This is a genomic window from Campylobacter sp. RKI_CA19_01128 (assembly GCF_025771175.1).
Taxonomy (GTDB): Bacteria; Campylobacterota; Campylobacteria; order Campylobacterales; family Campylobacteraceae; genus Campylobacter_D.
On record NZ_JAKMPU010000002.1, the window covers coordinates 172,719 to 230,389 of the forward strand.

General features: G+C 29.6%; 58 protein-coding genes (2 of these 58 cut by a window edge). 34 read left to right on the forward strand and 24 right to left on the reverse strand.

The window, feature by feature from the left end:
• The 4 genes in view from L8U98_RS02550 to L8U98_RS02565 are tightly spaced (each overlapping or abutting the next) and all read left to right on the forward strand, a layout consistent with a single transcriptional unit that may run on beyond the window.
• Positions 1–421: the end of a divergent polysaccharide deacetylase family protein gene (locus L8U98_RS02550; protein WP_318529459.1), read on the forward strand. The gene continues 638 nt to the left of window position 1, outside the view; the window shows 421 of its 1,059 coding nt (coding positions 639–1,059); the start codon falls outside the window, past its left edge; the stop codon is at positions 419–421.
• Positions 408–1,175, forward strand: coding sequence for a DNA-protecting protein DprA (locus L8U98_RS02555; RefSeq protein ID WP_263724831.1), 768 nt, complete (start codon positions 408–410; stop codon positions 1,173–1,175). The genes L8U98_RS02550 and L8U98_RS02555 overlap by 14 nt, the downstream gene beginning before the upstream one ends.
• A complete protein-coding gene (gene ruvX, locus L8U98_RS02560; protein ID WP_263724832.1) occupies positions 1,172–1,558 on the forward strand; it encodes a Holliday junction resolvase RuvX in 387 nt (128 codons plus the stop codon). Before L8U98_RS02555 ends, ruvX begins: the two co-directional genes overlap by 4 nt.
• The gene (locus L8U98_RS02565) at positions 1,545–2,438 is read left to right on the forward strand and encodes an RsmB/NOP family class I SAM-dependent RNA methyltransferase (RefSeq protein ID WP_263724833.1); all 894 of its coding nucleotides are present in this window, start codon (positions 1,545–1,547) and stop codon (positions 2,436–2,438) included. The genes ruvX and L8U98_RS02565 overlap by 14 nt, the downstream gene beginning before the upstream one ends.
• Positions 2,439–2,626: 188 nt before the next feature.
• Here the strand turns inward: L8U98_RS02565 and rpsO are convergent, their stop codons facing one another.
• Positions 2,627–2,899, reverse strand: coding sequence for a 30S ribosomal protein S15 (rpsO, locus tag L8U98_RS02570; protein ID WP_012661650.1), 273 nt, complete (start codon positions 2,897–2,899; stop codon positions 2,627–2,629).
• Positions 2,900–3,074: 175 nt separating this feature from the next.
• Between rpsO and L8U98_RS02575 the strand changes: the two genes are divergently transcribed.
• The 5 genes from L8U98_RS02575 to L8U98_RS02595 are packed head-to-tail and all read left to right on the forward strand — an operon-like array spanning position 3,075 to position 7,539.
• Positions 3,075–3,479 carry an Rrf2 family transcriptional regulator gene (locus L8U98_RS02575; protein WP_263663184.1) on the forward strand — a complete coding sequence of 135 codons (405 nt, stop codon included), beginning with the start codon at positions 3,075–3,077 and terminating at the stop codon, positions 3,477–3,479.
• Positions 3,472–5,631, forward strand: coding sequence for a flagellar biosynthesis protein FlhA (flhA, locus tag L8U98_RS02580; protein ID WP_263724834.1), 2,160 nt, complete (start codon positions 3,472–3,474; stop codon positions 5,629–5,631). The genes L8U98_RS02575 and flhA overlap by 8 nt, the downstream gene beginning before the upstream one ends.
• 9 nt (positions 5,632–5,640) lie before the next feature.
• Positions 5,641–6,693, forward strand: coding sequence for a DHH family phosphoesterase (locus L8U98_RS02585; protein WP_263724835.1), 1,053 nt, complete (start codon positions 5,641–5,643; stop codon positions 6,691–6,693).
• The gene (locus tag L8U98_RS02590) at positions 6,677–6,913 is read left to right on the forward strand and encodes a hypothetical protein (RefSeq protein ID WP_263724836.1); all 237 of its coding nucleotides are present in this window, start codon (positions 6,677–6,679) and stop codon (positions 6,911–6,913) included. The genes L8U98_RS02585 and L8U98_RS02590 overlap by 17 nt, the downstream gene beginning before the upstream one ends.
• Positions 6,910–7,539 (forward strand): hypothetical protein, encoded by a 630-nt coding sequence (locus tag L8U98_RS02595; RefSeq protein WP_263724837.1) that lies wholly within the window; start codon positions 6,910–6,912, stop codon positions 7,537–7,539. The genes L8U98_RS02590 and L8U98_RS02595 overlap by 4 nt, the downstream gene beginning before the upstream one ends.
• Here L8U98_RS02595 and L8U98_RS02600 read toward each other — a convergent pair.
• Entirely contained in the window at positions 7,528–7,659 is a 132-nt protein-coding gene (locus L8U98_RS02600; RefSeq protein ID WP_256374638.1) for a hypothetical protein, read from the reverse strand. The genes L8U98_RS02595 and L8U98_RS02600 overlap by 12 nt on opposite strands.
• Positions 7,660–7,897: 238 nt before the next feature.
• On the opposite strand from L8U98_RS02600, the gene L8U98_RS02605 reads away from it, so the two are divergent.
• From L8U98_RS02605 to dnaK, 3 genes are read left to right on the forward strand one after another with little or no spacing between them, the layout of a single operon-like run.
• Positions 7,898–8,680: an HrcA family transcriptional regulator gene (locus L8U98_RS02605; RefSeq protein WP_263724838.1), complete on the forward strand. Its 783-nt coding sequence runs from the start codon at positions 7,898–7,900 to the stop codon at positions 8,678–8,680.
• Positions 8,677–9,186, forward strand: coding sequence for a nucleotide exchange factor GrpE (gene grpE, locus L8U98_RS02610; RefSeq protein WP_257396661.1), 510 nt, complete (start codon positions 8,677–8,679; stop codon positions 9,184–9,186). The genes L8U98_RS02605 and grpE overlap by 4 nt, the downstream gene beginning before the upstream one ends.
• A gap of 22 nt (positions 9,187–9,208) precedes the next feature.
• Complete coding sequence (dnaK, locus tag L8U98_RS02615) at positions 9,209–11,071, forward strand: molecular chaperone DnaK (protein WP_263724839.1); 1,863 nt, start codon at positions 9,209–9,211, stop codon at positions 11,069–11,071.
• 31 nt (positions 11,072–11,102) lie between these two features.
• Here dnaK and L8U98_RS02620 read toward each other — a convergent pair whose 3' ends face one another.
• From L8U98_RS02620 to L8U98_RS02630, 3 genes are read right to left on the reverse strand one after another with little or no spacing between them, the layout of a single operon-like run.
• The gene (locus tag L8U98_RS02620; protein WP_263724840.1) at positions 11,103–11,756 is read right to left on the reverse strand and encodes a DNA/RNA non-specific endonuclease; all 654 of its coding nucleotides are present in this window, start codon (positions 11,754–11,756) and stop codon (positions 11,103–11,105) included.
• Positions 11,753–12,196, reverse strand: coding sequence for a GatB/YqeY domain-containing protein (locus L8U98_RS02625; protein ID WP_263724841.1), 444 nt, complete (start codon positions 12,194–12,196; stop codon positions 11,753–11,755). Before L8U98_RS02625 ends, L8U98_RS02620 begins: the two co-directional genes overlap by 4 nt.
• A 10-nt stretch (positions 12,197–12,206) precedes the next feature.
• On the reverse strand, positions 12,207–13,166 hold the full coding sequence (locus tag L8U98_RS02630; protein ID WP_263724842.1) for a Ppx/GppA family phosphatase: 960 nt from the start codon (positions 13,164–13,166) through the stop codon (positions 12,207–12,209).
• 55 nt (positions 13,167–13,221) lie between these two features.
• Here L8U98_RS02630 and L8U98_RS02635 point away from each other — a divergent pair, with 55 nt between their 5' ends.
• Genes L8U98_RS02635 through L8U98_RS02645 form a run of 3 tightly spaced genes read left to right on the forward strand, consistent with a single transcriptional unit; the run spans position 13,222 to position 16,653 of the window.
• On the forward strand, positions 13,222–13,989 hold the full coding sequence (locus L8U98_RS02635; protein ID WP_263724843.1) for a pyridoxine 5'-phosphate synthase: 768 nt from the start codon (positions 13,222–13,224) through the stop codon (positions 13,987–13,989).
• Positions 13,986–15,086, forward strand: coding sequence for a 4-hydroxythreonine-4-phosphate dehydrogenase (pdxA, locus tag L8U98_RS02640; RefSeq protein WP_263724844.1), 1,101 nt, complete (start codon positions 13,986–13,988; stop codon positions 15,084–15,086). The genes L8U98_RS02635 and pdxA overlap by 4 nt, the downstream gene beginning before the upstream one ends.
• 46 nt (positions 15,087–15,132) lie before the next feature.
• Positions 15,133–16,653, forward strand: coding sequence for an inorganic phosphate transporter (locus L8U98_RS02645; protein WP_263724845.1), 1,521 nt, complete (start codon positions 15,133–15,135; stop codon positions 16,651–16,653).
• On the opposite strand, the gene mnmH is transcribed toward L8U98_RS02645, so the two are convergent.
• The 7 genes from mnmH to L8U98_RS02680 are packed head-to-tail and all read right to left on the reverse strand — an operon-like array spanning position 16,648 to position 21,901.
• A complete protein-coding gene (gene mnmH / locus L8U98_RS02650) occupies positions 16,648–17,631 on the reverse strand; it encodes a tRNA 2-selenouridine(34) synthase MnmH (protein ID WP_263724846.1) in 984 nt (327 codons plus the stop codon). The two genes, L8U98_RS02645 and mnmH, sit on opposite strands and share 6 nt — an antisense overlap.
• Positions 17,624–18,112, reverse strand: a complete 489-nt coding sequence (locus tag L8U98_RS02655; RefSeq protein WP_087700651.1) for an HIT family protein — start codon at positions 18,110–18,112, stop codon at positions 17,624–17,626. The genes mnmH and L8U98_RS02655 overlap by 8 nt, the downstream gene beginning before the upstream one ends.
• Positions 18,112–18,714 (reverse strand): indole-3-glycerol-phosphate synthase TrpC, encoded by a 603-nt coding sequence (locus L8U98_RS02660; protein ID WP_214124829.1) that lies wholly within the window; start codon positions 18,712–18,714, stop codon positions 18,112–18,114. Before L8U98_RS02660 ends, L8U98_RS02655 begins: the two co-directional genes overlap by 1 nt.
• Entirely contained in the window at positions 18,699–19,934 is a 1,236-nt protein-coding gene (locus L8U98_RS02665; protein WP_263724847.1) for an ATP-dependent nuclease subunit B, read from the reverse strand. Before L8U98_RS02665 ends, L8U98_RS02660 begins: the two co-directional genes overlap by 16 nt.
• Positions 19,910–20,281: a YkgJ family cysteine cluster protein gene (locus tag L8U98_RS02670; protein WP_263674548.1), complete on the reverse strand. Its 372-nt coding sequence runs from the start codon at positions 20,279–20,281 to the stop codon at positions 19,910–19,912. Before L8U98_RS02670 ends, L8U98_RS02665 begins: the two co-directional genes overlap by 25 nt.
• Positions 20,271–20,963, reverse strand: coding sequence for a tRNA1(Val) (adenine(37)-N6)-methyltransferase (locus tag L8U98_RS02675; RefSeq protein ID WP_263702052.1), 693 nt, complete (start codon positions 20,961–20,963; stop codon positions 20,271–20,273). The genes L8U98_RS02670 and L8U98_RS02675 overlap by 11 nt, the downstream gene beginning before the upstream one ends.
• Positions 20,957–21,901 (reverse strand): NAD(P)-binding domain-containing protein, encoded by a 945-nt coding sequence (locus L8U98_RS02680; RefSeq protein ID WP_263724848.1) that lies wholly within the window; start codon positions 21,899–21,901, stop codon positions 20,957–20,959. Before L8U98_RS02680 ends, L8U98_RS02675 begins: the two co-directional genes overlap by 7 nt.
• A gap of 117 nt (positions 21,902–22,018) precedes the next feature.
• Here L8U98_RS02680 and L8U98_RS02685 point away from each other — a divergent pair, with 117 nt between their 5' ends.
• Positions 22,019–23,128: a DUF4268 domain-containing protein gene (locus L8U98_RS02685; RefSeq protein WP_263724849.1), complete on the forward strand. Its 1,110-nt coding sequence runs from the start codon at positions 22,019–22,021 to the stop codon at positions 23,126–23,128.
• Between the two features lie 14 nt (positions 23,129–23,142).
• Here L8U98_RS02685 and L8U98_RS02690 read toward each other — a convergent pair whose 3' ends face one another.
• Complete coding sequence (locus tag L8U98_RS02690; RefSeq protein ID WP_263724850.1) at positions 23,143–26,655, reverse strand: acyl-[ACP]--phospholipid O-acyltransferase; 3,513 nt, start codon at positions 26,653–26,655, stop codon at positions 23,143–23,145.
• A 69-nt stretch (positions 26,656–26,724) separates the two neighbouring features.
• A complete protein-coding gene (locus L8U98_RS02695; RefSeq protein ID WP_263724851.1) occupies positions 26,725–27,333 on the reverse strand; it encodes an NAD(P)H-dependent oxidoreductase in 609 nt (202 codons plus the stop codon).
• Between the two features lie 127 nt (positions 27,334–27,460).
• Between L8U98_RS02695 and L8U98_RS02700 the strand changes: the two genes are divergently transcribed.
• The 4 genes from L8U98_RS02700 (at position 27,461) to gltS (ending at position 33,188) form a co-directional block, all read left to right on the forward strand.
• The gene (locus L8U98_RS02700; protein ID WP_263724852.1) at positions 27,461–28,594 is read left to right on the forward strand and encodes an efflux RND transporter periplasmic adaptor subunit; all 1,134 of its coding nucleotides are present in this window, start codon (positions 27,461–27,463) and stop codon (positions 28,592–28,594) included.
• Complete coding sequence (locus L8U98_RS02705; RefSeq protein WP_263724853.1) at positions 28,591–30,522, forward strand: ABC transporter permease; 1,932 nt, start codon at positions 28,591–28,593, stop codon at positions 30,520–30,522. The genes L8U98_RS02700 and L8U98_RS02705 overlap by 4 nt, the downstream gene beginning before the upstream one ends.
• Position 30,523: 1 nt before the next feature.
• The gene (locus L8U98_RS02710) at positions 30,524–31,864 is read left to right on the forward strand and encodes a TolC family protein (protein ID WP_263724854.1); all 1,341 of its coding nucleotides are present in this window, start codon (positions 30,524–30,526) and stop codon (positions 31,862–31,864) included.
• A 115-nt stretch (positions 31,865–31,979) separates the two neighbouring features.
• Positions 31,980–33,188: a sodium/glutamate symporter gene (gltS, locus tag L8U98_RS02715; RefSeq protein ID WP_263663209.1), complete on the forward strand. Its 1,209-nt coding sequence runs from the start codon at positions 31,980–31,982 to the stop codon at positions 33,186–33,188.
• A gap of 23 nt (positions 33,189–33,211) precedes the next feature.
• On the opposite strand, the gene nth is transcribed toward gltS, so the two are convergent.
• On the reverse strand, positions 33,212–33,838 hold the full coding sequence (nth, locus tag L8U98_RS02720; RefSeq protein ID WP_039618455.1) for an endonuclease III: 627 nt from the start codon (positions 33,836–33,838) through the stop codon (positions 33,212–33,214).
• Between the two features lie 79 nt (positions 33,839–33,917).
• Between nth and L8U98_RS02725 the strand changes: the two genes are divergently transcribed.
• From L8U98_RS02725 to L8U98_RS02745, 5 genes are all read left to right on the forward strand, one after another.
• Positions 33,918–34,733 (forward strand): peptidylprolyl isomerase, encoded by an 816-nt coding sequence (locus tag L8U98_RS02725; protein WP_263724855.1) that lies wholly within the window; start codon positions 33,918–33,920, stop codon positions 34,731–34,733.
• Entirely contained in the window at positions 34,733–35,797 is a 1,065-nt protein-coding gene (gene fbaA / locus L8U98_RS02730) for a class II fructose-bisphosphate aldolase (RefSeq protein ID WP_263724856.1), read from the forward strand. Before L8U98_RS02725 ends, fbaA begins: the two co-directional genes overlap by 1 nt.
• Positions 35,798–35,872: 75 nt before the next feature.
• Positions 35,873–37,204 carry a MotA/TolQ/ExbB proton channel family protein gene (locus L8U98_RS02735; protein ID WP_039626332.1) on the forward strand — a complete coding sequence of 444 codons (1,332 nt, stop codon included), beginning with the start codon at positions 35,873–35,875 and terminating at the stop codon, positions 37,202–37,204.
• Positions 37,191–38,141 (forward strand): OmpA family protein, encoded by a 951-nt coding sequence (locus L8U98_RS02740; protein WP_263672026.1) that lies wholly within the window; start codon positions 37,191–37,193, stop codon positions 38,139–38,141. Before L8U98_RS02735 ends, L8U98_RS02740 begins: the two co-directional genes overlap by 14 nt.
• Positions 38,128–39,012, forward strand: coding sequence for a 1-aminocyclopropane-1-carboxylate deaminase/D-cysteine desulfhydrase (locus L8U98_RS02745; RefSeq protein WP_263724857.1), 885 nt, complete (start codon positions 38,128–38,130; stop codon positions 39,010–39,012). Before L8U98_RS02740 ends, L8U98_RS02745 begins: the two co-directional genes overlap by 14 nt.
• Here the strand turns inward: L8U98_RS02745 and L8U98_RS02750 are convergent.
• The gene (locus L8U98_RS02750; RefSeq protein ID WP_263724858.1) at positions 38,983–40,347 is read right to left on the reverse strand and encodes a sodium-dependent transporter; all 1,365 of its coding nucleotides are present in this window, start codon (positions 40,345–40,347) and stop codon (positions 38,983–38,985) included. The two genes, L8U98_RS02745 and L8U98_RS02750, sit on opposite strands and share 30 nt — an antisense overlap.
• 102 nt (positions 40,348–40,449) lie before the next feature.
• On the opposite strand from L8U98_RS02750, the gene L8U98_RS02755 reads away from it, so the two are divergent.
• Positions 40,450–41,625, forward strand: coding sequence for an NAD(P)/FAD-dependent oxidoreductase (locus L8U98_RS02755; protein WP_263724859.1), 1,176 nt, complete (start codon positions 40,450–40,452; stop codon positions 41,623–41,625).
• Here L8U98_RS02755 and L8U98_RS02760 read toward each other — a convergent pair.
• Positions 41,618–42,271, reverse strand: coding sequence for an MOSC domain-containing protein (locus tag L8U98_RS02760; protein ID WP_263682171.1), 654 nt, complete (start codon positions 42,269–42,271; stop codon positions 41,618–41,620). The genes L8U98_RS02755 and L8U98_RS02760 overlap by 8 nt on opposite strands.
• On the reverse strand, positions 42,271–43,962 hold the full coding sequence (gene dsbD, locus L8U98_RS02765) for a protein-disulfide reductase DsbD (RefSeq protein WP_263724860.1): 1,692 nt from the start codon (positions 43,960–43,962) through the stop codon (positions 42,271–42,273). The genes L8U98_RS02760 and dsbD overlap by 1 nt, the downstream gene beginning before the upstream one ends.
• A gap of 248 nt (positions 43,963–44,210) precedes the next feature.
• On the opposite strand from dsbD, the gene L8U98_RS02770 reads away from it, so the two are divergent.
• A complete protein-coding gene (locus tag L8U98_RS02770; protein ID WP_263724880.1) occupies positions 44,211–44,927 on the forward strand; it encodes an amino acid ABC transporter permease in 717 nt (238 codons plus the stop codon).
• Here L8U98_RS02770 and L8U98_RS02775 read toward each other — a convergent pair.
• From L8U98_RS02775 to L8U98_RS02795, 5 genes are read right to left on the reverse strand one after another with little or no spacing between them, the layout of a single operon-like run.
• Positions 44,924–45,688, reverse strand: coding sequence for a transporter substrate-binding domain-containing protein (locus tag L8U98_RS02775; protein ID WP_263724861.1), 765 nt, complete (start codon positions 45,686–45,688; stop codon positions 44,924–44,926). The two genes, L8U98_RS02770 and L8U98_RS02775, sit on opposite strands and share 4 nt — an antisense overlap.
• Positions 45,685–46,410 (reverse strand): 3-deoxy-manno-octulosonate cytidylyltransferase, encoded by a 726-nt coding sequence (kdsB, locus tag L8U98_RS02780; RefSeq protein ID WP_263678650.1) that lies wholly within the window; start codon positions 46,408–46,410, stop codon positions 45,685–45,687. Before kdsB ends, L8U98_RS02775 begins: the two co-directional genes overlap by 4 nt.
• Complete coding sequence (thrC, locus tag L8U98_RS02785; RefSeq protein ID WP_263724862.1) at positions 46,407–47,816, reverse strand: threonine synthase; 1,410 nt, start codon at positions 47,814–47,816, stop codon at positions 46,407–46,409. The genes kdsB and thrC overlap by 4 nt, the downstream gene beginning before the upstream one ends.
• Complete coding sequence (locus tag L8U98_RS02790) at positions 47,791–48,729, reverse strand: tetraacyldisaccharide 4'-kinase (RefSeq protein WP_263724863.1); 939 nt, start codon at positions 48,727–48,729, stop codon at positions 47,791–47,793. The genes thrC and L8U98_RS02790 overlap by 26 nt, the downstream gene beginning before the upstream one ends.
• Entirely contained in the window at positions 48,716–49,456 is a 741-nt protein-coding gene (locus L8U98_RS02795) for an NAD+ synthase (RefSeq protein ID WP_263724864.1), read from the reverse strand. Before L8U98_RS02795 ends, L8U98_RS02790 begins: the two co-directional genes overlap by 14 nt.
• Positions 49,457–49,517: 61 nt before the next feature.
• Between L8U98_RS02795 and L8U98_RS02800 the strand changes: the two genes are divergently transcribed.
• The 6 genes from L8U98_RS02800 to L8U98_RS02825 are packed head-to-tail and all read left to right on the forward strand — an operon-like array spanning position 49,518 to position 53,762.
• Entirely contained in the window at positions 49,518–50,117 is a 600-nt protein-coding gene (locus L8U98_RS02800; protein WP_263663228.1) for an MBL fold metallo-hydrolase, read from the forward strand.
• Complete coding sequence (locus L8U98_RS02805; RefSeq protein WP_263678641.1) at positions 50,117–50,398, forward strand: hypothetical protein; 282 nt, start codon at positions 50,117–50,119, stop codon at positions 50,396–50,398. Before L8U98_RS02800 ends, L8U98_RS02805 begins: the two co-directional genes overlap by 1 nt.
• A 56-nt stretch (positions 50,399–50,454) precedes the next feature.
• Positions 50,455–51,432, forward strand: a complete 978-nt coding sequence (locus L8U98_RS02810; RefSeq protein WP_263724865.1) for an agmatine deiminase family protein — start codon at positions 50,455–50,457, stop codon at positions 51,430–51,432.
• Complete coding sequence (locus L8U98_RS02815; protein ID WP_263724866.1) at positions 51,429–52,343, forward strand: cation diffusion facilitator family transporter; 915 nt, start codon at positions 51,429–51,431, stop codon at positions 52,341–52,343. Before L8U98_RS02810 ends, L8U98_RS02815 begins: the two co-directional genes overlap by 4 nt.
• Positions 52,312–53,184: an N-carbamoylputrescine amidohydrolase gene (locus L8U98_RS02820; protein WP_263724867.1), complete on the forward strand. Its 873-nt coding sequence runs from the start codon at positions 52,312–52,314 to the stop codon at positions 53,182–53,184. Before L8U98_RS02815 ends, L8U98_RS02820 begins: the two co-directional genes overlap by 32 nt.
• Positions 53,185–53,195: 11 nt before the next feature.
• The gene (locus L8U98_RS02825) at positions 53,196–53,762 is read left to right on the forward strand and encodes a DJ-1 family glyoxalase III (RefSeq protein WP_214097567.1); all 567 of its coding nucleotides are present in this window, start codon (positions 53,196–53,198) and stop codon (positions 53,760–53,762) included.
• Between the two features lie 23 nt (positions 53,763–53,785).
• On the opposite strand, the gene L8U98_RS02830 is transcribed toward L8U98_RS02825, so the two are convergent.
• The gene (locus tag L8U98_RS02830; RefSeq protein WP_257906301.1) at positions 53,786–54,025 is read right to left on the reverse strand and encodes a SelT/SelW/SelH family (seleno)protein; all 240 of its coding nucleotides are present in this window, start codon (positions 54,023–54,025) and stop codon (positions 53,786–53,788) included.
• A 103-nt stretch (positions 54,026–54,128) separates the two neighbouring features.
• Here L8U98_RS02830 and dnaE point away from each other — a divergent pair, with 103 nt between their 5' ends.
• Positions 54,129–57,671, forward strand: the 5' portion of a protein-coding gene (dnaE, locus tag L8U98_RS02835) for a DNA polymerase III subunit alpha (RefSeq protein WP_214126911.1). It continues 51 nt past the right edge of the window; 3,543 of the gene's 3,594 nt are visible here — the first part of the coding sequence; its start codon is at positions 54,129–54,131; its stop codon lies beyond the right edge, outside the window.

The following is a 57,671-nucleotide window of genomic DNA, read 5'->3' on the forward strand; positions in this document are numbered from 1 at the left end:
TGATATGCAAAAAATAAGCAAGCGCGTAGCTTTTGTAAAAGAGCAATTTCCAAAAGTAAAATTTATTAACAACCACACAGGAAGTTTATTTACTGCAAATAAGCATGCTATGGAAAAATTATTTAGCGCCTTTAAACAAAATGATTTTATTTTTGTAGATTCAAGAACTATAGGAAATTCTAAAGCTAAAAATTTAGTAAGTCATTTTGAACAACCTTATATAGCTAGAGATGTTTTTTTGGACAATGAAGATGATATAACATATATTAAAAATCAACTCAAACAAGCAGTAGAAGAGGCAAAAAAGAAAGGTTTTGCTATCGCTATTGGTCATCCAAGAGAAAAGACTTTTAAGGCCTTGGTGCAAAGTAAAGATTTGTTAAATTCAGTTGAGCTTGTGTATTTAAATGAAATTTATTGAGAATATTGAAGATTTTAAAAATCTTTTAAATCCGCCTTCAAAGATTTATTATAAAGGCAATTTAGAGCTTTTAAATGCTAGAAAAGTGGCTATTATAGGTTCTAGAAAAATGAGTGTTTATACTAAAAATTGTCTTGTTGAATTGGTGACTTTGTTAAAAAAAGCTAAGGTTTGTGTGGTAAGTGGCGGGGCTTTGGGGGTTGATATCCAAGCAGCTAAAATAGCTTACCCTCAAACCATAGCTATATTTGCTAATGGGCTTGATGAGATTTATCCAAAAGCAAACACAAATGAAATTTTAAATATTTATGAAAATGCATTAGCCTTAAGTGAAAATGAAGGAAATTACAAGGCAAAACCCTATGATTTTTTATTAAGAAATAGACTTATTATTGCTTTAAGCGAGGTTGTTATAATAGCTCAAGCTGATTTAAAAAGTGGTTCTATGCAAAGTGCAAGACTTGCTTTGGGTATGAATAAACCTATATATGTATTACCTCATAGGAAAAATGAAAGCGAAGGAACAAATTTGCTTTTAGCTACAAAAAAGGCAAAATTAATTCATGATTTTGATGAATTTGCAAAAATGTTTGGAGAGCTTCATTATGAGCAAAGTGAAGATGATTTGTTAAGTTTTTTAAAACATGAAGACGATTTAGAAAAAGTTTTGAAAAAATTTGGCGATAGAGTTTATGAGTATGAACTTGAGGGTTTAGTAGAAATATCTGGAGTGAAAATAAGATCTTGCTTATGAAAACTTTAGCATTAGATATAGGCTTAAAGCGTATTGGTGTTGCTTTGTGTGTTAATAAAAGTATAGCTATGCCGCTTGAAGCTATTATTAGAAAAAACCGTAACCAAGCAGCAAATGAGGTAAAAAAGTGCATCAAAGAGTATGATGTAAATACTTTAGTAGTAGGAATTCCTTTAGGTGGATCTAGTGAAGATGAAATGCGAAAAAGAATAGAGCATTTTATATCTTTACTTGATTTTGACAAAGAAGTTTTTTTTGTCGATGAGAGTTTTAGTTCTAAAAATGCACAAGAACTTGGCATGGTGAATTTAAAGAAAAAAGATGGCAAACTTGATTCTTTAGCTGCGTATTTGTTTTTAAAGGATTTTTATGGCCTTACTTGATTTAAATACAGCTTTAGATGAAATTTATACAAAAGAGCAAAAAGAACAAATCCTTCAAAGTTTTAATCAAGAAAAATATATTAATATTTTTAGAAATTCCTTGCTTGTTGATAATGATGAATTAGAAGAAATTTTAAATAATGAAAATATAGAATTTGAAAAAATTGATCTGAATTGTTATAAAATTCCATGTATCTTCAAAAGCAAACTAAGCTCAATGAAAGCTTTTAATGAGGGTAAGTTTTATATACAAAATTATTCTTCGTATTTATGCGCTAAAACTTTGGGTGTTAAAGCTGGTGAGAGCGTATTGGATATGTGTGCAGCTCCTGGTGGAAAAAGTCTAAATTTAGCTAATTTTATGCAAAATGAGGGTTATTTAGCAAGTTGTGAATTATCTAAAACACGTTTTTTTACCTTAAAAAAAACTATGGAAAATTATCAAGTTAAAATTGCAAAATGTTTCTTAAAAGACGCACGCATTATAGGCAAGGCTTGTCCTTTGAAATTTGATAAAATTTTACTTGATGCACCTTGCTCAACTTTTGCAAAAATGGGTTTTGAAATCCAAAAAAACACAAAAGAAATTAAGCAAATTGCAAATTTGCAAAAAAAGCTTTTGCATTCAGCATTATTAGCTTTAAAACATGGCGGAGAATTAGTATATAGCACTTGTACATTTTTAAGAGAAGAAAATGAAGCAGTTTTAGAAAATGCATTAAGAAATGAAAATTTTAAATTAGAATTGCTTGATTTTAATTTGGTTAATGTTGATTTTATATGTGCAAAGAGTGATGAATTTGATTTATCATTTGCTAAAAGAGTTTTACCAGATGACTATGCAGATGGGTTTTTTATAGCAAAAGTGAAAAAATATTAAAAATTAATAAAATTAAATGTGAAAAATGTTTTTTAGTTTAAAACTTAAAGTGGTATTTTTAGGTGCTTAGAAGCTAAAATCACACTGTGAAACTCTTGTGAATAAAACGATGAAATTTTGAAAACTTAAATTAAAGTAGTAGTAAATAAATGTAATAAAAAATATATAAAGATAAATAAGCACGAAGCTTATTTATCTCTTAAGTTTAATTCGCTAATTAATTTAGAATAAGCTTGATAATCTTTTCTTTTTAGATAAGATAAAAGTCTTTTTCTTTGACCAACAAGCTTTAAAAGACCTAAACGAGAAGAAAAATCTTTTTTGTAGATTTTTAAATGTTCTGTTAAATCCGAAATTCTTGCGCTTAAAAGTGCGATTTGAACTTCTGGAGAACCTGTGTCTCCTTCTTTTCTAGCAAATTTTGCAACTATTTCTGCTTTTTTAGCCGAATCTAAAGCCATAATAGACCTCCTGAGCGGTATTAAAATAAAAAGTGTAATTATAACTAAAAAACCAAAAAGAATGCTGAAATTTAAAAAATATGAAATTTAATATTTATCGATACTTATTTTTGATATAATAAAAATTTTTATTAATAACCAATAATATATTTTATTTATAACTTGAAAGGAACAAATGTTATTTACCAAAGCTAGCGAATATGCTTTATTATCTTTAATTCATATAGCAAAATCCCAAGAACCACAAGATGTAGATACTATGTCAAATGTCTTAGATATACCTAAAAGTTTTTTAGCAAAAATTTTACAAGCTCTTGCTAAAGATGCACTTTTGAAGTCTTACAAGGGAGCTAAGGGTGGTTTTGCACTTATTAAGCAGCCAAGTGAATACACTTTAAAAGAAATTATCAATAGCGTAGAGAAAAAATCTATTAATGTTTTTGAATGTAGTAATGGAATTTGTCCTTCTCAAAAAGAGGATAATTGCAAAATTATGCCAGTTTTAGTGAAACTTCAAAATAAGATAGATGATTTTTTAGTTTCTATTACCTTAGAGGATATTATTCAAAATAATGGCTAAAAGAGATATTTTTAGCTTAGTGTTGCCTTGGGTTGCTCCACTTGTTGCGCCTATTTTAAAGGCAAAAAGTTTAACTATAGTAGCCGTAATTATTGCAATTTTAGCAATTATTATAGTGCCTTTACCAAGTATAGTTTTAGACTTTTTTCTTGCTTTAAGTATTGCCATTTCGGTTTTAATTATTTTAATTTCTTTGTATATACCAAAGCCTACGGATTTAACAACTTTTCCAACGTTGATTTTGATCATCACACTTTTTAGGCTTTCACTTAATATTGCTACAACGCGTATGATTTTGAGTGAGGGTCATCAAGGTCCAGCAGCTGTTAGTGATATAGTAGCAAGTTTTGGTGAATTTGTTGTTGGTGGTAATTATGTTATAGGTATGGTTGTTTTTTGTATTTTGGTTTTGATTAATTTTATGGTTGTAACCAAAGGTAGTACAAGGGTTTCTGAGGTTCAAGCAAGATTTACCCTTGATGCAATGCCAGGTAAACAAATGGCTATTGATGCGGATTTAAATGCAGGTTTGATTGATGAAAAAACTGCACGCGCAAGACGCCAAGAAATTATATCCGAAGCAAATTTTTATGGAGCAATGGATGGTTCTTCTAAATTTATAAAAGGAGACGCTGTTGCTGGGATTATTATCACCATTGTAAATTTAATTGGCGGGTTTATGATAGGTTATTTTCAGCATGATATGGAGCTTGGAGAATGTGCTTCAACTTATACTATATTAACAATAGGTGATGGACTTGTTTCTCAAATTCCTGGGCTTATCACTTCAACAGCAACTGCAATTATCATCACGCGTGCTAGTAAAGATGAGGATAATTTTGCTGAAGGTTCTATTAATCAGCTTTTAGGAGAATACAAAACACTACTAATTGTAGGTTTTGTTTTATTTATTTTTGCTTTAGTGCCTGGTTTACCACATTTTTCTTTGGGTTTTATGGCTTTGGTGTTTTTGGGTCTTGGTTATATGATAAAACAAGTACAAGAAGGTAAAATTCAAATCAATACAATTTCGGCTAAAAAATCCCAAGAAGCTGATGAGCAAGAGCAAGCTAAACCTCAAAAACGCAGTGAGGAAGAAATTTTAAAAGAAGAAGAAAACAAAATCACAGATATTTTAAAATTAGAAATTTTAGAATTAGAATTAGGCTATGGACTTATTAAATTAGCAGAAAGTGAATTAACAGAGCGTATTAGATCAACAAGACGCAATATAGCTCAAAGTTTAGGCTTTTTAATGCCAAAAATTAGAATTAGAGATAATTTACAATTAAAGCCTAATGAATATACTTTCAAGCTCAAAGGTGTGGGTATAGCTAGTGCTGAAATTTATCCTGATAAATATCTAGCTATGGATAGTGGTTTTATAACTGAACCTATCGAGGGTATAGCTACTAAAGAACCTGCTTTTAATTCTGATGCTTTATGGATTGAATCATCTTTAAAAGATGAGGCAACGCTAAATGGTTATATTGTAATTGATCCAGCAAGTGTGATTTCAACCCATATGAGTGAGCTTATAAAAGCCAATGCTTCAGAACTTTTAACTAAACAAGAGGTTCAAAATTTATTAGATAAAATCAAAAATGATTATCCTATCGTAGTAGATGATTGTTTAAGGGTTGCTAGTATAGGTTTAATCCAAAAAGTTTTAAAAGCTTTACTTAAAGAGCATATTCCTATTAAAGATATGCTTACAATTTTAGAATCAATTAGTGATATAGCTGAAGTAAGTAAGAGTTTGGATATGATTATTGAGCATGTAAGGGCCTCTTTAGCAAGAGCAATTACAAATTTATATGTGGATGAAAAAGGACAAATTAGCTTTTATATTTTTGATGCTGCTGCGGCTGCAAAATTAATGGAGCATGTGCAGTTTAAAGATGGTTCGTATCATTTAATGATAAATGTAGCTCAAACCGGCGCTTTAGTAGAAGCTTTAAAAGCTGAACTTGCAAGTGTGGCAAATACAAGAATTAAGCCTTTCTTGCTTTGTGTTGAGCCACAACTTAGAAAATTTATCGCTGATATTTGTTCTAATTTTGGTATTAATATTACGGTTTTAAGTTTTGCTGAGATTGCAGAAAATACCAAATTTGAAACAGAAGGTATCATAAAAGTTGATAATTTATAAAGGAAAAATATGAAAATTTATCATCTTTCACATACGGATTTAGATGGCTATGCTTGTCAGTATGTGCTAGATTTTTATTTTAAGAATTGTTATTTTTATAATTCTAATTATGGTAAAGAGATTAATGAAAATTTTAATGTGATTTTTAAAAATATAGAGGAAGATTTAAAGCAAAATCCTAATGAAGAATTTGTGATTTTAATCACGGATTTAAATTTAACTTTAAGTCAATGTGAAGATTTTCAAAAAGCTATAGAAGGTAAAAAAATCAAACTTTTACTTTTAGATCATCATCAAAGTGGCTTAGAATGTATGCAAAAATATCCTTGGTATTTTTTAGATGATAAAAGATGTGCTACTAAGATTGTTTATGATTTTTTTAGTAAATGTTATGGCGAAAATAAGGCTTTGTCAGAATTTGTAGATGTGGTAAATGCAGTAGATATTTGGTTGAGTGAAGATGAGAATTTTGAACTTGGAAAAGTACTGCTTGGTATGGTTTCTGGAGCAAAAGAAATCAATAGAGTAATGTTTGCACAAGAAAATATCAAATATCTTTTTTATCTTTTTGATGTTTGTAGAAAATACATTCATCAAAAAAATGCTCATATTAATTTAGATGATGATTTGCATGGCTTAAAAAAATCTTTTTTTAAAAAAGAAAATGATGATACTTTAAGCAATTTAATTTCCAAATTTGTGGTAGAAAGACTAAGTGTAAATAAAGAAAAATTTAGTGTATTTTATAAAGGAAGTAAAGGTTTATTAACTTCAAATATAGGCAATACTTCTGTAATTGGAAATGATTTTTTAATGCAAAATCCCGATTTTGATTTTTTTGTTGATCTTAGTTCAAGAAAAACCTTAAGTTTTAGAGCAAATAATAAAGTCGATGTGAGTTTGATGGCTAAAAGCTTGGTTAATGGGGGAGGGCATAAAAATGCTAGTGGTGGATTGTTCGCTGCGTATAAAGATAGCTCTAACTATGATTTCATAAAAGCACAATTTGTAGATTTAATTAAAAGCAAAGAATTAAAGGAAAATAATGAAAACAAATCATGATTTTAAAGAAGAAATAGAAAATTTACAATATGAATTAAGTATAGTTTTAGAGGCAATGCTTTTGTTTGCTGGGGTAAAAAGAGTAAAATTAGAAAAAGCAATTGAGGCTTATATTGATTGTATTGATGAGGTTTGTCAAAATACTCAAAAAGAAGGAGTTGATGAGATCTTAGAAGTAGTAGAGTACTTAAAAAATCATCATAAAGATTTATTTGAATGAAAATTTTATTATTGCTTTTTGCGGGAATTTTTTCTTATGCAAATATCTATGAAGATTTAAGTGATTTTGCTTACAATAAACAAAACACGCTAAATTTAAGCTCAAGTCAAGCTTTATTTTTAGAATACAAACAAAATAAACAAGCTTGTGTGGATATAGTACTTGCTAAAGATAAGGCTTTTGTGGTTAAAATTTATCCATTATGTGAAAATTTAAATGAAAAAAGTCTAAATGAGTACTTAAATACGCAATTTATAAGCTTATACACTAAAGATTTATCAAAACTAAGAAAAGAAATTGCTGATATTAAAAACATAATGCGTGATTTTATGATTTATTATACCTTACATCAATCTTTTGCAAATGAAATTAAAAAAATGAGTAAAAATGATAAATTACAAGCGTATAAACTAGATGAGAAAAAAGGTGGAAAAATTCTTTACAGGGTTAATAATCAAGCTTGTGTAGTTTTTGATTTATATTTAGATGAAAATTTACAAGCTAGTATGCAAATAAGCGGAATGGAAAATTTAGATAAAACTTGTATGGAGTTAATCTCATCTCCTGATTTTAAAGACTTATCTTTTACAAAAGAGGGTATGAAAAAATATAAATTAAAAAACTAATCTAAAAAATCTTAAATAATATAATTTTAAAATTCTACTTAAAGCCATTTTTTTTCTTTCTATATTAGAAAACACATAAGCTTCTAGATCTTGCTTTTCTCTTAAAGTAAGATTTTTCATTGTTATAAACCTTTTAAAAAATATTGCTAGATGCAATTATATTATCTTTTCTTTTAAAAAAACTGAAAAATAAATTTTTATATATTATATATAAATAACTAAATAAACTTTAGTTGTATAGACTAAATAATTTTAAATATTTTTATTTAAAAATAACTTGACATTATTATACTAAAGTTGTATAATTATCTTGTCACTTAAAAACATTGAGTGCTAAATTAAAAACTAAGGTTTTATAGTGAAGTCTTATAGTAAAAAAGATTTAATTTTAAAAACCATCATTGAGACCTATTTAGATGGTAATAATCCTGTGGGTTCTAATGAGTTAAATCATAAAGTTAGCATACCTGCTTCTACTATAAGAGTTTATTTTAAAAAATTAAGCGATGAGGGTGTATTAACACAACTTCATATTAGCAGTGGTCGCATACCAACCTTTACTGCTATGAAGGCTTATTGGTATGAGCAACTTTGCGAAGATGAGATTGTGATTAACGATCTTGCTTTGCTAGAGTTTTTGCTTGATAAGTTTGAAATTTATACCTTAGTTTATGGTGGTGATGAGCTTATTTTGCAAGATATTACTAAGGTTAATGATAAATTTATCATACTTGATTTTGGACAAAATGAGTTGATTTTAAGATTTAGTCAAGATAGTTTAATTTTCTTACAAAGACTTATAGGACTTGATCTAAAAAGTATTGAAAATTTAGCTTTTAGAGTTGAGTTTAAAGAGTTGTTAGAAAAAATTGCTATGTTAAAAGATGCTATGGTTTATTATAGATATAATGAGAGTAAAGCTTATCAAATTTATCAAAATGATGAATTTGCTAAGCTTTTATCTCCTCAAATTGGATTTTATTTTAACGATAAATTGCAATTTGATCCTTTATTTGAAGAGGGTTTTATGGGATTAAAGCTTAAGAGTACATTTTTAGGTAAAGAATCTAATGTGGTTTTTGCCGGTAGTGTGTATTCTGATTTTAAAACAATGTTAAATATTATAAAGGAGGCTGCGTGAGCGAAGAAAAGCAAAATGAGCAAATGCAAGAAGAAGCAGTGGAAAATTCAGAAAGTCAAAACAATGAATTAGAAAAACTTCAAGCAGAGTATAATGAGTTAAAAGATACTTATTTAAGAGCAAATGCTGAATTTGAAAATATCAAAAAAAGAATGGAAAAAGAAAAAATTGCAGCAACAATTTATGCAAATGAAAGTTTTGCTAAAGATTTGCTTGATGTAGTTGATGCATTAGAGGCGGCTATTAATGTAGAAGCCAATGATGAATTAAGTTTAAAAATCAAAGAAGGGGTTCAAAACACTTTAGATTTGCTTTTGAAAAAACTTGAAAAACATATGGTTAAGGTAATAGAAGCAAATGGTGAGTTTGATCCAAATTTACATGAGGCGATGTTTCATGTTGAAAGTGCTGATCATGAAAGCAATCATATCGTTCAGCTTTTACAAAAGGGCTATATGATGAATGATAGAGTGATTAGATCAGCAAAAGTTAGTGTTGCAAAATAAAATTTAATAAAAAGGATAAAAAATGGCAAAAGTTATAGGTATAGATTTAGGTACAACAAATTCTTGTGTGAGTGTATATGAAAGAGGTGAGAGTAAGGTTATCCCAAATAAAGAAGGTAAAAATACTACTCCTTCAGTAGTTGCTTTTACAGATAAAGGTGAAGTTTTAGTTGGAGATAGCGCTAAGCGTCAAGCTGTGACTAATCCTGAAAAAACTATTTATTCTATAAAAAGAATTATGGGTTTAATGATCAATGAAGAAGCAGCAAAAGAAGCTAAAAATCGCTTACCTTATCATATCACAGAAAGAAATGGGGCTTGTGCGATTGAAATAGCAGGTAAAATTTATACTCCACAAGAAATTTCAGCAAAAGTTTTAATGAAATTAAAAGAAGATGCAGAAGCTTTCTTGGGTGAAAAAGTGGAAGATGCGGTTATTACTGTTCCAGCGTATTTTAATGATGCGCAAAGAAAAGCTACAAAAGAAGCAGGACAAATTGCAGGATTGAATGTGTTAAGAATTATCAATGAACCAACTGCAGCAGCTTTGGCTTACGGACTTGATAAAAAAGAAAGTGAAAAAATCGTGGTTTATGACTTAGGTGGTGGTACATTTGATGTTACTGTGCTTGAAACAGGTGATAATGTTGTAGAAGTTTTAGCAACCGGTGGTAATGCATTTTTAGGCGGTGATGATTTTGATAATAAATTAATCGACTTTTTAGCAAATGAGTTTAAAGATGAAACAGGTATTGATCTTAAAAACGATGTAATGGCTTTACAAAGATTAAAAGAAGCAGCTGAAAATGCTAAAAAAGAATTAAGTTCAGCTAATGAAACTAATATTAATTTACCATTTATCACAGCTGATGCAAGTGGCCCAAAACACTTAACTAAAACTCTAACAAGAGCTAAATTTGAAAGTATGATTGATGGTTTAGTTGCTGAAACTATTAGTAAGATTAACGAAGTAGTAAAAGATGCAGGGCTTGATAAAAGTGAAGTAAAAGAAATCGTTATGGTGGGTGGTTCTACTCGTGTTCCACTAGTACAAGAAGAAGTTAAAAAAGCCTTTGGAAAAGAGCTTAATAAATCAGTAAATCCTGATGAAGTTGTTGCAATAGGTGCGGCAATTCAAGGTGCGGTTATTAAAGGTGATGTTAAAGATGTATTATTGCTTGATGTTACTCCACTTTCTTTAGGTATTGAAACTTTAGGTGGGGTGATGACTAAAATCATCGAAAAAGGTACAACTATACCAACTAAAAAAGAGCAAGTTTTCTCAACTGCTGAAGATAATCAAAGCGCAGTTACTATCAATGTTTTACAAGGTGAGAGAGAATTTAGCCGTGATAATAAATCTTTAGGAAATTTCAATCTTGAAGGAATTCCACCAGCACCTCGCGGTATGCCACAAATTGAAGTAACTTTTGATATTGATGCAAATGGTATTTTAACAGTTAGTGCAAAAGATAAAGCTACAGGTAAAGCTCAAGAGATTAAAATCACAGGTTCAAGCGGACTAAGTGAAGAAGAAATCAACAACATGGTAAAAGATGCAGAGCTTCATAAAGAAGAAGATAGAAAACGCAAAGAAGCAGTAGAAGCTAGAAATGCTGCTGATAGCTTAGTACATCAAGTAGAAAAATCTTTAAGTGAACTTGGAGATAAAGTAGGCGATGATGATAAAGAAAATATTCAAAAAGCCTTAGATGAGCTAAAAGAGACATTGAAAAATGCTAATGCTTCTAAAGAAGAAATTGAAAGCAAAATGAAAGCTTTAAGTGAAGTTTCTCATAAATTAGCAGAAAATATGTATAAAAAAGAAGAACCAAACGCTCAAAAGAAAAAAGACGATGATGTAATCGATGCTGAAGTTGAGTAAAAACTAAACTAGAAGCCTTGTTGCTTCTAGTTTAATCAATATATTTTTTACAATCTTCCTTAAAATAATTTCTATCAAATCTTGCAAAATTATCATTATTTGGCACTTTATAACATTCACTGAAATTTTTAGCCTTAAGAATTTTGATATAAAAACTAGGAATGGCTATGTTGTTTTTAATGCGTTTTGGCTTATCATCATAAAGTACTAAATTTAAGACTTCTAATTCTTTATTTTTCTTTGCTAAATATCTTTCTCTTTGTTCGATTTCATTCCAAATTTCTGCATTAATATCTTTTTTTTGCGGAGTTATGTTGCTCATTAAAAAAGTGCTAAGTTGAGCTTGTGGGGTTGCATTCATGGATTGATTTGGTACAACATGCCCTCTTGTATAACCACTTCTTAGATAATCCTCCCAATAAGTTCTGTATTTTTTAGGTATATTTGTATCTTCTTGAAATCTTGGGCGTTTTTTGATGTGTCCTTGATTTAAAATTTTAGCTTCTAATTTATAAGCAATAGCCTTAGTGCCTTTATAATTATAATCATAACAATTAATATAATAATATTTATCCATCAACAAAGAGCAGTCTTTAAAATAAGTTTTAAAGCTAGGATGTAATTCATATTGAGTATAAGCAAAAGAGCTTAAAGCTAAGGCACAAAGTGTTAAAACTTTTTTCATGCTAAAAGCTTTCTTACCATTTCATTAAGTCTTTTACCATCAACGCTTGCACCAAAAATTACTTTAGCTTCTTTCATCAAAATACCTTGTTCTTTTAAAGAGTTAATTTGTAATTTTTCTATAAGTTTTTTTAGCTCACTTTCTAATTTCTCATTGCTAAGTTGTTTTGGTAAATAAGCACTTAAAATAGCTACTTCTTGGAGTTCTTTTTGTGCTAAATCTTCTCTAGAGCCTTTAGAAAAAGCCAAAGCTGCTTCATTTCGTTTTTTAATCTCGCTTGCAATGATTTTATATATTCTTTCATCATTAAGTGTGATTCTTTCATCAACTTCTATTTGTTTAAAGCTAGCATTAAGCGTTCTTAAAGTGTTTCTTTTAAAATCATCTTTATTACGCATAGCTTCTTTAATATCTTCTAAAATTTGATCTTTTAAACTCATTTTTTCTCCTTTAAAATTTGATATTTTTAAAATGTGCTATACACACACCTTCTCTAACACCATCATCAATCACAATGAGCTTTTGCTTATTAAATAAAGCAAAAAGTATCATTGAGCCTGCTATGAGGTATTTTTTTCTATTTTCTCCAAGATAAATTTTAGCTTTTTCTTGTTCTAAATTCCAAATTTTTAAAGCAAAATCAAAAAAATCTTTGCGTTTGAGTATTTTACCATTTACACTTTCTTCTAAGTAATCTTTGTATTTTATGTTTTGTTTATAAGCACAAAGTGTGGTGGGTACTCCTGAATTTAGTATGAAAAAATTTCCTTTTAATTTTATATCTTTACTAAGATTAAAAGCTTTTAGGGCAAGTTGTTTTAAATGTGCAGGGTAGGGGCTTAGATGAATTTTTAATTTTTCATCTTTAATACGTGCAAGATTTTGCGGGTATTTTTTAAAAAATCTTACATAAGCACTTGATTTTATAGCTTTAAAATGCATTCTTTCATAAAAACTAATGATTCCAAAATCATAACTTTTGCTAAACTTTTCATTTGAAATTTCACAAGAAGCACCACCCAAATCACAATAGTTTAAGTCTTTTCTAAAAAGCTTAAGAGCTTTAAGACGCTCTTGCATACCTAAAATGCTTAGTTTTGCTTCTGTTTTTGCATCGATTAATTTTACATCAAGTTTAAATTCTTTTTGAATTTTTTCAAAAATAAACTCAGTATTTTTTGCTTTTCTAAAAGCAGCTGTGGCGACTGCTTTGGCTTGACTTAAGTCATAATTTTTTTCTTTTAAGATTTTCAAAGCGCTAAAAATTCTTTCTATGGCTTCATCACTAATGGTGTCATTTTGCATATTTTTAGCTGTACCTATGATAAATTCTTCGCTTTTTAATTTATTAAAATTCTCATCCATTAAAACAGCTCTTAATGTATTTGAACCCATATCAATACCTAGCACTAGCTCTCCTTAAAAAATTTAAAGTATAATAGCAAAAAACTTATAAGGAAAACTTATGCTTTTAGGGGTTAATATCGATCATATAGCAGTTTTAAGAGAAGCTAGAAAAGTAAATGATCCTGATTTGCTTGAGGCTGCTTTTTTGAGTGCAAATTTAGCTGATCAAATCACTATCCATGTAAGAGAAGATCGTCGCCATGCTAATGAGTTTGATTTAGAAAATATCTTAAAATATTGCAAATGTGTAGTGAATTTAGAATGCTCTATTGATATGATAGAATATGCTTTAAAATACAAACCCTCACGCGTTACTTTAGTGCCTGAAAAAAGACAAGAACTTACGACAGAAGGTGGTTTAAATTTAGATAATGAAAAACTACAAGAAGCTATTAATGTTTTAAAGCAAGAGCAAATCGAAGTTTCTTTATTTATTGATCCAAATTTAGAAGATATTAAAAAATCATCTTCTTTAAATGCTGATTTTATAGAGCTTCATACAGGCTTGTATGCTAATATTTATAATGCACTATATACTAATATCAATCAAACTTCTTATGCATTGCCTGAATTAATTTTAAGTAAAAATGAACTCAAAAAGCTTTTGGAAAATGAACTCCAAAGATTAAAACAAAGTGCGAGTTTGGCTAAGGGTTTAAATTTAAGAGTGGCAGCTGGACATGGGCTTAATTATAAAAATGTAAAAAATATTGTAGATATTTTAGAGATAGAAGAGTTAAATATAGGCCAAAGTATAGTAGCAAGATCGGTTTTTGTAGGCTTAGAAAAAGCTATATTGCAAATGAAAGCTTTGATTAAAAGATGAAAAAAATTGCTATTAGCATAGGGGATTTAAATGGCATAGGTATGCAAATTTTATTAGCTTGTCATGATGAGCTAGTAAAAATTTGCGAGCCTTATTATTTTGTGCATTATGAATTATTTCAAAAAGCAAATAAACTTTTGAAAATAAATCCTAAATCTAAAATCAATTTAGTTGAAATTTCTAATGCTTCAAAACCACAATTTGCTTTTAAAGAAGAAAAAGAAAATTTTTTAATTTATGAGTTTTCATATCAAGCTAGTAAAATTATTGATTTTGATTTTGAGTTAAATCCTGCGAATTTAGACGCTAAAAGTGGGGTTTATTCTTTTTTAAGTTTTGAAGGAGCTAGTTATTGCACGCATTTATTTTTAGATGCTTTGGTAACTTTACCGATTAATAAAAAGACTTGGCAAATGGGGGGAGTGAGTTATAAAGGTCATACTGAGGCACTAAGAGATTTTTTCAAACAAGATGCTATTATGATGTTAGGGTGTGATGAGCTTTTTGTGGCTTTATATACTGAGCATATGGCTTTAAGAGATGTTTATAAAAAGATTAAGGCTTTTAAACTTGCACAATTTTTAATTAATTTTTATCAATGCACTTTATTTGAAAAAATTGGAGTTTTAAGTTTTAACCCTCATGCAAGTGATAATGGTGTAATAGGTGGAGAAGAAGAGCAGGAAATAAAAAAAGCTATAAGAATGGCAAATGTATTTTTAAAAGATTACGCGTTGAATTTACAAAATTTAGAAAATGAAGATTTTTTAAGTCAAAAAGAAAATGAACTTTCTTATAAGGAAAATATTTATTTAAGTGAGCCTTTAGTGGCTGATAGTGCTTTTACTCCTTTTGCGTTAAGTAAATGCAAGTATTTGGTGAGTATGTATCATGATGTAGGCTTAGCACCTTTAAAGGCTTTGTATTTTGAAAAAAGTATTAATGTGAGTTTAAATTTACCTATAATTCGTACTAGCGTTGATCATGGTACAGCTTATGATAGGGCTTATAAAAACGAAAAAATTAATTTACAAAGTTATATGCAAGCAGTGAAATCTGCTTTGCAATTTTTAAAGATCAAAGAAAAAACTAAGTAAAAGTTACTAAAATTAATTCATTAAAATAAATTCTTAAGGAGAATACTTGAGTAAAGATAATGCTATTGCATTTTTTATTTTTATTGTGAGTGTTTTATACTTTTTTGTTTGGGGATATAATTATATTCCTAATAATTCCATGATATTATTTATCCTTGCTAGTGTATTTGGTATTTTCATGGCCTTTAATGTCGGTGGTAATGATGTTGCAAATTCATTTGGTACTAGCGTAGGCGCTAAAACAGTTACTATAAAACAAGCTTTGATTATTGCAGCGGTATTTGAATTAAGCGGGGCTGTGTTTGCAGGAGGAGAAGTAACAAATACTATAAGAAGTGGTATAGTGGTTTTACCTGATGGAATTAATCCTATGGTGTTTGTATGTGTAATGCTCTCAGCTTTGTTAAGTTCAGGAATTTGGCTTTTTGTAGCGACTAAAAAAGGACTTCCAGTTTCTACCACTCATAGTATTATAGGAGGTATTGTAGGTTCAAGTATTGCTATGGGCTTTGTATTTTTTGATCAAGATCAAGCATTATCTATGGTAAATTGGAATGGTATTTATAAAATAGCTATGAGTTGGGTTATTTCGCCTTTGCTCGGTGGGCTTGTGGCGTATTTAATTTATGCTTATATTTATAAAAAAATCTTAAAGCCATCAGAAGAAATAACTCTTGTGGTAAAAGAAATTAAAAAAGAAAAAAAAGCTTTTAAAGAAGAATATTTTAAAAATTTAAAAAACAAAAGCCAAGAAGAGCAAATCAAAGAACTTAGTGCTATTGTTTTAGATGATGATGAAAAAAGAAGTGAATATAAGTTAAAAATCAAAGAATTAAAAGAAAAAGAAAAAAACATAGATGTTTTCTCAAGAATGAAATTTCACGTTCCTTTAATAGCAGGTGTAGGTGCATTGACTATTGCTTCTATGTTTTTATTTAAGGGTTTAAATAATGTTTCTACTTTAGATGTAATGCAAAATTTATGGATAGTTTCGATTATTTCTATTTTTGCTTATATTGTTACTTTAGCAGTCGTGAGGTTGATGAAAAAAACTCAGGTTAATAAGACCATAGAAAAGATTTTTTCGTGGTTTCAAATTTTTACTGCTTCAAGTTTTGCTTTTTCACATGGAGCTAATGATATAGCTAACGCTCTTGGGCCATTTGCTGCTATTTTAGATGTACTTAAAAATAACACCATTAATCCTAGCTCGCCAGTGCCATTTGCTGTGATGCTTATGTTTGGTATAGCTTTGGTTATTGGACTTTGGTTTTTGGGTAAAGAAGTTATTCAAACTGTGGGTTCAAAACTTGCTGAAATTAAACCAACAACAGGCTTTAGTGCTGAACTTGGTGCAAGTATCGTTATACTTTTAGCTACCCAACTTGGAATTCCAGTTAGCTCAACCCATATCTTAATCGGTGCAATTTTAGGTATAGGGGTATTTAATAAAGATGCTAAATGGGCTATGATGAAACCTATTGGTTTAGCATGGGTGATTACTTTACCAGTTGCTGGAATTCTTTCAAGTATTATTTTTATTATCTTTGTAAATACAATCTTATGAGTTTAAACTCATAAGATGTTTTTTAGCTTCATCTAAATTAGAACTATTGATAAAATAATCAATTTTTGAAGGTTTTTTATATACTTTATCATAATATTCAAAAAGCATTTTTACACAAAGTTCTAAATTGTTTTCTTCATAATTTTGACAAAGTCTTAGTTTAAAATCCTTGCTAATATAAGGTGATATTTTTTCAACACATTGATAAAATACTTTTTTATCCATTGGAGTATAGTTTTTTAAAACTCTTTGAATGCGTAAATTCATATCACACTCACACCAAATTTTCTTAGCTTTTTGCATGCTATTGTATAAATTTAGCGGGATAGTTAAATTTCCAATTTGTCTACTTTCAGCTTCTATAAAACAAGTTTTATAAGTATAATCTTTTAAAAAATAAAACAATTCATCTTCAAAGGCTTTTTGGCTTGGTTGTTCTCCATAAATTTTACCAAAACTAGATCCTTGGTGGTTGGCTAGTTTTTCTAAATTTAAAGCATTATCTAAAGTTTGGATTAAATCACTTTTACCACTTGCTGTATTACCACAAAGACATAAAAACTCAATATTTAAATCTTTTCTAAAAAACTCACTCACATAACTTCTATAGGCTTTGTATCCACCTTCTAATCTTACAACCCTATAACCAAGTTCAGCTAAGATTAAAGCAATAGCTTTTGATCTTTTACCGCCTCTTGCACAATAAATTCCCACTAAAGAGCCTATTTTATAATTTTGATAAATTTTATTAATATGCTCACTCATATTTTTGCAAATATAACTTACACCTTTTGCTTTAGCTAAGCCTTTGTTTTTCTTATAAAGCGTGCCTATTTCTTCAAATTCATTATCATTGAGTGCGTAGTAATTTTGCGCAGATTTTATATGAGCAAGTTTGTATTCTTTAGGGCTTCTTGCATCAATTAAAAGATCAAAATTAAATTTTAAAAAATTTTCAAAATCAACTTCTTTATACATAGTCTTTAAAAGCTTTGCATAAGGTGGTATAAACTTTTTCTAAATCACTCCCGCAAACTCTAGTTTGTCCTATGGTAGTGATAAAATTTGTATCGCCTTGCCATCTTGGGATTAAATGATAATGACAATGTGGTGCTATGCCAGCTCCTGCTGCGCTGCCTAAATTCATACCTATATTAACACCTTTAGCGTGAAAGTTTTCTTTTAAAATTTTAACTCCAATACGCACAAAATGGCTAATTTCTAGCCATGTATCATTACTTAAATCTTCTATATTTTCTAAATGCTCATAAGGGATAATCATAAAATGACCCGGACTATAAGGGTATTTATTCATAATGCCAAAGCATTCTTTAGCTCTAAAAATCACCCCAAGTTTTTCATCTTCATTAAGTTCATGCTTACAATGACAAAAAGGGCAAAAATTTTTATCTTTATTGTTAAAATAAACATCCCTCCAAGGTGCGTATAAATACTCCATCAACTCTCCTTTATGCAAGCATGTAGATTTTTAATATTTTTACTTATAAGAGCTTTATTTTTTGGTATCAAAGGTAATAGCTTTTCATCTTCTAATAAAAAAATTCTAGCTCCTGCTAAAATAGCATTATTAAGGTCATTTTTGCTTTCAAGATAAAAAATGGCCTCTAAACCAAGATGTATTGCAAAATTATAAAGTTTTTTTAGTTGCATAGTTTTTAGCATTTTAGGAAATACAATAAATGCATCAGCCCCATATACTAAGCTTTCTAAAATTTGATATTCATCAAAAATAAAATCAAATTGCACAATAGGTTTTTCATGATAGCGTCTAAAAAGACTTAAATTTTGTATGTCTTGATTAAGCAAAGGGCTTGTTGGTAAGATGATGGCATCAAAATTTTCATGATTAAAATTTAAATCTTTAGAATATAAAAAATGTGAAAGTTTTCCTTCAAGTAAAAGTGTATAAATATCTTTAGGATAAAAGGCATTAGAAGCTAGACTTCTACCTAACATATCATAAGGAAAAATTTCTTTTTTACTTTCAAGAATTTTTTGTGTTTTTGAAAAATGATTTTTTAAATCTATTGTTTTAAACATTTTTCGATGGCCTTTAAATGCTCTTTGCTTTCATCTGAGCTTGAAAATTCTTTATCATGCAGTGTTTTTTGCAAAATTTCATAAGCCTTTTTGTAATCTTTAAGTTTATAATACCCCCAAGCTAAAGAGTCTAGATAGTAAAGATTTTGTGGTTCTTGTTCAAGCGCCCAGCCTACTAGCTCTATACCTTTGGCTATATCAATATCATATTCAATCAAGGCATAGCCATAGTAGTTTTGATATAAAGCATCACTGCGCACATCTACGCTTTGTTCAAATTTTTTCATGATAGAGGCTAGAATTTTTGGATCCGTGACTTTTTTACTTTTAGGATCCATATGAATTTCAAATTCTAAAACCCCTGCCATAGAAAGATATTTTTTATCTTTACTAAGTTCATAATGTTTTAAAGCTATTTCATAGGCCTTTTTATAATCTTTTGTTTGTGTGTATAAGAAAATTTTGGTATCAGGATCTATGTTATATTTTTGGGTTAAATTTAGAGCCTGAGTATAATTTTTTTCTTGTACTAGTAATTCTATCATAGCGTAGATGTATTTAATATCATTGTTGAGTTTATATAGCTTTTCAAGGGTTTGGATACTTGCTTTGTGATCTTTTTGCTCTTGATAAATTTTTAAAAGTAGGGTGCATGTTTTAAGGGTGCATTGTGAACTTTTTACAAATTCTTCTAAGGCCTTTTTAGCTTGGTTGATATTTTTATTTTTGATATTAATTTCAACTATTTTAAGTAATAAATTTTCATGCTCAAAAAGCTTATAAGCAAGATTGTATTGCTCTAAAGCTTTAGTATATAAAGCTTTTTTAGCAAAAATATCGCCTAATATTTCATAATTTCTATAATCTTGTTCTTCTTTAATGAGTTTATAAAGTATAGCTTCAGCTTGTTTATAATCTCCTATTTCAAAAAAATATAAAGCATTTAATCTTGCAATAGCTGTGTGTTCTAAAAAGTCTTTAGAAGCTTTTAAAAGCTCATCTTTTTGTTTTAAATTGGCACTTAAGGCTAAAAGTAAAGCCTTTTGCAAATAAATACTTTCATTATTTTCATGAAATAAATTTGTATAAATATCACATGCTTTTTGAAATTGTCCATGCTCTTCATAAATAAGTGCTTGTAGGATTTTATCTTCACCTTTGGCTAAAGCAAGGCTTGTTAGGATAAAAACTATAATTAGTGAAAGCAAACCCCTATACATTCTTTTTTTAACTCCTCTTTGTGTGTTTTAAAATACTCCCAAAATGGAAAAGTTCTGCATTGTTTTGGTCTATGCTTGTAAATTAAACATTTTTTATACATTGTATCAAAAAAAATACAACGATAGCCATTTTCATACTTTGCTTCTTTAAAGCTATATTTAAATCCAACTTTGATGAGGTATTGTTCTTTAAAGGCTTCAAAGTTTAAATTTAAAAAACTAGCAATAGCTTCTAGTTCTTCTTTGCTAGCATAGATATACCCACTTTCTCCAGTGCAACACTTCCCACCACATTTTTCACAAGCACTTTCATCAAAAGAATAATCAAAACCTTTTTCACACATCATAGCTTATAGTTCCTGTATTTTTATAAATTTCACTAATTTTTGGATTTAAAACATCATTTTCATACATAAAAAGTGTAGGCATTATAGCGCATGGACTTTTGCTATTTTTTTTAATATGCATTAAAACAAGTCTTGCGTTAGTTTGTGCATTAGTATGAACACATTGAAGTGAAACTAGTTTTAATTTAAAATGTTTTAAATAAGCACAAATTTCATCTAAAAAACTTGCCTCATAACACATAAAAAAACTACCATTTGGTTTGATTAAAGTATTTATTTTAGCAAACATTTTCTCAAGTGGCATAAAATCTTGATATCTTGATATACATAAATGCAAATCTTGGCTTTTTTGTGTATTTTTTTTATAAAATGGAGGATTAGAGATCAAAAAATCAAATTTTATGTCACTTTTATAGTTTAAAAAGTCTTCACAAATGCCTTGAATTTCAAGTTTATTTTCTTTAGCATTTTTATAACTTAGCTTGATATTTTGCTCTTGGATATCTAGTAGATAAACATTTGAATTTGGAAATTTTTGCTTTATCAAAAGTCCTAAAATTCCACAACCACATCCTATATCAAGGATATTTCCTTTTAAATTATTTTTAGATAAAAAGTCAAAAAGCAAAAGGCTATCATTATTATAACGATAGCCTTTTGAGTATTGAAAGAGTTTTAGCATTTATAAAGATGATCGCAGATTTTAAATGAATCATTTAAACCCACTACAATAGAAGCTCCATTTTTACTCGCTATATCACCTGCTACAAATAATCCTTTTACATTGCTTTCTTTATTTTCATCAAAGCTTGGCACGCCTTTTTCATCAACATCTATAGAGCATTTTTGTAAGAAATCAAGTGGAGTTGAACCCCCAATAGCATAAATAATACGATCATAAATTTCATTTGTGTCATTAGTGAAATTTACTTTAGCTTTACCACTTTCATCTTCAATACTAGTTATATCTATGCCAAGTTTTGCTTTTACACTACCTTGTTCAAAAGCTTTTTGAATATCTTCTAGATTAATATCGTTTAATCTTGAGAAAGTTTCTCTTCTATAGCAAAGCGTCACATCGTTATTTTTAGCTAAATCTATAGCGTATTCTGCTGCTGAATTTCCACCACCTACAACTAAGATTTTTTCACCTTGGCTTGCTGAATTTGCATTAAAATTGATGATTTTTGTTAAAGTTATAGGTAGAGTATAGCTTGGTTTATTTGGTTTGCCCATTCTACCTATGGCAATAACTGCATTTTTGCAAATATAATTTTCATTTGCAGTGCTAACGATGAAATTTTCTCCATCTTTTTTAACACTTTCAACTTCACTAGAAAGCTTTACTTCAAGATTATGCTCTTTGATAGCATTTTGGAAAGTTTCTATCGTGCTTTCTCTAGTTCCATCTTCAAAATTTATATGCCCGTGATTTGTACTATCGCAACCTTTATATGCTTTGTCTACCCTTTTGCCTTCTTTATAAAATTTTACTAGGGTTTGACAAATCGCATCAGCTTTTTCTAAAACAATAACTTCTTTATTTTTTATTTTAGCTTCTATTCCTGCTGCAATACCTGCAGGGCCAGCGCCAATAACTACCATATCAAAAATTTTCATTATTTCCCTTTTTTAGTATTTTAATGTGTAAATGTATCAAAAAAATGATAATGAAATATAAAAAATCAAAAATATTTTAGTAAAATCCATTAATAAAATTCGAAAAAGGCCTACCTTATGTATAAGATAAATAAATTAGAAAATTCTATTACAAAATTACCAGAAAAAAGTTTTAAAGATTTGAAATTTACAGAAAGAAATAATTTACAAGAATGGATAGCAAAAAATCCTAGTTGCTTGGGTGAGGATTTGCTTATTATACAGAAAGAATTTCAAGACTTTGATGGCACTAATGAAAGATTGGATTTATTAGCTTTGGATAAAGGAGGTAATTTAGTAATCATAGAAAATAAACGAGATGATAGTGGAAAAGATGTAACTTGGCAAGCACTTAAATACGCTTCTTATTGTTCTACTTTTAGTAAGAGTGATATTGAAAAAATTTACCAACAGTATTTAGAAAATGAAAACTACAAGAAAAAATTATGCGATTTTTTTGGCGTTGATGAGGAAAATTATGATGATATAAGAATAGAAAATCAGCATCAGCGCATTATTTTAGTGGCAGCAAATTTTAGAAAAGAAGTAACTTCAGCTGTTTTGTGGCTTATTAATCAAGGCTTGTCTATACAATGTTTTAAAGTTACACCTTATGAATTTAGCCAAGAGTATTTTTTAAATGTAGAACAAATAATACCTATAAAAGAAGCACAAGAATACATCATAAAACTAGCAAAAAAAGAACAAGAGCAAAACTTAATCAATAGTTCTCAAAAACAAAGACACAATATAAGATTTAAATTTTGGAGTAAATTGTTAAATAAAATTAAAGAAGAAAAATTTGAACTATTTTCTAATACTAAACCATCAAAAGACAATTGGATTAATACAGGAAGTGGAGCAGGATTTTGCCATTATGCTTTTGTTTTTAATAAAGATTGTGCTAGAGTTGAGCTTTATATAGATAGTAAAGATAAAGAAAAAAACGAATGTATTTTTGATGGTTTTTTAGAATATAAAGAAAAAATAGAAAATCAATTTGGAAAAACATTGATTTGGGAAAGATTGGAAGAAAAAAGAGCTTGTAGAATAAAATATGAAAAAGAATTTGACTCTTATGATGAAGAAAATTGGGATAAGATTATAGAATTTATGATACAAAATATGCAAAAATTAGAAAAAAGCATGAAAGAAATCATTCGTAAGATTAATTTAGAATTAAAATAAGCCAAAGGCTTATTTTAATGAGTTTGCAAGATTTTAGCTAAATCTTTAGCGCCTTTTAAATCCACTTTGCCAGAACCTAAAAGCGGAATTTGTTCTACTTTAAAATATTTACTTGGTTTAAAAATAGCAGGCATAGTAGAATTTTTAATCACTTCGCAAATTCCATCAAAGTCTTGCTCTTGACATTCTACTAATAAGCATACCATTTCACCTTTTTTATCATCATCTAGTGCAACTGCGCAAAATTTTACTACATCTGTATTGATAAATTTAGCAATTTCTTCTTCTAAAGCTCCTAAAGATATCATCTCGCCACCAATTTTTGCAAAACGAGAATAACGATCTACTATATATAAAAAGCCATCCTCATCTACATGGCCTTTATCGCCGGTATTGTACCAACGTATACCATCGATTTCTTTGATAACTTCATCGGTTTTTTCTTTATTGTTTAAATAACCCACCATAACCTGATGGCCACCAATGAGTATTAATCCATCTTCTCCATGATTTAAACTTTCATAAGTAGATGGATCTACTATGCGTATAGCACTTCCTGGTAAAGGCATACCTACACTACCTTCTTTATTTGCACGATGTAAAATCCAATAATCAGGATCAAATTTATTTGGTAAATTCACACTTGCAACCGGAGTGGTTTCAGTAGCTCCATAACCTTCAAAAATAGGTTTTTTAAATTTCATTTCAAAGGCAGTTCTTACTTCGCTTTTGAGTTTTTCAGCACCTGAGACGATAATCCTTAAGCTTTCAAACATAATCGCATCAAGTTTTTTATTTCTTGCATAAATACCTAGAAAAGTTGAAGTAGCACACATAATGCTAACATTATTTTTTACTATAGCTTTTGCTACACCTAGTGCATCTGTTGGATCAGCATGTGTTATGCTTTTAATCCCTTCTAATAAAGGCATAAAAGTAGTTACAGTTAATCCAAAAGCATGAAAAGGCGGTAAAGAAGATAAGACAACATCTTCATTTTTTGCACATAATACATCTGAAATTTGAGCTATATTGCTTAAAATATTACGATTATTTAGCATTACTCCTTTTGGTGTTCCCTCGCTACCACTACTAAATAATATAGCAGCTATGGCAAGGTTTTGTTTATTAGGTGCAAATAATGCTTTTATTAAACAAGTAGGTAAGATACTTACTAAAGCAAGCATAGAAAAGATTTTGAGTTTTTGTTTTTTAAAGCTTGCGATAATATCTTCCATAAAAATGATTCTAACATGCTCTTCAAATTCTAGTTTTATACCTTTATTTTCTAATTTTTCCATAAATTTTCTAGAAGTATAAATTTGTTGAATTTGAGAGCTTTGAATGGCTTGATTAATTGCTTTTACACCTGCTGTGAAGTTTAAATTTACTACGATTTTATTTGCAAGCAATACAGCTAGATTGCAAAGAGAACTAGCCATAGAAGCAGGGAGTAAAATTCCCACACATTCTTCTTTTGGAGCATAGCTTCCTTGGGTAGGTTGTATATTTAGCTCATGCGATATATTTTTTATGAAAGAGCTAAAAACTAAACTTAAAGCAAGCATTTTTCTATAGGTAATACCACCTATTAAAGGATCAACAATAGCTATTTGACTTAAATTTCTTTTAGCGCTATCTATCCAAGCTCTGGCTATAGTATGCATACTTTCACATTGAGATTTCCAAGCAATAAAAGAAAGTTCAAAAACTTTTGTTTTAACCACTTCTTTTTTAGTGTGTATTGGTAAGCTTTTTCCAAAAGCAATAGCGATTTTTCTTTTGCTTATTTTGCGGTTTCTTGCTGAAAATTCTTCATCACTTCTTGAAAAAGCACTTCCCCAAAGTCCTCTAATATAAAAAGGCAAAATCACTCCATCTTGTTCTTCTAATTTTGAGCAAACTAACTCAAATCCACCTTTAAATTCATTAAGCTGTCCATGGCGTGAAAGTACTCCTTCTGGGAAAAGACAAACTAAATTTCCATTTTTAATATGCATAGCAATAAGCTCTAAGCTTGATTTGCTAGAAGCACTTGAAACAGGAATAACTCCAAATTTATCAAGAAAAATTTTAATATACCACTTAGAATAAATGCTTTTTTCCATAACAAAATAAATTTTTCTTGGTATAGCCATTTGTACAATAGCCCAATCTATAAAAGATATATGATTACCAAGCAATAATGCTCCACCTTTTTCAGGAATATTTTCAAAACCTTCTACTAATAAACGATAGCGTTGAAAAAACGCTATGCTCATTAATAAACGCACCAAAGAAAAAGGCAATTTACTTAGCACATAAATGCTTCCAAAAAATGCCACAGCGATGATAAAATAAAACAAATTTATCACTTCAAATTTAGCATATGCAGCAAAAGTAGCTAGTGCTAAAAAGCCTAACATAAAAATATTTTGTATAAAATTATTACCCGCTAAGACTTTTCCTAGTTCATTTTCTTTTGCATGAAATTGTATGAGAGAATTTAAAGGTATGATAAAAAATGCCCCGCTTAAACCAAAAATAAAAAACACCACACTATAGCTTAGTAGGTTTTCTAAAAATGGCATTAAAATGCTCATTAGAAAAACTCCTAAAGCACCTAGTGGTATAAGACCTAATTCGATATAATTTTTAGAAAACTTACCACTAATAAGCGATCCTATAATCACTCCTATACCGGAAAAAGCTAAAGAGCATTGTACATAAAAGGTATTTTCTATGAAAAGATCATTTTTTGTATATACAGGAAAACTCACTAAATAAAGTTGTGATATGGCCCAAAAAAGTGAAATTCCTACAATGCAAAGCCAAATGATTTTATGAGAAAATATTGTTTTTAAATTAGAGGCTAAAAGCTTTCCTTGGAAATATTGTTTTTTATCAAAGCTTAAATTTTTATCTTCTTCTTTTAAGCTAGGAAGCTTATAAGCTAAAAAAAGTTCTAATAAAGCAAAAGCTATTAATACAAAACCCAAAGGCGCAATTTGTGTTAAAATATCCGAAGGAGTGTTAAAATTTGGATCAAAAAGCATTTCAAAGCTTAGAGAAAATACCGCCATACCCGCTAAAATAGCCACAATGCTTACTGCATTTACAGCTCCATTTCCCATAGCTAAAAGCTCTTTTCCTACTAATTCTTTTATAAAACCATATTTTGCAGGAGAGTATAAGGCAGATTGTACTCCCATGATAAAAGTCATTATAAAAGCAAGCCAAAATGCTCCAAGATAATAACACAAACAAATAATACAAGTTAATATTACTGAAAATAATGCAGATATTTTCATGATTTTATTTTTAGGAAATTTATCTGCTAAAAATCCAGAAGGTGAAAGCATAAGGATAAAAGGTAAAAGCATCAAAGCATTAACAATAGCAGTTAGAAAAAGTTGGGTGCTATCTTCATAAAATTTATAGATAGTGTTTTGTATAATGATTTTGTGTCCTAAATCCACAAAAGCGTTAATAAAAGCTACTGCTAAAAATGGCAATACGCCAAAAATCTTTAAGAAATTTCCTTGCATTTAAAACTCCATTTTATTTTAAAAATATTATTTTATTATATAAAATTTAAATGGAGTTTTGATATTTGATTAATCTTTAAATTCTACCACTTCATCAAATGCAAAACGAGCTTTTTCTACGCTAGTATTTTCTTGGGTATGTCCTAAAGTAATGAGCATAGAAACTCTTTGTTTAGTGGTGTCTAAATTTAAATATTGATTGATTTTATCTTTATCAAAGCCACCGATAATACATGAGCCTAAATTTAAAATATAAGCAGCATTGATAATATTTGCAATAGCAAGATAGCTTTGTTCTTTAGCATAAATAAAACTTTGTTCTAAATTCATTGCATCTAAAAACGGCTTATAAGTTTGCAAGCGTTTGTTTAATTCTTCTTGGTTTAAACCTCTTTTTTTTAGTTTTTCTTCAAAATAATCTTTAAAATCAGCCCTTGAAATTACAACTATAATAGCAGCGCAATTTGCTACATGGCTTTGATTATTAGCTATTTTGGCAATTTCTTTTTTATGTTCATCTTTTTGAAAAACTAAGAATTTCCAAGGTTCAAGTCCTAAGGAGCTAGGAGATAATCTAGCACATTCTAAGATATATTCTAAATTCTCTTTAGAAATTTTTTCTTGGGTGTAAGCTCTAATAGAAGAGCGATTTTGCATTAAATTTAAATAATCTTGCATTATTTTTCCTTTTTTTGATTTATCTTATATCTTATAAGCTTTAAAATTGTTAAAATTATATTTTATTGTTACAATTTTATTTTTACTTCATACAAATGTTTTATTATATGATTTTTAAAGGATTAAAATGAAAAAAATAATTTATTTAAGCATATTTTTGATTATACTCATTATAGGGGTGTATTTTTTCTTTTTTGCAAATAAGGAAGAATATAATTATCTAACTTATGAAGTTAAAAAACAAGATATTACTCAAAGTATAGAAGCAATAGGCGAAGTTTATGCAAAAACACAAGTTGATGTTGGTGCTCAAGTTAGTGGGCAAATTACTAAACTTTATGTAAAATTAGGTGATCATGTTAATGAGGGTGATTTAATCGCACAAATTGATAAAGATAAGCAACAAAATGATTTAGATATTACCAAAGCTCAGCTTGAAAGTGCAAAGGCAAATTTAGAAAGTAAAAAAATCGCTCTTGATATAGCTACTAAACAATACCAAAGAGAACAAAAGCTTTATGCTAAAAAGGCTACTTCCTTAGAAAATCTTGAAAATCTTAAAAATACTTTTTATGCTCTAAGGGCAAATGTGGCTGATTTAAAAGCTCAAACTACTCAACTTGAAATTTCTTTAAAAAATGCTCAAAAAGATTTAGCTTATACTACTATAACTGCACCTAGTAAGGGTGAGATTATTAATGTAGCGGTTGAAGAAGGTCAAACTGTAAATGCAAACCAAAATACACCAAGTATAGTGCGTTTGGCTGATTTAAGTGAAATGGAAATTCGTATGCAAATAGCTGAAGCTGATATTAATAAAATTAGTGTAGGAAAAAAAGTTAAATTTAGTATTTTAAATGAACCTGATAAAAAATACGAAGCAACTATTTCAAGCATAGATCCAGCAAATACTACTATAAGCGATGCAACAAGTAATACAAATTTAAACTCAAACTCAAGTACTAGCGCTAGTGCTGTGTATTATTATGCAAGGGTTTTTGTAAAAAATGATAATAATTTTTTACGCATAGGTATGAGCACAGAAAATGAAATTGCTATTAAAACAGAAAATAATACTTTAGTTATACCAACTTTGGCTATAAAAAGTGATGCAAGTGGTTATTATGTAGAAATTTTAAAAGCAAATAATATAAGTGTAAAAACACCTGTTAAATTAGGTATTAAAGATAGTTTAAATACTCAAATTTTAGATGGTATTAATGAGGGTGATTTAGTTATCATAGGTAAAAATAAAAAATGATACGCTTAGAAAATATACAAAAAAAGATTAATAACACAACTATTTTAGAAAATATTAATCTTTATATTCAAAAAGGGGAATTTGTAGCTATTATAGGGCAATCAGGTAGCGGAAAAACCTCTCTTTTAAATATTATAGGAACACTTGATGAGCCAAGTAGTGGAAAATATTTTTTAGATGCATATGAAGTAACTAATTTAAGCAAAGATGAAAAAGCAAGGATTAGACGTGAAAAAATAGGTTTTATTTTTCAAAGATATAATTTACTTAGTCTTTTAAATGCTAAAGATAATGTAGCCTTACCTGCTGTTTATGCAGGAAAAAACAAACAAGAAAGATCGCAAAAGGCTAAGGAATTACTTTCTTTTTTAGAGCTTGATCATAAAGAATTATCAAAGCCAAATGAACTAAGTGGTGGGCAACAGCAAAGAGTTTCTATAGCAAGAGCTTTGATGAATGGTGGTGAGCTTATTTTAGCAGATGAGCCAACGGGTGCGCTTGATTCTAAAAGCGGTAAGATGGTTTTAGAAATTTTAAATAAACTAAACGATCAAGGACACACTGTAGTTTTAGTCACTCATGATAGAGAAATAGCTGCTAGAGCAAAAAGAGTTATAGAAATTAAAGATGGTAAGATTATAAGCGATAATGGTGCAAAAAAAGCAGACGAAATAAAAGCTAAGTTAATGCCAAAAGAGAAAAAAAGCTTTAATTTGTTTAAAAATCAGCTTTTTGAAAGTTTAAAAATGTCCATAACTTCCATTGTAGCACACAAGCTACGCTCTTTGCTTACTATGCTTGGTATTATCATAGGCATAGCTTCAGTAGTTTGCGTGGTTGCTTTAGGACTTGGAGCCCAACAAAATATACTTGCTTCTATTAGCTCTATTGGAACTAATACTATAGAAGTTGTTTCAGGACGAGGCTTGGGAGATATTCGATCAGGTAGAACAAGGCTAAATTTAAGTGATTTAAAAACCTTAAGTTCTTTGCCTTATTTAGAAGCAGTAGAAGCAGATGTGGGCAAAATAGGGGTAGTAACTTATAAGAATAATTCTTTGCAAGCTAGAATTTATGGAGTAGGGCCAAATCATCTAAGACTTAGAGGTTTTGTGATGGTAGATGGTAGATTTATTAATAATGAGGATATAAAAGATAATACTAATATTTGCATTATAGATGAAAATGCTTTGAGAATTTTATTTGATAATATCAGTGCTAAAGATGTTTTAGGTAAAAGCGTGATTTTTAACAAACAGCCTTTAACTATAGTTGGTGTTTTAAAAAAAGAAAGAGACAATAAAGGCTTTAGAGCTGATGAAAATACCATTAAAATTTATACTCCTTATTCTACTTTGATGAATAAAATCACAGGGGATAAACAAATAAGAGCTATAGTAACTAAGGTAAAAGATGAGGTAAATCCTGCTTTAGCCGAAGAGGCTATGGTAAAAATTTTAGAGATTAAACGTGGAAAAAAAGATTTTTTCACTATAAATTCTGATGCAATTAAAAATGCTATTGAGGAAAATACTGCTACTTTAACTTTACTTATTTCTTCTATTGCGGTAGTGTCTTTAATAGTAGGTGGTATTGGTGTGATGAATATCATGCTTGTTTCAGTAAGTGAGCGTACAAGGGAAATTGGAGTTAGAATGGCTATTGGAGCTAGAAAAGAAGATATTTTAATGCAGTTTTTAATCGAGGCTGTGTTGATTTGTTCTTTAGGAGCTATTTTTGGAGTAATGCTTTCTTTTATTATCATTGAAGTATTTAATTCTTTAAATTTTGGTTTTACGATGATACTTTCATTAAATTCAGTATTTTTAGGGCTTTTAAGTTCGGTTTTAATCGGAGTGGTTTTTGGATTTTTCCCAGCAAAAAATGCAGCAAATTTAAATCCTATTAGTGCTTTATCAAAGGAATGAGATGAGAATATTTTTATTATTTTTTATAGCCTTTTTTTTAAATGCTTGCGTAGGAGTAAAATTAGAACAAGTATCTCAAGAACAAATAAAAAAAGAATATTTTGAAGATTTTAATGCAAGCAAGGCTTGGTGGGAAAAATATAATAATCAAGATTTAAATAATATCTTAAAAGCTATTATTGACAATAACAAAGATTTAAATGTAGCAAGAGTTAATTTTTTAAGCACTTTAGCTAGATATAAGCTTTTAAATTTAGATCTTTATCCTACTTTGAGTGGAAATTTAGGTGCAAACATAAGAAAAAATTTAAACAATGGCGTAGAAATGCATAGTTTCTCAAATGGCATTATGTTAAATTATGAGCTTGATATATATGGAAAAATTTCAGATCAAGTTGCTAGTTCTGAATTTTTAGCAAAAGCAAGCGAATATGAGTTACGCTCTTTAGAACTTGATACGATTAATTTAGCAATTAATAGTATTTTTGAATTGATTTATTTTAATGATGTAGATCACTTGCTAAACAATCATTTAAAAAATCTTGAGCAAATGCTAGAAATTTATACTACTAAATTTGATTATGGTAAGGTTGAATATATTGATCTTTTAAATATTAAAAAGTCTTTATTAAACACTAAACAAAACATCATTACAAATTTGCAAAATAAAGACTTAACACTTAAAAACATAAAAGATTTACTAGGTAAAGATGATGAGTTTTTGATTAATAAAATGCTAAATTATACACTTGAAGATTTTTCATTGCAAAAAATTAATTTTGATATAGAGTTAAAAATGCTTGCTTATAGACCACAAGTTCAAGCAAAACTAAATCAACTTATGGCTTCTTATAAGGATTATGCAAGTGTGCAAAAAAGTATTTTGCCTAGTATAAAAATATTGGGAAATTTAGATGGGAGTGATAAAAATTTTGATGAGAGTTTTAAATTTTTAATCTTAGGAGGTAATGTTGTTATTGACTTACCATTTTTGGACTTTTATAGAGTAAGACAAAATGTAAAAATTTCTGAATTTGCATACCAAGCACGCTTATATGAGTATAAAGATGCATTACAAAGAGCTATTCATGAGTTTAAACTTTGTTATGAAAATGATAAATACTATAATGATTTGTTAAATTTAGTAAAAGATATCAATACCAATCAAGCAAAAATTACACAATTATATTTTGAAAAATATGAATTAGGGCGTAATGAGCTAAAAGATTATCTTGATGCGGATGCTTTGCTTATTAATTCACTTCAAGAGCTTAGTAGAGCGAAACTGTCTTTACTTAAAAATATTAATTTGTATCATAATATAGTATTGATTTCAGAGTAAAATAGACTTAAAAATGTTTCATTTTGTAATATCTTAGTAAAGAGTAGTGTTTATTTGCGTTGTTTTTAAAGTCATTTAGATTACAATTGATAAGTAAATCAAACAAAGGAGAGGTATGAAATTTGATTTTTATGCAACGCTAGTTACTATGGTTATAGTATTGCTTTTGGGCGTTTTTGTCATTAAAAGGGTAAAATTTCTTCGTGATTATAATATCCCTGAGCCAGTTGTTGGTGGTGGAATAGCTGCGATTATTCTTTTAATCTTACATAGTTCTTTTTCACTAGACATTAAATTTGATGAATCTATGAAAGATCCGTTAATGCTTGCATTCTTTTCAAGTATTGGTTTGTTAGCTGATTTTGCTTCATTAAAAAAAGGTGGTAGAAAATTAGCAGTTTTTTTAGTTGTAGTTGTAGCTTTACTATTTGCGCAAAATATAGTTGGTATAGGTGTAGCAACTGCCATGGGACAAAATCCACTTATGGGGCTTATAGCAGGTTCTGTTACAATGAGTGGTGGTCATGGTACAGGTGCAGCTTGGGCGGCTGAATTTATTAAAGAACCTTATTTGTATTCTAGTGCAACTACTGTTGCTATTGCTTGTGCGACTTTTGGACTTATTTCAGGTGGTATCATAGGTGGGCCTGTTGCGAGATATTTGGTTAATAAACACAAATTAGTAGTTCCAAAACAAAATGATGATAAAGATGCGATTTTAAATTTCCAATCTCCAGAAAAAGAAAGATTGATCACTCCATCTTCTTTTATAGAGTCTTTAGCATTGATTGCTTTATGTTTATTAATAGGTAATGCTTTATCTACTTATATCAAAGCAAATACAGGTTTTACTTTACCAACTTTTGTGTATTGTCTTTTTGTGGGTGTTGTTCTAAGAAATGTTTTATCAGCTACAAAAATTCACCATGTATTTGATAGAGAAGTATCAGTTTTAGGTAATGTAAGCTTGTCATTATTCTTAGCTTTAGCGTTAATGACTATTAATCTTTGGGATCTAGTAACCCTTGCACTACCGATGCTAGTAATTTTAGTAGTACAAGTTGCTATGATGGCTGCTTTTGCTATATTTGTAACCTTTAGAATATGTGGAAAAGACTATGATGCAGCAGTTTTAGCAGCAGGACATTGTGGTTTTGGTTTAGGTGCTACTCCAACAGCTATGGTAAATATGCAAACTGTAACAAATCATTATGGTATGAGCCATATGGCATTTATTATTGTGCCTTTAGTAGGTGCATTTTTCATAGATATAGTAAATGCTTTAGTGATTAATGCTTTCTTATATCTACCATTCTTTCATTAAAATCATCTAGCACTAATTTAGTGCTAGATTAACTTTTTATCTTTGCTCTTACATAAATGATTTAAAAAACACTCTTTACATAAAGGATTTTTAGCCTTGCATGTATAGCGTCCAAAAAGCACCATAGCTTGATGAAGATAGTTTAGATTATCTTTAAAAATTTTAGTTAAGTCTTTTTCTGTTTCTTCAGGGGTTTTGGCTTTGCTAAGATTAAGTCTGTGTGAAACTCTAAATACATGAGTATCTACAGCCATACAATTAGCCCCACACCATTCTATCATTACTACATGTGCAGTTTTTTGTCCTACTCCTGCTAGAGTTTTTAAATCTTGCTCATTCATAGGAATTTCACCATTAAATTGCTCGCAAACTGCTTGAGCCATTTTGATTAAATTTTGTGCTTTATTATTATAAAATGAGCAAGAATTAATCAAAAGCTTCAAAGATGATAAGTTTGCCTTAGCTAAATCTTGTACGCTAGGATAAGCTTCAAATAAAGCCGGTGTGATGAGATTAACCCTTTTATCAGTGCATTGAGCTGAAAGCATAACACAAACTATAAGTTCATAAGCATTACTAAAAACTAATTCTGTTTTTGCTTGTCCAAAATGCTCTAAAAATAATTTTTTAATTTCTAAATTTCTTTTCATAAACTTATTGTATGTTAATCGGCTTTAAATAAAGTTTAGATATAATAAAATCAACAAAACTATTTCAAAAGGAAAAACAATGAAAAAAATTTCTTTAGTTGCTGCGGCTTTGTTAACAGGTTTAAGTTTAAATGCTGCGGTGGTTGCAACCCTTGATGGAAACAATATCAGCGATACAGAAGTGAATGAATTTTTTGCTCCTATGCTAAGAGGTGCTAAAATCACTGATTTACCAGCTGAACAAAAAAAAGCAATTATTGATCAATATATCGTTCAACAACTTGTATTAAAAGACGCTAAAGCTCAAAAAATAGAAAATGATCCTTCATATAAAGAAGAATTAGAGCGTGCTAAAGAAGCTATTTTGGTAAATATCTACCAAAAGAAAATTTTTGATTCAATTAAAAATAATGATGCTAAAGCTAAAAAATTCTATGAAGCAAATAAAGATAAATTCACTAAACCAGCTCAAGTGAAAGCTAAGCATATTTTGGTAACTAGTGAAAAAGAAGCTAAAGGTATTATTGCCGAGCTTAGTAAGCTAAGTGGAAAAGCTTTAAATGATAAGTTTGCTCAACTTGCAAAAGAAAAATCAATCGACAAAGGTTCTTCAGCTCAAGGTGGTGATCTTGGTTGGTTTGCTGAATCAACTATGGTAAAACCATTTGCTGATGCAGCTTTTTCTATGAAAAAAGGTACTATTTCTAAAACACCTGTAAAGAGTGATTTTGGATATCATGTTATCTTAAAAGAAGATGCTAGAGCAAAAAGTACTATGAGCTATAATGAAGTAAAAGCAGGTATTGAAAGCAATATCAAAATGGAAGAATTTAAAGAACTTATGAATAAAAAAGCTCAAGAACTTCTTCAAAAAGCAAAAGTGGAATACAAATAATGGGTGTATTAGATCTTGTTAAACCAGGTGTTTTAAGTGGTGATGATCTAAATATCGTATATAATCATGCAAAAAAAGAAGGATTTGCTATCCCTGCGGTAAATGTCGTGGGGACAAATTCTATCAATGCGGTTTTAGAAAGTGCTAAAAAAGTTAATTCGCCTGTGATTATTCAGTTTTCAAATGGAGGAGCTAAATTTGTAGCAGGGAAAGCTTGCCCAAAAGCTGATGTACTTGGTGCTATAAGTGGTGCAAGACATGTACATTTAATGGCAAAAGCTTATGGAGTTCCGGTAATTTTGCACACAGATCATGCTGCTAGAAAATTACTCCCTTGGATCGATGCTTTGATTGAAGCAAATATTGCGTTTAAAAAAGAAACAGGCAAGCCTTTGTTTAGCTCTCATATGATTGATTTAAGTGAAGAGGATTTAGAAAGCAATCTAAGCACTTGCGAAAATTACTTAAAACAAATGTCTGAGCTTGGGATTTCTTTAGAGCTTGAGTTAGGATGTACGGGTGGTGAAGAAGATGGAGTGGATAATACTAATATCGATAATGCAAAATTATACACCCAGCCTGAAGATGTAGCGCTAGCTTATGAGAGACTTTCTAAAATTAGTGATAGATTTTCAATCGCAGCTAGCTTTGGTAATGTACATGGAGTATATAAACCAGGAAATGTGATTTTAAGACCTGAAATTCTTAAAAACTCTCAAAATTATGTAAAAGAAAAATTCAATCTTGGTGAAGAAAAACCAATCAATTTTGTTTTCCATGGTGGCAGTGGTAGTGATATAGAAGATATCAAAGCAGCGCTTAGCTATGGTGTGATTAAGATGAATATCGATACAGATACTCAATGGGCTTTTTGGGATGGTGTTAGAGAGTATGAACTTAAAAATAAAGCTTATTTGCAAGGACAAATTGGCAATCCTGAAGGCGATGATAAGCCAAATAAAAAATACTATGATCCAAGAGTATGGCTTAGAGCGGGCGAAGAGAGTATGATCAAACGCTTAGAGTGTGCTTTTAGTGATTTAAATTGTATCGATAGAAACTAAGAGTTTTATAACTCTTAGTTGATTTTCCTGTGAAGATTTCAAATTTTTAGAGCAAAATTAACAAAGGTTTATAAAATGGAAGTTAAAACAACTGATGATTTTTCTGATCTTGTATTGCCTGAGGGAAAAGGTAGTACCGGAATTGTTGCTTATTTAAAGATTATTTTTATCCCTGCTATATTGTATATTTTAGTGCTTTTAGGATATTTTGGAAAGATTGATTTTAAAGTAGAATTACATAGTGTTGTAATGATAGGGATTATCTTTTTGGTAGCTTTGATCTTTGCTAGACATAGTGCTGATTATGCTTCAAGTATTTTTGAGCAACAAAAAGATGAATTTAAGCTTATATTAAAACGCTATATTATGAAGCATTTTTTAGTTATAGGTAAAGAAACAAAGTCAAACGCTAGTTTTGATGATTTTGCTTATGCTTATGTGAAAGATTTGAGAAATGAAAATTTTGCTTCTGTAGGTGCAGCTATTTTTCCTATGCTTGGTATTTTAGGAACTTTTATAAGTATAGCAATGTCTATGCCAAATTTTAATTCAAGCGACACAGCAGGTTTAGAACAAGAAATTTCAGTTTTATTAAATGGAGTAGGAACAGCCTTTTATGTATCAATTTATGGAATTTTCTTAGCACTTTGGTGGATATTTTTTGAAAAATACGGCAGCAGTAAATTCCAAAAACTTCTTAATCGTCAAAAAAATGCAACAAGCGATTTTTTCTGGTCTAAAGAAGAAATTGATAGAAAGTATCTTCAAGAAAGTTTGCAACATTTTGAAAAAATAGGCACGATTTTTGAGCATGTAAGTAATGAGGAATTTTTTAAAGAATTAGATAATACAATAGATAGAAAATTCAAAGTTTTTCAAGAGCTTGTAAATGCTGAGGAAAAAGCTGTAAGATTAAGCAGTGAGCATGTAAAACAAACTATGAGTGATTTATCTAAAACCCAAAGAGAGCAAAAAGATATAGTTAAAACTTACAGCGAGATTGCAAATGCGGTAAATATGCTAAATTCAAACATAAAAGATTTAACCTTAAGAATTTCAGAGCAATACAACAGACTTTTGGATGTGAGTTCTGATAAGATTGTGCATTTAGATAAAAGCGTGAGTGCTTTAGATGAAAAGGTGAATAATTTTTCAAATAATATTGAAAAATATCAAAATCTTATGCTAGATAATCAAACTAAGCTTTTTGAAGGTTTTAGGGCAAGTATTATAGAAGGTATGCATACTTTTAAAGAAGCTTATGAAGATGAAAAAAATATCGATGAAAAAATTTCACTAATGCAAGAATTTAAAGAAGAAAGCAAAGAATTAGATGAGCAAACCACACAAGTTATTGCAAAGCTTGAAAATCAAAAAGAAGATGAAAAAATAGATGATAAAAAATAATTCTAACAATGAAGAAAATAATTTTTGGATCGCTTATGCAGATTTAATGGCGGGCTTGCTTTTTATATTTATTTTGCTTATTGGAGCTATAGTTGTTAAGTATGTTTTAACTCAAAGTGATTTGCAAATCATAAAAGAAAATCTGCAAAAACAAGAAGAGCGCTTAAGAGAGAACAAAGAAGAATTAAACCAAAAAGAAGATATTTTAAAAAATCTTAGCCAAAAATTAAATAATACTTCAAGCACGCTTGATGATGTTAATAAGCAAAAACAGGCTTTAGAGGCTAATATTACTAAACTCAATCAAGATTTAAATTCAAGTTTGGATGAAAAAGATCAACAAATTTTTGCTTTGCTTGAGAGATTAAACAAAAAAGATGAAGAAATCAAAGAATTAGAGCGTAATTTTGATGAGGCAAAAAGTAAAATCAAAGAATTAGGTTTAATCAAAGAAAATACCATTAAAAATCTTCAAGCAAAATTTGATACTAATATTACCTTAGATTCTAATACAGGGGCGATAGTTTTACCTTCTGAAGTGCTTTTTGATACAAATTCTTTTACGCTAAAAGCACATGCAAAAGAGAATTTGAAAGCGATTTTAACGCAGTATTTTGACAATATTTTAAAAGATGAAAATATCTTAAATAGCATAGAAAATATAGTCATAGAAGGTCATACAGATAGCGCAGGTTCTTATATATATAATCTTGATTTATCGCAAAAAAGAGCTTATGCTGTGATGAGTTTTATACACTCATTTTATAAAGATCCAAGATTGCAAAAACTTTTAATGGCAAGCGGTAGGTCTTATTCTGATGTAATTATGAAAGATGGTAAAGAAGATAAAGAAGCAAGCCGTAGAATAGAGATTAAGTTTAATATCAATACAAATAATGCTTTAGAAAAGGTTGAAAAATACCTTGATAGCAAGTAGAATTGATGTTTTAAAATACAAAGATTTTGAATTTTTACTCAAAAGAGATGATTTATTAGGTTATATCAATGGAAATAAGGCTAGAAAACTAGCCTTTTTTGAAAAAAACAAACATTTATTTAAAAAAGGACAAAGATTTATTTCTTTTGGTTCTTCTCAAAGTAATGCTTTAGTTGCTTTAGCTAAGTTTTGTTACGAAAATGATTTTTTGCTCATTTTTGTTTGTGAAAAAATGAGTTCTTTTTTAAAAGAAAATCCCCATGGAAATTTAGAATTTGCATTAAAACATAATGTGGAGTTGATAGAAAATACAAACTATCCTACAAGAAGATTACAAGCTTTAGCCTTAAAAAAAGATGATGATGTTTTTATAGAAGAGGGTGTGGCTATAAAAGAAGCTGAATTTGGATACCAACAACTAGCCTTAGAGCTTAGTGAACAGTTGAATGAAAATGTAAGTATTTTTTTACCCTCAGGTACAGGAACTTCTGCGGCTTTTTTGGCTAAACATAGTAAATTTAAAGTTTTTACATGTGCTTGTGTGGGAGATAGTGCGTATTTAAAAGAGCAAATTTTAAACTTAGAAGCAAATTATGATTTTGATAATTTAACCATATTAAATCCACCAAAAAAATATCATTTTGCTAAGCCTTATTTAGAATTTTATGAGCTTTATCAAGATCTAAAAAAAGAATGTGGAGTAGAGTTTGATTTGCTTTATGATATGGTGGGTTTTAAAACTTTATTAGCTCATAAAGAGCAATTTGGTGGAAAAATCTTATATATCCATCAAGGAGGCCTTGAAGGAAATATAAGCATGTTAAAGCGTTATGAATATAAATTAAAAAATACCAAAATAAAAAATCACTAAGATAATCAAAGGTATGATAAACTTAACATAGTAATACCATAGTTTAAAAATACTTCCTTTTAGGGTATTTTGATTAGAAAGCTCATAAATTGCATCTTTTTTAAGTACCCAACCTACATAAATACAACAAAAAAATGCGGTTAAAACAAAGAATATATTTCCACTAATAAAATCAAAGCTATCAAAAATATTTTTTCCTTTGATGATAGTAATATCTTTTAAAGGACCATAAGTAAGTATGCATGGTAAATTTCCCAAGACAAAAATACTTCCAAGTGTTAGATTAATAGCAGTATTTTTAGCTAGTTTAAATTTTTCCTCCAAAACACTGATGATTACTTGATAAATTGGCAAGCTTGTAGTAAGTGCAGCGATGATTAAAAGTAAAAAGAAAAACACACAAATTATACTTCCAAAAGGTATATGTGAAAATGCAACAGGTAAGGTTTTAAAAACCAAAGATGGTCCACTATCAGGGGTTAAACCTACACTAAATAAAGCAGGAAAAATCATAAAACCAGCAAGTACTGCTATGAGGGTATTTAAAATTCCTGTATAAACAGAAGTTTTGATTAAATTCTCATTTTTATTAAGGTGAGATGATAAGGTTATCATTACACCAAAGCCTAAAGATAGGGCAAAAAATACTTGTCCTAAAACATCTATAAACAATTTAGGAGTGATTTTGGAAAGATCAGGAGTAAGGTAAAATTTCACGCCCTCACTTGCTCCTTCAAGTGTTAAATTACGTGCAACAACAACCAAAAGGCAGATAAATAAAAATGGCATAAGGTATTTTACTGACTTTTCTATGCCATCAATCACACCTTTTTTTAAGATAATCCAGTTAATTATCACAAATATAGTAGTAAAAATTCCTATTAATAAAGGATTATTTTCTATGGTTGAGTTATAAAATTCGCTTGTATATTGAGCATTAATGGGACTTGAAAGATTAAAATCGCCTATGATGATTTTAAAAATATAAGCCAAAACCCATCCACCTATTACCATATAATAAGCCATGATTCCAAAACTACCTAAAAGCCCCATGTAGCCAACACCTTGCCAAGAATTAGATATTTTAACTCCATCGCTTGTTTTTCCACCAAAAGCATCGACTGAATTTAGCATTCTGCGTCTTCCTATAACATTTTCAACCAAAATCACAGGAATTCCTATAAAAATCATAGCTATACAAAAGGCTAAAACATAAGCACCGCCTCCATTTTCACCTACTAAGTATGGAAAACGCCAAGTGGCTCCAAAACCAATAGTCGCTCCTGCTACTGTAAGGATATAAGTTAGCGTATTGCTCCAAGTTTGTCTTTGCATACTTTTTCCTTGCTAAATTTAAATAAAAAATATTTTAAGATAAAAAATAATACCATTATGCCAAATTTTTATTTATTTTTTTATCAAATTAAAGGAAAATCCATGCAAAAAAAGAAAATTTTGTTTTTAGGTGCAGGATATGCTACTTTATCGGCTATAAAAGCCTTATCTGATGAGTTTTTTGAAAAAGCACAAGTGAGTTTGATTAATAACAATTCTTATCATTATCATACTATTTTACTACACAAAGTAGCTTCCAATGAAGATATTTATAGTTCAAAATATGATCTTTTGCCTTTGTTAAATCCAAAAATTAACTTTATCCAAGATGAAGTTTTAAAAATTTCTAAAGACAAAGTTTTTACTAAAAATAATGAATTTGACTTTGATATTTTAGTATGTGGGCTTGGTTTTGCTAAAGAAACTTTTGGTATTAAAGGTATGCAAGAATATGCTTTGAGTATAGATAATTATGAAAATGCTTTAAAAATTAATGAAATAATATATGAGAAAATAAAAAATCATAAAACCACTCAAAATGAAGATGATTTGAAAATCACAGTTTGTGGTGGGGGCTTAAGCGGGGTTGAATTTATAGCTTCTTTAGCTAAAGAGCTTAAAATATTTTGCCAAAAAGAGCAAATTGCTTATGAGAAATTAGAGCTTTCTATTATTGAGGCTATGGATCAAATTTTACCTATGTTTGATAAAAGTATGGCTTTAAAAGCAAAGCAAAGGCTACAAGAACTTGGTGTAAAAGTATATGAAAAATCTAAAATCATAGAATGTGAAAAAAATGGTATAAGACTTGATGGGGGAGAATTTGTTAAAGCTAATACTATCATTTGGACTGCAGGGGTTAGGGGTAATAGCGTTATAGAAAATAGCTCTGATTTTTCAAGTGTAAGATCGCGTATAGAAGTAGATGCTTTCATGCATCCTTTAAATATTGAAAATCCATCAAAATACTTTTTTATAGGTGATAATAGTTTATTTAAAAATCCTAAAACCAACACTCCTTATCCTCCAACAGCCCAGCTTGCATTAAGAGAAGGAGCTTATGTAGCCAAAGCTTTAATGGCTATGATTGATGAGAAAGAATTTAAGCAAGAATTTTCTTTTATAAGTGGAAATACCGTTTGTTCAATCGGAAATGATTATGCAGTTGGCACAGTTTTGCATAAGCCAATTAGTGGTCTTTTGGCAATAAAACTTAAAATTTTTATAGAAAAACTATGGCAATATCAGCTTATAGGGATAAAAGGATTTTTTAAATAAACATATAAGAATCATCATAAGCATGATTTAATCTAGCCTGAATACTCTCTTTCCATCCTTTTGCTAGGGTGGAAATTTTTTCTAATTTTTCTAAAGAATTTGAATTTTTAAAAGGATTAAAAAATAATTGATTTAACTCCATAATGCTTAAATTAGTTTCATCTTTTTGTAAAATTTTGATTTTGTCATTTTTGCCTATTATGCCTTCTTTTAAGACTCTATAATACCATCCAGTTCTTCCACTTTTGAAAACTTCTTGAGTAAAATTTAAGTGATTGTGTATGCTAGAAATTTTAAAACAAGGCTTGCGCGGTTGACTTACTTGCAAAATACAAGTACCTATCTCATGTATATCTCCACAACAAACATTATTTTCGTTTAAACCATCAATACTTAAATTCTCTCCCATTTCTCCAAAATTTAAGTATTTGTTTAAATAATTATTCCATAAAGTATAGTTTTGCACACTATTTGCAAAAACAACTTTTTCTAAATTTCCATGATGAATTTTATCAGCTATTTCATTATCAAGAATATAATCTGTATAAATTTGCAAAGAATTTAAATAAATATCCTTGATAAATGCTGAGTGAAATTTATTATAGTTTTTGATTTTGCCAATTTGCAAAGATTTAATAGAACTCATCAAGGAACTTTACTTAAAAAATCATTTGCATCTACATAGCCTATAATGCGTCCTTTTTCCTCGCCTTTGTTAAAAAATATCATTACAGGAGGCCCAAAAACTCCAAATTCTTTCATAAGAGATAAATCTTCTTGGTTATTATGTGTTACATCTGCCTTTAAAAGCGTGTAATTAGCAAGCAAATTTTGTACTTTCGTATCTGTAAAAGTATATTCTTCTAAAAGTTTGCAGTTTTCACACCAAGCGGCTGTAAATTCAAGCATAACCGGTTTGGTAGAATTTTGTAATTCTTGCTTAAGTTCTTTTAAGTTTTTAATGGTTTTAAAACTTAAACTAGAGCTATTTTCTTTTGAGACAAGGTTAAACTCAAGAGGTTTTAGTAAGCTTTTTGAACCCATTGAGCCGCCTAAAATTAGACTTAAACTATAAGCTAAAATTAAAATCATACTTGCTTTTTTAAATTTATCAAAATTAGTTTTTGCTTCATCAAATAGCCCCATAAAGCTAGCAAAAAATACCCCTATAATCCCATAAAGCATTAAAATGATATTTGCACTAAGTATTCTTTCTAGCATCCAAACTGCCATGATGAGCATGATAAAACCAAAGAAAATTTTTATCTTAAGCATCCAAGCTCCGCTTTTTAAAAAACTTCCTCCAAATCCTATTAAAAGTAAAGGCATACCCATACCAAAACTCATCACAAATAAAGAAAGTCCTCCTAAAAATACATCGCCACTATTAGTAATGTAAAGCAAAGCCCCTGCTAAAGGTGCAGCCACGCAAGGTCCTACAATAAGAGCTGATAAAAAGCCCATGATAGCTATACCAAAAACCCCGTTTTTGCCTTCTATTTTTTTATTAATAAAATTTTGAAATTTAAGCGGCAATTGTAATTCATAAAGGCCAAACATGGAAAGTGAGAGCAATACAAAAATACCTGCAAAAGCAATGATAATCCAAGGTTGTTGTAATAAACCTTGTACATTAGCTCCTGCAAGACCTACTAAAGCACCTGCTATAGCATAAGCTAAAGACATAAAAAAGACATAGATAAAAGATAAGTAAAAGCTATATTTTTTAGATGGTTTATCTTTGAGCTTCATTGCGATTAATGAAGAAAGAATAGGTATCATTGGTAAAATACAAGGAGTAAGTGCTAATAACAAGCCATAACCAAAAAAAGTTAAAAGCGTGATAAATATATTTTGTGTGCTTAAATCATTAGCAATTTGCTCATCTTCATTTTGCTTTTTAAATTGATCTTTAGTGGATTTTATAGCATAAAATCCATTTTGTTTATTAAGTTCATAATTTACATATACAGGACGATAGCATAAACCTTCTTCTGAGCAACCCTGATAAGCTAGGGAAAGTTTTGCATTGTTATTTTTAATAAAATCATCTAATAATAATTGAGGTATAAAAAGTTCAAGTTGGCTAAAGATTACTTCTTTGTTTTCTCTAGTTTGAGTTTGTGGGAAATTTAATAAAGAAGTAATGTCATTTGAATCTAATTCTACTTTGATTTGATCTTTGTAAAGATAAATTCTATCTGCAAGATTGATTTTTAAAAAAATTCCTTGATTGTTGCTGTGGGTATTGAGTTTAAAAGCTTCATTGAGTGATAATACTCCATTATTAGCAAAAGCTAAATTTAAAAAAATAAAAAATACCGCTAAAAAACGCATTTTTCTCCTTGAAACTAGAAGTTAAATTTGTTTTATTTTACTTATTTGTGGTAAATTTAAGTTAATAATTATCCTAAATTAAGGAGTTTGTTATAAACTAAAATTCCAATTTTTAACAATCTTAATATTTAGTGAAATTTAGTTGCTATTTGCTATATTTGAAATCATAATAAAGGAAATTTTTGAATAGTATTTTTTTAGTGCACAATAAATTTAACGAGTATAAAAAAATTACTTTAAAAGCATATATGGTTAATGCTTTTTTGTTGGTTTTTTTATTGTTTTTATTTTTTTATTTATCTTTTTTAAGCGCTAGTTATAATTTTGATTTTGGGGCAATTTATGAATATAAAGACAAAATGATACAGGGTTTTTTTACGAGTTTTTTTATTAGTGTTTTGTCTTTGATTGTAGGTGTGATTTTTGCTTTGATTTTGTGTTATATGAGTCTTTGTAAAATCGTGCTTTTTAATATGTTTGCAAGAGTTTTTATAGAGCTTATTAGAGGCACACCTTTGCTAGTGCAAATTTTATTGATTTATTATATTTTTGCGGATAATTTAGGGCTTGATAATCGTTATGTTTGTGGAGTTTTGATTTTAGCTTTATTTGCTAGTGCTTATATTTGTGAGATATTTAGAGCAGGGATTTTAAGTGTTGATAAAATGCAATATGAAAGTGCCAAAGCTTTGGGTTTGAGTGAGTTTGAAATTTATAAAAGCGTTATTTTTCCCCAAGCTTTAAAAAATATCTTAGCACCACTAAGCGGACAGCTTAGTAATTTAATTAAAGACAGCTCTCTTTTAAGCGTTATAGCTATTTCAGAATTAACTCAAAATGCCCAAGAAATCAATGCTTTTACCTTTTCAACTTTAGAAATTTACATTCCTTTAGCACTGTGTTATTTGGTTTTAACTTTACCTATTTCTATGTTTTCAAGAAAGCTTGAAAAGAGTTTTTCTTAAAAGAAAAACTCAAGCTTTTGTTCTTTGAAAATTTCTTGCATATCTTTGAGGTATTTTTGACTTAGCTTATCAAAAAGACCATTTTTTTTAGATTTTAAAATAAACTCATTGAATTCTTCTTTTAATTTGGTATTATTTTTATTTAAAGCTATAGCCCATTGCTCAGGTGTTTTTTCAAAAGGGGTAAAAATAGCTTTTGTTTGCTCAGGATGTTTTTTCCATGCTTTATAAATGCTCATTTGATCATAAATAAAAGCATCAGCTTTTGCTTGAATGACTTCTAAAATAGCTGCATTTTCTTTATCAAATACTAGGATTTTTGCATTTTTAAGATTTTTTTGAGCATATAAATGTGCACTTGAACCTCTTTTTAAAGCAAGGATTTTTCCTTTTTGATTTAAATCTTCTATGGAATTAATATTTGATTTTTTAGTGCTTAATATCGCTAAATTTGCCTTAGCATAAGGCAAGGTAAAATCTATTACTTTTTTTCTTTGCTCACTTATGCTCATAGAAGACATGATTAGATCTATTTTTTGAGTTCTTAAAGCAGGTATAAGTCCATCCCAAGCTATGTTTTGAATTTTTAAATCATAGTTTTTTTCTTTGGCAAAGGCTTGTAAAAACTCTACACTAATACCACTTGGATTACCTTTGGTATCACTCATTTCAAAAGGAGGGTAGGCTAACTCCATACCTACGATTAATTCTTTTGCATGAAGTGTAAAAAACAAGCTTAGTAAAAAAAGTATTTTTTTCATTTTTTAACTCCAAATTTAGCTAAGGCTCTTTCATAATCTTCTTTTGTATCTATACCTATGCTTTGACTTTGTATTTTTAGCATTTTGATTTTTTTGCCATTTTCTAAGGCTCTTAATTGTTCTAATTTTTCACATTCTTCCAAAGCTGAGTTTTTCAAAGTGCAAAATTCTTGTAAATTTTTAACTCTATATGCATAAATTCCAAGATGGGCTTTAAAATTTTGTTTATAATTTACCCTTTCATAAGGAATTTTAGATCTTGAAAAATACAAAGCATAATCATTACTATCAGTAACTACTTTAACCAAATTTGGATCATCACAAGCTTTTGCATCTACTTCTTTATAGCAACTACTCATAAAGCAAAGCTCATCTTCAAAAGCTTTTTGACTAAATTCTTTAAAATCTTTAATATTTTGTGTTTCTATAAAAGGCTCATCGGCTTGGACATTGATGATTAGCTCGTTGTTATTTAGTTTTAAAATTTGACAAGCTTCGTTGATCCTATCAGTGCCACTTTCGTGATTTTTACTTGTTAAAACTGCTTTTATATTATGTTTTTGCGCTATTTTTAAAACCTCTTCATCATCAAGTGCCACGCACACTTCATCAACTTCTTGCATTTTTTTAGCTGTATAAATAAACATAGGTAAATTATCAATCTCACATAAAATTTTATTTTCAAAACGACTTGATTTTAATCTTGCTGGTATGATTATCATTGTTTTATCCATTCTATAATAGTTTGTTTTAGATTTTTGAGTTTGCAAACTTGATTTTGCTTTTGTGTGCTTGTAAATAAGCTTGTGATATTTGGATGAATTTCTTGTTTAAATTCTTTTGCAAGTTCTTGCATGCAAGCTTGTTCATCTTGGCATTCTTTATTATAAATTGCTTGATACATACTTGGGGTAAATTTACTCCATTGTGCTGTGGAAGTAATAAGCGTAGTGGTGTTAGAATCAAGCATTTTAAAGCAAGTGCAAGTGTGAGGGTCTAAAAGTCCTAAGTGGCTGTATTGTTTGATATATTGCATGCACTCATTATCATTGCAAAAATCAGCTTCAAAGTCTTCTTGTAAAAGCTCTAGCTCTTTTTGGCTAAGCTCATAATATTTTTCATTCTTTAAAGCTTGCATTAACTCTTTGGTGCGTTCATCTTTAAATTTATCAAAAAGCAATCTTTCTATATTTGATGATATGAGTATATCCATAGCAGGAGAAATAGTCTTTTGTAAGCTTTTATTTCTTAAATCATATTTGCCTGTATTAAAAAACTCACTTAAAATATTATTTGAATTGGAAGCAATTTTAATTTTGCCTATATTTGCTCCCATTTTTTTAGCATAATAAGCTCCCAAAGCATCGCCAAAATTTCCACTTGGAATGATGATATCTATTGTTTTATCGATTTTTAAACTAGCATAGTAATGATAGATGATTTGAAAAAGTATTCTTCCAAAATTAACTGAATTTGCAGCACTTAGACTTAACTTTTCTTCTTTTAAAGTATTTTTAAAATCCTCATCATTTAAAAGCGCTTTTAGAGCATTTTGCGCATCATCAAAATTACCTTCAATGGCTATGGATTTTAAATTGCTTGCATTTGAATGTGTCATTTGTAAAGCTTGAGTTTTACTTGTGCCTTCATTTGGGTAAATGCAAACTACTTTTATGCCTTTTTTATTTTCAAAGCTTTTTAATGTTGCAGGCCCTGTATCACCACTTGTAGCGCACATGATTAAAAAATCATCATCTTTTTTTAAGTGTTCTAAAAGCACGCCAAAAGGCTGTAAGGCCATATCTTTAAAAGCTCTTGTTGGTCCATGGAATAATTCATTAATATAAAGCTTATCATTGATTTTTTTCAAATTAATAGGGCAGGTTTTATCATCAAAACTCTCATAAGTTTTCAAAGCTTTTTCAAAAACTTCAAGCTCTAAATCAAATTCAAATGCAGCGATGATTTTTAAAGCTAATTCTTTGTAGCTTAAATTTTTTAAAGCTTCATTATTAAGCTTTGGTAGATTAAGTGGCGCATATAAAGCATTATTAGGTGCACTAGGGCTAAGTAAGGCTTTTGAAAAGCTTACTTGATGGTTTTTATCTTGGGTTGAGTGTAGCAACATTTTCTTCCTTTTTGTTAAATTTATCAATATAATTTTGCAAAACTTGCTTAAAGTTATCTTTTAAAACAATATCAAGATGAATAAGTTCAGTTTTAAAGCCAAAATCTTTTACTTTCACATAGTCTTTAAAGGTTAGCATCAAGGTGTCGCAATTGTGTTTTTTTAAAAGTTTTTCTAATTCTTCTTTTTTGAAAGTATAATGATCGGCAAAAAAATAACAAGCCCTAGCTTTGATAAAATGCTCATACAACCTAAAAGGTTTTGCAATGGAGCTTATTAAAACTGCTTTTTGATTTTCTTTTACATGAGAATAACGCACAAAGTCTTCATTTTCTTTAGCTATAAAATCAGCCCTTTTAGCAAAAGATTTTGGCAAACGATAAGCCCCGCTAGGTAGGGTAAAACCAAAAAATGGCTCATCTTTACTTTGCAATAAAATATTAAGCTTTTTAATGTGAAATTTAGAAAAAGCATCGTCTAAAAGTATGATCTTTGCTCCAAGCTCGATAGCTTTTTGTATGCCTTTAACCCTATCTTCGCTTACTATCACTCCATTAATGTGCTTTGTAAGTGCATATTCCATAGCTTCATCGCCACTTTCTTTAATATCGCACAAAATTTCATCTTTATGCTTAACGATGATTAAGCCTTTACTTTGTCTTTTATAGCCTCTTAAGATGATAAAACAATTTTCAAACTCAGCTGCTATGGCTTTACAAATGGGAGTTTTTCCATTGCCTCCTAGGGTTAGATTGCCTATGCTTATAATGGGTAAATTAAAATCAAGTTCTTTTTTAAATTTAGTATTTAAAATCGCTATGATCATATATAAAAAGCTAAAAGGCAAAAGCAAAAAGGCTAGAGTTTTTTGCAAAAAATTAGGTTTAAAAAAATAGCGATCAAGCCAAGTCATATGCATTCTTTAATGTTGTTGGAAGTTTTCTTTTAAAGGCATTATTTTGCACACGTTCTAAGACTAAATTTTTTAAATTCTCATCAAAATTTTCCAAGCTTTGATTATTTTCTAAAGCTTTTAAAACTTCATCTAAAACTTCATATTTATAGCCAAGATCTTTTTCATCGCTTTGATTTGGCCAAAGATCAGCGCTAGGAGCTTTTTGTATGAAATTTTCATGTACACCCATAAATTTAGCAAGTTCAAAAACTTCACTTTTATAAAGTGTAGCCAAAGGATTAAAAGCACAAGCTAAATCCCCATAAATAGTCCCATAACCAAGCATAAGTTCGCTTTTATTAGAAGTGCCTACTACCAATGCATTGTGTAAAGCCGAATAATCATAAAGCAAACTCATACGCACTCTTGCAGCTAAATTTCCAAAGCGTAAAGGGTTTAAGTCTTGACAAATTTTTTCATAAGCACAAAGTACTTCATCAATATAAATAATCTTATGATGAATTTGCAAATCTTTACAAAGCATTAATGCATCATCTAAATTTTCTTTTTTAGAATGTTTTGTAGGCATTAAAAGCACAAAAAGTTTTTCACCTATTGCTTTTTTGCAAAGATGAGCTACTAAAGCTGAATCTATCCCACCACTTAAACCTAAGATGAGATTTTTATCCCCTGCTTGTTCTTTTATAAAATTGATCAATAATTCTTGTAATTTTGTATAATTCATAAAAAATCTTTAAATATTAATTTTTTAAAATTATATTTGATTTAGTTAAAAGGAAGTTTATATGCGTATTTTAAAACAACCATGCGGAATGTATGAAACAAATTGTTATATTATAGATCATAATAACAAGCAAATTATCATTGATCCAGGTGAAAATGCTTATGAGTTTATCAAAGAAAACGCAAGCAAACCTTTAGCTATTTTAAATACTCATGGTCATTATGATCACGTTTATGATAATGCTAAAGTTAAAAAGGTTTATGAAATTCCACTTTTTATCCATAAAGATGATGCTTTTATGCTAAAAGATCCTTTTAATTATGGTTTTGAGCATTCAAATGCTGATGTGTTGATAGAAAATGAAAATGAATTTAGTATAGATGAGTTTAAGTTTAAATTTCATCATTTTCCAGGGCATACTCCAGGGTGTTGCATGATAGAACTTGTGGGTGAAGATGTGCTTTTTAGTGGGGATTTTTTATTTTATCGTAGTATTGGTAGATGGGACTTTCCTTACTCAGATGCAGCCAAGATGAAAGAGAGTTTGCTTAAAGTTTTAGCTTATGAAAAAGATTTTAGATTACTTCCAGGGCATGGAGAAGAAAGCACTTTAAAAGAAGAACAAAAAGCAATTCCTGCTTGGTTAAGGTATTTTCACTAATGGATAAGGTTTTATATTTTTTAAGTTTTTTGCTGATTTTAAGTGCGGTTTTGAGTTTTTTTAAACCTAAAGAAACAAAAAAGAAATTTTTTCACAAATGCCCATGTTTTAGAGCGGTGGAAAATGGTTTAATGAGTAGAATTTGCATTTATGCAGGAAGTTTTGGTTTTATGTATTCTGTGCTTTATATTGGTTTTGGAGTGTATGATAAAAAGCTTTTTGTGATTTTGCTTTTATCTTTTGCGATATGGTATTTTGCTTGGGTTTTAAAAAAAGAGTAAAAAACTATCATTAAAAATGTTAAAATACTTTTTTAATTATCAAAAAGGGTATCAAAATGAGAAAAAGCATAGCAGAATGGCAAAAACAAGAGCTACTTTTACTTTCTTTGCCTCATGAAAATAGCGATTGGAAGCCTTATTTAGAAGAGATTTTGCAAAGCTATGAAGAATTTGTTAAAGCTGTGGCAGATTTTCAAAAAGTTTTACTTATAGCGCCAAGTGAAAAAGATTTTCAAAGATTTAAACATATAAAAAACGTTGATTTTTTTAAGTGTGATACTAATGATACTTGGATTAGAGATTTTGGTGCAATTGATGTGCTTGAAGATGATAAACTCATAGGGCTTGATTTTACTTTTAATGCTTGGGGCGATAAATTTCAAAGCACTTTAGATAATGCGGTAAATTCAAAACTTTTTGCGCAAAAATTATCTGGAAAATTAGAAAAAATTGATTTTATCTTAGAAGGTGGGAGTATTGATTTTAATGGGCAAGGAGTAATGCTTACAACGAGTGCTTGTTTGTTAAATGAAAATAGAAATTCACATTTAAATAAAGAGCAAATTGAAGCTAAATTAAAAGAAATTTTTGGCTTAAAACAAATTATATGGTTAAATCATGGTTATATAAAAGGCGATGATACTGATCATCATATAGATACTCTAGCAAGATTTATCAATGAAAAAACCATTGCTTATTGTGTGTGTAAAGATGAAAATGATGAGCATTATAAGCCCTTAAAAGCTATGGAGGAAGAACTTAAAAAAACAGGGTTTGATTTATTAGAGCTTCCTTTACCTAAGCCTTTGTATTTTGAAGGTAAAAGGCTTGGTGCTACTTATGCAAATTTTGTTTTTGTTAATGGTGGCTTGATAGTGCCAACTTATAATGATGAAAACGATGCTTTGGTATTAGAAAATTTACAAAAAGCATGTAAAGATAGAAAAGTAGTAGGGGTTGATGCAAGAGTGTTTTTAAGACAAAATGGTTCTTTGCATTGTTCTTGTCAAAACCGCTATGAAGGTCAAAGATGAATTTGCAAAAAAGCGCAACCATCATCGCAAGTGTATGTGCTGTTTTTTTAGCTATTGTTAAATTTATAGTAGGTTTAGCTTCGGGTTCTGTTGCGGTGCTTTCTAGTGCGATTGATTCTTTACTTGATTGTGTGATTTCGGGTTTAAATTTTTTAGCTTTGAAAAAAAGCTCTCAAGGATCTAGTAAAGAATATAATTTTGGCCTTAGTAAAATTGAAGCCTTAATGGGACTTTTTGAAGGTCTTGTGATTAGCGGGATTGGGGTTTATATTTTTTATGAGAGTGTTTTGAAAATTCACAATCAAGAAAGTGTAGAAAAACTTAATCTTGGAATTTATGTCATGGCTTTTGCTATGCTTGTGACTTTGTGTTTGGTAGTTTTTTTAAATTATGTTACCAAAAAAACAAAAAGCTTGATTATAAAAGCTGATAGCTTGCACTATAAAATAGACTTTTTAACTAATGCTCTAACGCTTTTAGCACTTGTGATTATAGCTTTTACAAATTATCATTTTATTGATGGTTTGTTTGGTATAGCTATAAGTTTATATACGATTTTTTCAGCTTTTAAAATTATAAAAGAAAGTTCTAAAATTTTATTAGATGTGGCAATTGATAAAGAACAAGTTGAAGTGATTAAGCAAATTATAAGTGCAAATAAAGAGGTCAAAAGCTTTCATCATTTAAAAACCAGAAAAAGCCCTGATATACTTTATGTTAGTGTGCATTTAGTTTTTGAACCTACAATATCACTTTTAAAAGCTCATAAAATCGGTGATGAGATTGAAGATAATATAAGGGAACATTTTAAAGATGATTTTTGGAATATCCATATACACTTAGACCCTTATGATGATTCAGAAGAAGAAAGGAGTAAAAATGAAATTAGCACTCATACAGCAAGAATTTAAACAAAATAAAGAAAAAACTATAGAAAAAACATGCGAACTTATCAAACAAGCAGCAAAAGAAAAAGCTGAACTTGTATGCTTGCAAGAGCTTCATCAAACGCAGTATTTTTGTCAAAGTGAAAATACAGACTTTTTTGATTTGGCAAATGACTATGAAGAAGATGTTAAATTTTGGTCTAATGTGGCTAGGGAAAATAAAGTTGTTTTGGTAACTTCTTTATTTGAAAAAAGAAGCGCAGGACTTTATCATAATACTAGCGTGGTATTTGAAAAAGATGGCTCCATAGCAGGTAAATACCGTAAAATGCATATTCCTGATGATCCTTGTTTTTATGAAAAATTTTATTTTACTCCAGGTGATTTGGGTTTTGAACCTATACAAACAAGCGTTGGAAAGCTTGGAGTTTTAATATGTTGGGATCAATGGTATCCTGAAGCTGCTAGATTAATGGCTTTAAAAGGGGCTCAAATTTTGATTTACCCTACTGCTATAGGTTGGTTTGATAAGGATGAAAAAGAAGAAAAACAAAGACAACTTGAAGCTTGGATAGGTGTACAAAGAGGTCATGCTATAGCTAATGGCTTGCCTGTGGTGGCTGTAAATAGAGTAGGTTTTGAAAAAGATGAAAGCGGTGTCGAAGATGGCATAAGATTTTGGGGAAATTCTTTTGTTTTTGGGGCTCAAGGCGAAGAGCTTTTTAGAGCCGATGATAAACAAGAGTTTTGTAAAATCGTTGAAATTGATATGCAAAGATGTGAAAATGTGCGTAGATGGTGGCCGTTTTTACGTGATAGACGCATAGAGTATTTTCATGAATTAAATAAAAGATTTATTGACTAAAAGGAGAAAAAATGAAAAAAGTTTTAGTGCCTTTGGCAAAAGGTTTTGAAGAAGCTGAATTTATAGGTATAGCTGATGTTTTAAAAAGAGCAGGGGAGGCTAGTGGGAATTTAGAAGTAATTATTGCTTCACTAGATGATGAGCTTTTAGTGCAAGGAGCTAATGGAATTTGTATAAGGGCTGATGTGAGTTTAGCTAGTGTTGATCAAGAAAATTTAGACGCAATTGCTTTGGCAGGTGGATTTGAAGGTATGATGAATTTAAAAAACAATCAAGCTATCATAAAAATCATACAAGATTTACATGCTAAGAAAAAAATCGTAGCGGCTATTTGTGCTTCACCTATGGTGTTAGCTAAAGCAGGGGTGATTAATGGAGAGTTTTCTTGCTATCCTGGTTGTGAAGTAGGTATTGAAGGAACTAGAGTAAATAAAGCAGTTGTGGTAAATGAAAATGTCATCACAGCAGCTGGGCCTGCTACGGCTATTTTATTTGGTTTGGAGCTTGCTAAGCATTTATGCTCAGAAGAAATTTATCAAAAACTTTATGAAGGTATGCTTGTTCCTTTGACAAAATAAACCCTCGCTAATGAGGGTTTAGCTTATATTTGTTTCATAAGCTTGGTGATTTCACCCTCATGAGGAAATCTATCTACTTCGCAGTTAAACAAGTCTTTTTTAGAGTAAATGATTTTGCCATCTACTTCTACTATAAAATGCCCACCACCTTTTTCTATGGTAGAAATTTGCGCATCTTTGAATTCATTTTGTATTTCTTCTGCAACCCTTGCAGCTTGTGGTTTGTAATTTCAAAGATTACAATAATAAATTTTTACTTCCATTTTTTACTCCTTTTTTGAAAGTAAGCTATTATACATTTTTTATGCTTGTAAGTTTTAAATTTAAGGTTTTTTTTTATAATAATAAAAAAATACAAGGGAAAATATGAGCCAATTTACACATTTGCATTTACATACAGAATATTCTTTACTTGATGGAGCAAATAAACTCAAAGAGCTTGCTAAAACTCTAAAAGCGCAAGGTGCAACAAGTGTTGCTATGACTGATCATGGAAATATGTTTGGGGCTATTGATTTTTATAAAACGATGAGGGCTGAAGGGATTAAACCTATCATAGGGCTTGAAGCGTATTTGCATAATCATGATGATTTAAGCGATAAAAGCTCAAGACAACGCTTTCATATTTGTTTATTTGCTAAAAATGAAATTGGCTATAAAAATTTGATGTATTTAAGCTCGCAAAGCTATATACATGGTTTGTATTATTACCCAAGGATTAATAAAAAGCTATTAGAAGCACATAGTGAGGGTTTGATTTGTTCTTCTGCATGTTTGCAAGGTGAGGTTAATTGGCATTTAAATACCAAAAATGAAAGAAATTTAAAATTTGGCGCAAAAGGTTATGAAGGTGCAAAAGAAGCTGCGCTTTGGTATAAAAAGGTTTTTGGAGATGATTTTTACCTTGAGATTATGCGTCATGGTATTGATGATCAAAAATTTATCGATGATTCTATCATTAAACTTGCTAAAGAGCTTGATATAAAAATCATCGCAACTAATGATACACATTATACTTTTAAAGAAAGAGCAGCTGCACATGAAGTATTTATGTGTATAGCTATGGGGGTTAAGCTTGATGATCCAGGGCGTTTAAGACATGAAGTGCATGAGTTTTATGTAAAAACACCAGAGCAAATGAGTGAGCTTTTTGCTGATATTCCTGAGGCTATTGAAAATACTCAAGAAATAGCTAATAAATGCAATCTAGAATTAAAACTAGGCGATCCTACCCCACCAAATTTTAAATTTACCCGTGAATATGCAAAAAAATACGGCTTAAGTTTAAGTCAAGAAGATCAAGAATTTAGCTTTGATAATGATGATATAGTTTTTGAGTATCTTTGTAAAAAGGGCTTAGAAGAAAGACTTCAATTTATCGATGAAAGTAAACACCAAGAGTATAAAGATAGACTTGATTTAGAAATTAGTATTATTAAAAATATGAAATTTTCAGGTTATATGTTAATCGTTCATGATTTTATCGCCGCAGCTAAGGAAAAAGATATACCAGTTGGCCCAGGGCGTGGGAGTGCTGCAGGGAGTTTAGTTTCGTATTGTTTAAAAATTACAGATTTAGATCCTATACCTTATAATCTTCTTTTTGAGAGATTTTTAAATCCTGAGCGTGTATCAATGCCCGATATTGACGTGGATTTTTGCCAAGATAGAAGAGGGGAAGTGATTGATTATGTTATTGATAAATACGGAGCTGAAAAGGTTGCGCAAGTCATTACCTTTGGTAAGCTTTTAGCAAAGGGAGTAATCCGTGATGTGGCTAGGGTTTGTGATATGAGTATACCTGATGCGGATGCTTTGGCAAAATTAGTTCCTGAAGAGCTAAAAATCACTTTAGAAAAAGCTTATGAGCAAGAACCAAAAATCGCTGAATTTGTAAATTCTCATCCAAAAGGACGTCAAGTTTGGGACTTTGCTAAAGCATTAGAGGGTTTAAATAGAAATGCAGGTATGCACGCAGCCGGAGTTGTGATATCAAATGAAGCTTTGTGGAATAAAGCTCCACTGTTTAGACAAAGCAAAAACGATGAGCGTCATTTGGTTACGCAGTATTCTAAAGAATATCTTGAAGATGTAGATTTAATCAAATTTGACTTTTTGGGTTTAAAAACTCTTACAGTAATTGATAATGCGATTAAGCTAGTGAAAAAGCGATATGGTAAAGATGTAATTTGGGAAAAGATTGATATGAATGATCCTAAGGTTTATAAAACCATACAAAGTGGTAATACTTTAGGAATTTTCCAAATAGAATCAGGTGGTATGCAAAGTTTGAATGCTAGGTTAAAGCCTGAAAGATTTGAGGATTTAATCGCGGTTTTAGCTTTATACAGACCAGGGCCACTTGATAGTGGGATGGTGGATGATTTTATCGATATTAAGCATGGTAGAAAGGCTGCAACTTATGCATTTGAAGATTTAAAACCTATACTTGAAAATACATATGGGGTTATAGTTTATCAAGAGCAGGTTATGCAAATAGTGCAAAAAATCGGTGGTTTTTCTTTGGGCGGGGCTGATAATGTGCGCCGTGCTATGGGTAAGAAAAAAAGAGAAATTTTGGATAATCTTAAAGCAGAGTATCTGGAAGGAGCTAAAAAACAAGGCTATGATGAGAAAAAGGCTGATGATTTATTTGAGCTTATTTTGAAATTTGCTGAATATGGTTTTAACAAATCTCACTCGGCTGCTTACGCACTTATAACCTTTCAAACAGCGTATTTAAAAACTTATTATCCAAGTGAGTTTATGGCTGCGCTTTTAACAAGTGAAGAAAGTAATGTAGATAAGGTCGCAAAATATATCGAAGAGATGAAAAGAATGAACATCAAGCTTTTGCCACCAAGTATTAACAAAGCCCAAAGAGAATTTAGTGCAACTAAGCTTGAAGATGGTTCTGAAGCTATTATTTATGGACTTGGAGCGATTAAAAGTGTGGGAATTCCTGCGATAGAAAATATCATGGCAATTCGCAAGGAAGAAGGTTTTAGTGATTTTGATGATTTTATAAGTTCGATTGATCCTACTAAGATTAATAAAAAAACCATAGAAAATTTAGCTAAATCAGGTGCTTTTGATGAGTTTGGCTATACTAGAAAATGCTTGGTGGATAATCTTGAGCTTATTTCGGAAACAAGTAGGAAAATTGCTGAAGTTAAAAGAAATTCCACTGCTTCACTTTTTGGAGAAGAGGAAATAGCTGCAGATATCAAAGTAGGGCTTCATGATAGTAAAATCGAATTTGAACTAATGGAAAAACTAGGCTATGAAAAAGAAATTTTGGGAATTTATGTATCAGGCCATCCTTTGGATAAATTTGTAAGTCAAATAGAAGGCATAGAGTATTTTAAAAGTATGGACTTTGAAACACTTAAAGGCGAGGGTGAGCTTTTGGTTGTAGGGAAGATTGAAGATTTTAAATCGATGATGAGTAAAAGCGGTAAAAGATATGCCAAGGCTGTGGTTTTAGACTTTTATTCTACTTTTGATATGATTATTTTTGAAGCTCAAGTAGAAAAAGTTGAAGCACTTTTTAAAGAAAGCAAAGATGAAGCCTTTGCCTTTTTACTAAGATATAAAAACAACGACAATGACTTAAGCTTTAGTTTAAATGAAATTTACACCCTAGAAGAAGCAAAGGAAAATGAGCTAAAATCTTTTAGTAAGAAAAAAAGCTTTGTAAAAAAAGAAAACAAAGAAGAATTTACCCAAGAGCCTATGAAATTTGAAGAAAATATCATAGAACTTGATATTAACAAGCTTAGTAAAGATATGGTGTATGAAATTTATGATCTAGCTAATACAAGGCACAATCCAAAAGATACTAATAACAAAAAGCTTGTGCTAAAAGTACTTGATATGGGTAGTTGCTTGCTTTATCATACAAATTTT

Coding starts and splice junctions, on each gene's coding strand:
- L8U98_RS02555 (WP_263724831.1), top strand. CDS start 408: ATGAAATTTATTGAGAATATTGAAGATTTTAAAAATCTTTTAAATCCG.
- ruvX (WP_263724832.1), top strand. CDS start 1,172: ATGAAAACTTTAGCATTAGATATAGGCTTAAAGCGTATTGGTGTTGCT.
- L8U98_RS02565 (WP_263724833.1), top strand. CDS start 1,545: ATGGCCTTACTTGATTTAAATACAGCTTTAGATGAAATTTATACAAAA.
- rpsO (WP_012661650.1), bottom strand. CDS start 2,899: ATGGCTTTAGATTCGGCTAAAAAAGCAGAAATAGTTGCAAAATTTGCT.
- L8U98_RS02575 (WP_263663184.1), top strand. CDS start 3,075: ATGTTATTTACCAAAGCTAGCGAATATGCTTTATTATCTTTAATTCAT.
- flhA (WP_263724834.1), top strand. CDS start 3,472: ATGGCTAAAAGAGATATTTTTAGCTTAGTGTTGCCTTGGGTTGCTCCA.
- L8U98_RS02585 (WP_263724835.1), top strand. CDS start 5,641: ATGAAAATTTATCATCTTTCACATACGGATTTAGATGGCTATGCTTGT.
- L8U98_RS02590 (WP_263724836.1), top strand. CDS start 6,677: ATGAAAACAAATCATGATTTTAAAGAAGAAATAGAAAATTTACAATAT.
- L8U98_RS02595 (WP_263724837.1), top strand. CDS start 6,910: ATGAAAATTTTATTATTGCTTTTTGCGGGAATTTTTTCTTATGCAAAT.
- L8U98_RS02600 (WP_256374638.1), bottom strand. CDS start 7,659: ATGAAAAATCTTACTTTAAGAGAAAAGCAAGATCTAGAAGCTTATGTG.
- dnaK (WP_263724839.1), top strand. CDS start 9,209: ATGGCAAAAGTTATAGGTATAGATTTAGGTACAACAAATTCTTGTGTG.
- L8U98_RS02620 (WP_263724840.1), bottom strand. CDS start 11,756: ATGAAAAAAGTTTTAACACTTTGTGCCTTAGCTTTAAGCTCTTTTGCT.
- L8U98_RS02625 (WP_263724841.1), bottom strand. CDS start 12,196: ATGAGTTTAAAAGATCAAATTTTAGAAGATATTAAAGAAGCTATGCGT.
- L8U98_RS02635 (WP_263724843.1), top strand. CDS start 13,222: ATGCTTTTAGGGGTTAATATCGATCATATAGCAGTTTTAAGAGAAGCT.
- pdxA (WP_263724844.1), top strand. CDS start 13,986: ATGAAAAAAATTGCTATTAGCATAGGGGATTTAAATGGCATAGGTATG.
- mnmH (WP_263724846.1), bottom strand. CDS start 17,631: ATGTATAAAGAAGTTGATTTTGAAAATTTTTTAAAATTTAATTTTGAT.
- L8U98_RS02655 (WP_087700651.1), bottom strand. CDS start 18,112: ATGGAGTATTTATACGCACCTTGGAGGGATGTTTATTTTAACAATAAA.
- L8U98_RS02660 (WP_214124829.1), bottom strand. CDS start 18,714: ATGTTTAAAACAATAGATTTAAAAAATCATTTTTCAAAAACACAAAAA.
- L8U98_RS02665 (WP_263724847.1), bottom strand. CDS start 19,934: ATGTATAGGGGTTTGCTTTCACTAATTATAGTTTTTATCCTAACAAGC.
- L8U98_RS02670 (WP_263674548.1), bottom strand. CDS start 20,281: ATGATGTGTGAAAAAGGTTTTGATTATTCTTTTGATGAAAGTGCTTGT.
- L8U98_RS02675 (WP_263702052.1), bottom strand. CDS start 20,963: ATGCTAAAACTCTTTCAATACTCAAAAGGCTATCGTTATAATAATGAT.
- L8U98_RS02680 (WP_263724848.1), bottom strand. CDS start 21,901: ATGAAAATTTTTGATATGGTAGTTATTGGCGCTGGCCCTGCAGGTATT.
- L8U98_RS02685 (WP_263724849.1), top strand. CDS start 22,019: ATGTATAAGATAAATAAATTAGAAAATTCTATTACAAAATTACCAGAA.
- L8U98_RS02690 (WP_263724850.1), bottom strand. CDS start 26,655: ATGCAAGGAAATTTCTTAAAGATTTTTGGCGTATTGCCATTTTTAGCA.
- L8U98_RS02695 (WP_263724851.1), bottom strand. CDS start 27,333: ATGCAAGATTATTTAAATTTAATGCAAAATCGCTCTTCTATTAGAGCT.
- L8U98_RS02700 (WP_263724852.1), top strand. CDS start 27,461: ATGAAAAAAATAATTTATTTAAGCATATTTTTGATTATACTCATTATA.
- L8U98_RS02705 (WP_263724853.1), top strand. CDS start 28,591: ATGATACGCTTAGAAAATATACAAAAAAAGATTAATAACACAACTATT.
- L8U98_RS02710 (WP_263724854.1), top strand. CDS start 30,524: ATGAGAATATTTTTATTATTTTTTATAGCCTTTTTTTTAAATGCTTGC.
- gltS (WP_263663209.1), top strand. CDS start 31,980: ATGAAATTTGATTTTTATGCAACGCTAGTTACTATGGTTATAGTATTG.
- nth (WP_039618455.1), bottom strand. CDS start 33,838: ATGAAAAGAAATTTAGAAATTAAAAAATTATTTTTAGAGCATTTTGGA.
- L8U98_RS02725 (WP_263724855.1), top strand. CDS start 33,918: ATGAAAAAAATTTCTTTAGTTGCTGCGGCTTTGTTAACAGGTTTAAGT.
- fbaA (WP_263724856.1), top strand. CDS start 34,733: ATGGGTGTATTAGATCTTGTTAAACCAGGTGTTTTAAGTGGTGATGAT.
- L8U98_RS02735 (WP_039626332.1), top strand. CDS start 35,873: ATGGAAGTTAAAACAACTGATGATTTTTCTGATCTTGTATTGCCTGAG.
- L8U98_RS02740 (WP_263672026.1), top strand. CDS start 37,191: ATGATAAAAAATAATTCTAACAATGAAGAAAATAATTTTTGGATCGCT.
- L8U98_RS02750 (WP_263724858.1), bottom strand. CDS start 40,347: ATGCAAAGACAAACTTGGAGCAATACGCTAACTTATATCCTTACAGTA.
- L8U98_RS02755 (WP_263724859.1), top strand. CDS start 40,450: ATGCAAAAAAAGAAAATTTTGTTTTTAGGTGCAGGATATGCTACTTTA.
- L8U98_RS02760 (WP_263682171.1), bottom strand. CDS start 42,271: ATGAGTTCTATTAAATCTTTGCAAATTGGCAAAATCAAAAACTATAAT.
- dsbD (WP_263724860.1), bottom strand. CDS start 43,962: ATGCGTTTTTTAGCGGTATTTTTTATTTTTTTAAATTTAGCTTTTGCT.
- L8U98_RS02770 (WP_263724880.1), top strand. CDS start 44,211: ATGGTTAATGCTTTTTTGTTGGTTTTTTTATTGTTTTTATTTTTTTAT.
- L8U98_RS02775 (WP_263724861.1), bottom strand. CDS start 45,688: ATGAAAAAAATACTTTTTTTACTAAGCTTGTTTTTTACACTTCATGCA.
- kdsB (WP_263678650.1), bottom strand. CDS start 46,410: ATGATAATCATACCAGCAAGATTAAAATCAAGTCGTTTTGAAAATAAA.
- thrC (WP_263724862.1), bottom strand. CDS start 47,816: ATGTTGCTACACTCAACCCAAGATAAAAACCATCAAGTAAGCTTTTCA.
- L8U98_RS02790 (WP_263724863.1), bottom strand. CDS start 48,729: ATGACTTGGCTTGATCGCTATTTTTTTAAACCTAATTTTTTGCAAAAA.
- L8U98_RS02795 (WP_263724864.1), bottom strand. CDS start 49,456: ATGAATTATACAAAATTACAAGAATTATTGATCAATTTTATAAAAGAA.
- L8U98_RS02800 (WP_263663228.1), top strand. CDS start 49,518: ATGCGTATTTTAAAACAACCATGCGGAATGTATGAAACAAATTGTTAT.
- L8U98_RS02805 (WP_263678641.1), top strand. CDS start 50,117: ATGGATAAGGTTTTATATTTTTTAAGTTTTTTGCTGATTTTAAGTGCG.
- L8U98_RS02810 (WP_263724865.1), top strand. CDS start 50,455: ATGAGAAAAAGCATAGCAGAATGGCAAAAACAAGAGCTACTTTTACTT.
- L8U98_RS02815 (WP_263724866.1), top strand. CDS start 51,429: ATGAATTTGCAAAAAAGCGCAACCATCATCGCAAGTGTATGTGCTGTT.
- L8U98_RS02820 (WP_263724867.1), top strand. CDS start 52,312: ATGAAATTAGCACTCATACAGCAAGAATTTAAACAAAATAAAGAAAAA.
- L8U98_RS02825 (WP_214097567.1), top strand. CDS start 53,196: ATGAAAAAAGTTTTAGTGCCTTTGGCAAAAGGTTTTGAAGAAGCTGAA.